Source organism: Sphingomonas parva (ex Maeng et al. 2020), assembly GCF_004564275.1.
Lineage (GTDB): Bacteria > Pseudomonadota > Alphaproteobacteria > Sphingomonadales > Sphingomonadaceae > Allosphingosinicella > Allosphingosinicella parva.
This window is the reverse complement of sequence record NZ_SPDV01000036.1, coordinates 1-41,013: the sequence shown is the minus strand read 5'-3', so window position 1 is coordinate 41,013 and position 41,013 is coordinate 1. Positions and strand designations below refer to the sequence as shown.

41 protein-coding genes and 1 pseudogene are annotated in these 41,013 nt (G+C 68.7%); 19 read left to right on the top strand and 23 right to left on the bottom strand.

The window, feature by feature from the left end:
• Both E2493_RS16550 and murI read right to left on the bottom strand, forming a co-directional pair.
• Nucleotides 1-266 (bottom strand): annotated as a pseudogene (locus E2493_RS16550) (5-aminolevulinate synthase); the annotation flags it as partial.
• A gap of 85 nt (nucleotides 267-351) precedes the next feature.
• Nucleotides 352-1,149: a glutamate racemase gene (gene murI, locus E2493_RS16545; RefSeq protein ID WP_135088965.1), complete on the bottom strand. Its 798-nt coding sequence runs from the start codon at nucleotides 1,147-1,149 to the stop codon at nucleotides 352-354.
• A 134-nt stretch (nucleotides 1,150-1,283) separates the two neighbouring features.
• On the opposite strand from murI, the gene plsY reads away from it, so the two are divergent.
• The 5 genes from plsY to E2493_RS16520 all read left to right on the top strand — a co-directional run bounded on the left by plsY (nucleotide 1,284) and on the right by E2493_RS16520 (nucleotide 6,647).
• Nucleotides 1,284-1,892 (top strand): glycerol-3-phosphate 1-O-acyltransferase PlsY, encoded by a 609-nt coding sequence (gene plsY, locus E2493_RS16540; protein WP_135088971.1) that lies wholly within the window; start codon nucleotides 1,284-1,286, stop codon nucleotides 1,890-1,892.
• The gene (gene dprA / locus E2493_RS16535) at nucleotides 1,885-2,982 is read left to right on the top strand and encodes a DNA-processing protein DprA (RefSeq protein ID WP_135088963.1); all 1,098 of its coding nucleotides are present in this window, start codon (nucleotides 1,885-1,887) and stop codon (nucleotides 2,980-2,982) included. Before plsY ends, dprA begins: the two co-directional genes overlap by 8 nt.
• A gap of 11 nt (nucleotides 2,983-2,993) precedes the next feature.
• Nucleotides 2,994-3,644 (top strand): glycerophosphoryl diester phosphodiesterase membrane domain-containing protein, encoded by a 651-nt coding sequence (locus tag E2493_RS16530; protein ID WP_135088958.1) that lies wholly within the window; start codon nucleotides 2,994-2,996, stop codon nucleotides 3,642-3,644.
• Between the two features lie 133 nt (nucleotides 3,645-3,777).
• Nucleotides 3,778-6,342, top strand: a complete 2,565-nt coding sequence (gene topA, locus E2493_RS16525; protein ID WP_135088956.1) for a type I DNA topoisomerase — start codon at nucleotides 3,778-3,780, stop codon at nucleotides 6,340-6,342.
• Nucleotides 6,342-6,647: a hypothetical protein gene (locus tag E2493_RS16520; RefSeq protein ID WP_135088954.1), complete on the top strand. Its 306-nt coding sequence runs from the start codon at nucleotides 6,342-6,344 to the stop codon at nucleotides 6,645-6,647. Before topA ends, E2493_RS16520 begins: the two co-directional genes overlap by 1 nt.
• A 3-nt stretch (nucleotides 6,648-6,650) precedes the next feature.
• On the opposite strand, the gene E2493_RS16515 is transcribed toward E2493_RS16520, so the two are convergent.
• From E2493_RS16515 to E2493_RS16490, 6 genes are all read right to left on the bottom strand, one after another.
• On the bottom strand, nucleotides 6,651-7,415 hold the full coding sequence (locus E2493_RS16515) for a HesA/MoeB/ThiF family protein (RefSeq protein ID WP_135088951.1): 765 nt from the start codon (nucleotides 7,413-7,415) through the stop codon (nucleotides 6,651-6,653).
• A complete protein-coding gene (gene dut / locus E2493_RS16510) occupies nucleotides 7,412-7,849 on the bottom strand; it encodes a dUTP diphosphatase (RefSeq protein WP_135088948.1) in 438 nt (145 codons plus the stop codon). The genes E2493_RS16515 and dut overlap by 4 nt, the downstream gene beginning before the upstream one ends.
• Nucleotides 7,850-7,924: 75 nt before the next feature.
• Nucleotides 7,925-9,118 carry a bifunctional phosphopantothenoylcysteine decarboxylase/phosphopantothenate--cysteine ligase CoaBC gene (gene coaBC, locus E2493_RS16505; protein ID WP_135088946.1) on the bottom strand — a complete coding sequence of 398 codons (1,194 nt, stop codon included), beginning with the start codon at nucleotides 9,116-9,118 and terminating at the stop codon, nucleotides 7,925-7,927.
• Nucleotides 9,119-9,123: 5 nt separating this feature from the next.
• A complete protein-coding gene (locus tag E2493_RS16500; protein WP_135088943.1) occupies nucleotides 9,124-9,996 on the bottom strand; it encodes a nucleotidyltransferase domain-containing protein in 873 nt (290 codons plus the stop codon).
• Nucleotides 9,993-11,528 (bottom strand): 2-polyprenylphenol 6-hydroxylase, encoded by a 1,536-nt coding sequence (gene ubiB, locus E2493_RS16495; RefSeq protein ID WP_135088940.1) that lies wholly within the window; start codon nucleotides 11,526-11,528, stop codon nucleotides 9,993-9,995. Before ubiB ends, E2493_RS16500 begins: the two co-directional genes overlap by 4 nt.
• A gap of 1 nt (nucleotide 11,529) precedes the next feature.
• Nucleotides 11,530-12,258: a class I SAM-dependent methyltransferase gene (locus tag E2493_RS16490; RefSeq protein WP_135088937.1), complete on the bottom strand. Its 729-nt coding sequence runs from the start codon at nucleotides 12,256-12,258 to the stop codon at nucleotides 11,530-11,532.
• A gap of 62 nt (nucleotides 12,259-12,320) precedes the next feature.
• On the opposite strand from E2493_RS16490, the gene mutM reads away from it, so the two are divergent.
• The 4 genes from mutM to E2493_RS16470 all read left to right on the top strand — a co-directional run bounded on the left by mutM (nucleotide 12,321) and on the right by E2493_RS16470 (nucleotide 15,770).
• Nucleotides 12,321-13,136 carry a bifunctional DNA-formamidopyrimidine glycosylase/DNA-(apurinic or apyrimidinic site) lyase gene (gene mutM / locus E2493_RS16485; RefSeq protein ID WP_135088932.1) on the top strand — a complete coding sequence of 272 codons (816 nt, stop codon included), beginning with the start codon at nucleotides 12,321-12,323 and terminating at the stop codon, nucleotides 13,134-13,136.
• Between the two features lie 107 nt (nucleotides 13,137-13,243).
• Nucleotides 13,244-13,507 carry a 30S ribosomal protein S20 gene (rpsT, locus tag E2493_RS16480; RefSeq protein WP_135088929.1) on the top strand — a complete coding sequence of 88 codons (264 nt, stop codon included), beginning with the start codon at nucleotides 13,244-13,246 and terminating at the stop codon, nucleotides 13,505-13,507.
• A gap of 389 nt (nucleotides 13,508-13,896) precedes the next feature.
• Nucleotides 13,897-15,303, top strand: coding sequence for a chromosomal replication initiator protein DnaA (gene dnaA / locus E2493_RS16475; protein ID WP_263854099.1), 1,407 nt, complete (start codon nucleotides 13,897-13,899; stop codon nucleotides 15,301-15,303).
• Nucleotides 15,304-15,323: 20 nt separating this feature from the next.
• Entirely contained in the window at nucleotides 15,324-15,770 is a 447-nt protein-coding gene (locus E2493_RS16470; protein ID WP_135088924.1) for a DMT family transporter, read from the top strand.
• A gap of 64 nt (nucleotides 15,771-15,834) precedes the next feature.
• Here the strand turns inward: E2493_RS16470 and E2493_RS16465 are convergent, their stop codons facing one another.
• From E2493_RS16465 to secB, 4 genes are all read right to left on the bottom strand, one after another.
• Nucleotides 15,835-16,518 (bottom strand): DUF4136 domain-containing protein, encoded by a 684-nt coding sequence (locus E2493_RS16465; RefSeq protein WP_135088921.1) that lies wholly within the window; start codon nucleotides 16,516-16,518, stop codon nucleotides 15,835-15,837.
• Between the two features lie 175 nt (nucleotides 16,519-16,693).
• Complete coding sequence (gene trpS / locus E2493_RS16460) at nucleotides 16,694-17,686, bottom strand: tryptophan--tRNA ligase (protein WP_135088918.1); 993 nt, start codon at nucleotides 17,684-17,686, stop codon at nucleotides 16,694-16,696.
• Nucleotides 17,687-17,702: 16 nt separating this feature from the next.
• The gene (gene murJ, locus E2493_RS16455; protein ID WP_135088915.1) at nucleotides 17,703-19,262 is read right to left on the bottom strand and encodes a murein biosynthesis integral membrane protein MurJ; all 1,560 of its coding nucleotides are present in this window, start codon (nucleotides 19,260-19,262) and stop codon (nucleotides 17,703-17,705) included.
• A gap of 22 nt (nucleotides 19,263-19,284) precedes the next feature.
• Nucleotides 19,285-19,806: a protein-export chaperone SecB gene (secB, locus tag E2493_RS16450; RefSeq protein WP_135088912.1), complete on the bottom strand. Its 522-nt coding sequence runs from the start codon at nucleotides 19,804-19,806 to the stop codon at nucleotides 19,285-19,287.
• A 168-nt stretch (nucleotides 19,807-19,974) separates the two neighbouring features.
• On the opposite strand from secB, the gene E2493_RS16445 reads away from it, so the two are divergent.
• From E2493_RS16445 to E2493_RS16430, 4 genes are all read left to right on the top strand, one after another.
• Nucleotides 19,975-20,631 carry a Tim44/TimA family putative adaptor protein gene (locus E2493_RS16445; RefSeq protein ID WP_135088910.1) on the top strand — a complete coding sequence of 219 codons (657 nt, stop codon included), beginning with the start codon at nucleotides 19,975-19,977 and terminating at the stop codon, nucleotides 20,629-20,631.
• A gap of 99 nt (nucleotides 20,632-20,730) precedes the next feature.
• Entirely contained in the window at nucleotides 20,731-21,930 is a 1,200-nt protein-coding gene (gene mltA / locus E2493_RS16440; protein WP_135088968.1) for a murein transglycosylase A, read from the top strand.
• Nucleotides 21,911-22,453, top strand: coding sequence for a Smr/MutS family protein (locus E2493_RS16435; protein WP_135088907.1), 543 nt, complete (start codon nucleotides 21,911-21,913; stop codon nucleotides 22,451-22,453). The genes mltA and E2493_RS16435 overlap by 20 nt, the downstream gene beginning before the upstream one ends.
• Nucleotides 22,454-22,579: 126 nt before the next feature.
• On the top strand, nucleotides 22,580-24,238 hold the full coding sequence (locus E2493_RS16430) for a putative bifunctional diguanylate cyclase/phosphodiesterase (protein ID WP_167737582.1): 1,659 nt from the start codon (nucleotides 22,580-22,582) through the stop codon (nucleotides 24,236-24,238).
• A gap of 10 nt (nucleotides 24,239-24,248) precedes the next feature.
• Here the strand turns inward: E2493_RS16430 and dapE are convergent, their stop codons facing one another.
• Complete coding sequence (gene dapE / locus E2493_RS16425) at nucleotides 24,249-25,379, bottom strand: succinyl-diaminopimelate desuccinylase (protein WP_135088902.1); 1,131 nt, start codon at nucleotides 25,377-25,379, stop codon at nucleotides 24,249-24,251.
• Between the two features lie 44 nt (nucleotides 25,380-25,423).
• Between dapE and E2493_RS16420 the strand changes: the two genes are divergently transcribed.
• On the top strand, nucleotides 25,424-25,873 hold the full coding sequence (locus E2493_RS16420) for a cupin domain-containing protein (RefSeq protein ID WP_135088899.1): 450 nt from the start codon (nucleotides 25,424-25,426) through the stop codon (nucleotides 25,871-25,873).
• Here E2493_RS16420 and E2493_RS16415 read toward each other — a convergent pair.
• From E2493_RS16415 to rpsF, 4 genes are all read right to left on the bottom strand, one after another.
• Nucleotides 25,867-26,538 (bottom strand): glutathione S-transferase family protein, encoded by a 672-nt coding sequence (locus E2493_RS16415; protein WP_135088896.1) that lies wholly within the window; start codon nucleotides 26,536-26,538, stop codon nucleotides 25,867-25,869. The genes E2493_RS16420 and E2493_RS16415 overlap by 7 nt on opposite strands.
• Nucleotides 26,539-26,666: 128 nt before the next feature.
• Nucleotides 26,667-27,278, bottom strand: a complete 612-nt coding sequence (gene rplI / locus E2493_RS16410) for a 50S ribosomal protein L9 (RefSeq protein WP_135088893.1) — start codon at nucleotides 27,276-27,278, stop codon at nucleotides 26,667-26,669.
• Nucleotides 27,279-27,290: 12 nt separating this feature from the next.
• Complete coding sequence (rpsR, locus tag E2493_RS16405) at nucleotides 27,291-27,515, bottom strand: 30S ribosomal protein S18 (RefSeq protein WP_135088890.1); 225 nt, start codon at nucleotides 27,513-27,515, stop codon at nucleotides 27,291-27,293.
• A 17-nt stretch (nucleotides 27,516-27,532) separates the two neighbouring features.
• Entirely contained in the window at nucleotides 27,533-27,961 is a 429-nt protein-coding gene (rpsF, locus tag E2493_RS16400) for a 30S ribosomal protein S6 (protein WP_135088887.1), read from the bottom strand.
• A 216-nt stretch (nucleotides 27,962-28,177) separates the two neighbouring features.
• On the opposite strand from rpsF, the gene fabD reads away from it, so the two are divergent.
• The 5 genes from fabD (at nucleotide 28,178) to mltG (ending at nucleotide 32,511) form a co-directional block, all read left to right on the top strand.
• Nucleotides 28,178-29,098, top strand: coding sequence for an ACP S-malonyltransferase (fabD, locus tag E2493_RS16395; protein ID WP_135088884.1), 921 nt, complete (start codon nucleotides 28,178-28,180; stop codon nucleotides 29,096-29,098).
• A gap of 2 nt (nucleotides 29,099-29,100) precedes the next feature.
• On the top strand, nucleotides 29,101-29,838 hold the full coding sequence (fabG, locus tag E2493_RS16390) for a 3-oxoacyl-[acyl-carrier-protein] reductase (RefSeq protein ID WP_135088881.1): 738 nt from the start codon (nucleotides 29,101-29,103) through the stop codon (nucleotides 29,836-29,838).
• Nucleotides 29,839-29,939: 101 nt separating this feature from the next.
• Nucleotides 29,940-30,176 (top strand): acyl carrier protein, encoded by a 237-nt coding sequence (locus tag E2493_RS16385; protein ID WP_135088878.1) that lies wholly within the window; start codon nucleotides 29,940-29,942, stop codon nucleotides 30,174-30,176.
• 102 nt (nucleotides 30,177-30,278) lie between these two features.
• Nucleotides 30,279-31,538 (top strand): beta-ketoacyl-ACP synthase II, encoded by a 1,260-nt coding sequence (fabF, locus tag E2493_RS16380; RefSeq protein WP_135088876.1) that lies wholly within the window; start codon nucleotides 30,279-30,281, stop codon nucleotides 31,536-31,538.
• A 7-nt stretch (nucleotides 31,539-31,545) separates the two neighbouring features.
• Complete coding sequence (gene mltG, locus E2493_RS16375) at nucleotides 31,546-32,511, top strand: endolytic transglycosylase MltG (protein WP_135088873.1); 966 nt, start codon at nucleotides 31,546-31,548, stop codon at nucleotides 32,509-32,511.
• A 37-nt stretch (nucleotides 32,512-32,548) separates the two neighbouring features.
• Here mltG and E2493_RS16370 read toward each other — a convergent pair whose 3' ends face one another.
• The 6 genes from E2493_RS16370 to E2493_RS16345 form a co-directional block, all read right to left on the bottom strand.
• On the bottom strand, nucleotides 32,549-33,481 hold the full coding sequence (locus E2493_RS16370) for a C40 family peptidase (protein WP_135088870.1): 933 nt from the start codon (nucleotides 33,479-33,481) through the stop codon (nucleotides 32,549-32,551).
• On the bottom strand, nucleotides 33,396-33,737 hold the full coding sequence (locus tag E2493_RS16365) for a MarR family transcriptional regulator (protein WP_135088867.1): 342 nt from the start codon (nucleotides 33,735-33,737) through the stop codon (nucleotides 33,396-33,398). The genes E2493_RS16370 and E2493_RS16365 overlap by 86 nt, the downstream gene beginning before the upstream one ends.
• Nucleotides 33,738-33,872: 135 nt before the next feature.
• Nucleotides 33,873-35,261, bottom strand: a complete 1,389-nt coding sequence (locus tag E2493_RS16360; RefSeq protein WP_135088864.1) for a leucyl aminopeptidase family protein — start codon at nucleotides 35,259-35,261, stop codon at nucleotides 33,873-33,875.
• A gap of 332 nt (nucleotides 35,262-35,593) precedes the next feature.
• Complete coding sequence (locus tag E2493_RS16355; protein WP_135088861.1) at nucleotides 35,594-36,994, bottom strand: NAD-dependent succinate-semialdehyde dehydrogenase; 1,401 nt, start codon at nucleotides 36,992-36,994, stop codon at nucleotides 35,594-35,596.
• A 32-nt stretch (nucleotides 36,995-37,026) separates the two neighbouring features.
• Nucleotides 37,027-38,358 carry a 30S ribosomal protein S12 methylthiotransferase RimO gene (rimO, locus tag E2493_RS16350; RefSeq protein WP_135088858.1) on the bottom strand — a complete coding sequence of 444 codons (1,332 nt, stop codon included), beginning with the start codon at nucleotides 38,356-38,358 and terminating at the stop codon, nucleotides 37,027-37,029.
• A gap of 121 nt (nucleotides 38,359-38,479) precedes the next feature.
• Nucleotides 38,480-40,873: an EAL domain-containing protein gene (locus E2493_RS16345; RefSeq protein ID WP_167737581.1), complete on the bottom strand. Its 2,394-nt coding sequence runs from the start codon at nucleotides 40,871-40,873 to the stop codon at nucleotides 38,480-38,482.
• Nucleotides 40,874-41,013: the final 140 nt, after the last annotated feature.

The following is a 41,013-nucleotide window of genomic DNA, read 5'->3' as shown; positions in this document are numbered from 1 at the left end:
TTGCCGCCGATGTTGCGGGTGCCGCCGGAGCCGGCGCCGACGTCGTGCAGCGCCTCCTCCATCGCCGCGATCACGGCCTCGTGCTGGCCCATCGCGAGATAATCGTTCGAGCACCAGACGGTGATCGGCTTCGGACCATTGTGCCCGGCAAAGCAGCGCGCGTTCGGGTAATTGCCCTTGTTGCGCAGAATGTCGATGAACACCCGGTAGCGACCCTCGGCGTGAAGCCGGTCGATCGCCTGCGCGAAAATCCGCTGATAATCCAAAAGTCCGCTCCCCGGGGCCTATGTGCCGCCCATAACGTTTTCGCCTGCAATTGGCTAGCCGAACTTGGCCCGCTCCGGCGCGGCGTCAGAGGGTTTCGACGCGCGTCAGCCCGAAGCGGGCGAGGCCCGTGCGATAGGGTTCGACATCGGTCGTGCGTCCCGTGAAAACGGCGCGGCCTTCGGGCGCGCTCTCCGGCCAGACGTGGTCGCGGGTCAGCCAGGCGGTCCGGCGGGCGATGCCTTCCTTGCCGTCGACGAAGCGCACCGGCTTCGAGGAGGCGCGCCCAAGCTCCTCCTCGACCAGCGGGAAATGGGTGCAGGCGAGGACGATGGTATCGATCCGGTCGCCGCCGGGGCGGGCGTAGAGTGCATCGAGGATCCGCGCGAAGGCCGCCCTGTCCGCCGGCGTCCCGCGCAGCTTCGCCTCGGCGAGGTCGACCAGCTCGGCCGATCCGTGGCGCACGACGGTGCAGTCGGAGGCGAACTGCGCGGCGAGGCGATCGACATAGGGCTGGCGCACGGTCGCTTCGGTGCCGAGCACGCCGATCGCTCGCGTTTGGGAGAGGGCGGCCGCGGGCTTGATCGCGGGGACCGTTCCGACGATCGGCAGGTCGAGCGCCGCCCGGACGCCGTCGAGCGCGATGGTCGAGGCGGTATTGCAGGCGATGACGATCAGCTCCGGATCGAACCGCTCGGCCAGCCGGCCGAGGAGCGCCGGAACCCGCGCCTCGATCTCCGCCGGCGATTTGGTGCCGTAGGGGTAGCCGGCGCTGTCGGCGACATAGACTATGGGCGCGGTGGGCAGCAACTCCCGGATCGGCGCGAGGACGGAAAGTCCGCCGATCCCGGAATCGAAGATCAGCAGCGGCTTGGCGGCATTCATGCCGCCCCCGCTACAATCGCCGCGCGCGGCTCCGCAAGCGCGGCGGCGACCGGCCGCGTAATATGTTGCGCCCCGATCGCCGCTTCCGCTAGAATTTCGCGACCGCGGGGAGTGATCCGGTGAGCTTCGATACCATGTCCGGGCCCTTGCTGGCTCTTCTGCTTGCCTATCTGCTCGGGTCGATCCCGTTCGGGGTGCTGCTGACGCGACTGACCGGCGCGGGCGACCTCCGCCGGATCGGCTCCGGCAACATCGGCGCGACCAACGTGCTGCGCACCGGCCGCAAGGGCCTCGCCGCCGCCACCCTGATCCTCGACATGCTGAAGGGCACGGCGGCGGTGATCCTGGCCGAACGGCTGGTGCCCGGCACGGCCCAGCTCGCCGCGGCCGGCGCGCTCGTCGGCCATCTCTATCCGGTCTGGCTGAAGTTCGCCGGCGGCAAGGGTGTCGCCACCCTGTTCGGCCTGATCCTGGCCTTCTCGATCCTCGGCGACCTGCACTGGGCCGCGCCCGCCGCTTATGCCGCTGCCTGGATCGGCCTGCTGCTGCTCACCCGTTACTCCAGCCTTGCCGGGATCTCGGCCGCCATGCTCTCGCCGCTCGTCGCAGCGATTCTCGGGCGCTTCGATCTGGCCCTGCTGTTCCTCGGGCTCGCGCTGCTGGTGCTTTGGAAGCACCGCGGCAATGTCGATCGCCTGATCGCCGGGACGGAGCCCCGGGTCGGCGCAAGGAGCAATGGCTGAAGCGCCGCCCCCCGAGGACCAGGTCGCCCGCCTGCGCCTCATCCGCTCCGAGAATATCGGCCCCGTCACCTACTTCCATCTTCTCGCCCGCTTCGGCTCCGCGACCGCGGCGATCGAGGCGATCCCCGATCTCGCCGCGCGGGGCGGCGGCAGGCCGCCAAGGCTGGCCAGCCGCGCGACGGCCGAGCGTGAGATCGAGGCAGTGGCGCGGCTCGGCGCGCGCCATCTGTTCGTGGGCCAGGGCGCCTATCCCTCGCCGCTCGCCGAAGTCGAGAGCGCGCCGCCGGTCCTGACCGTGCGCGGCCATGTCTCGCTGCTCGACCGGCAGCTCGTCGCCTTGGTCGGCGCGCGCAACGCCTCGGCCGCGGCGTGCCGCTTTGCCCGGATGCTCGCCTCAAACCTGGGACAGGAAGGAATTGTAGTGGTCTCCGGCCTGGCGCGCGGCATCGACACCGCCGCGCACGACGGCGCCCTCGAAACCGGCACGATCGCGGTCATCGCCGGCGGGATCGACGTCTTTTATCCGCCGGAGAACCAGGCGCGGCAGGAGGCGATCGCCGAGCGCGGCCTGCTGATCGCCGAGCAGCCGCCCGGCACCGAGCCGCGCGCCCGCCACTTCCCCTACCGCAACCGGATCATCGCCGGCCTTTCCCAGGGGACGGTCGTGGTGGAGGCGGCGCTGCGCTCCGGATCGCTGATCACGGCCCGCAACGCCGCCGATTTCGGCCGGGAGGTGATGGCCGTGCCAGGATCGCCGCTCGATCCACGCGCGCAAGGATGCAACCAGCTGATTCGTGACGGTGCCACGCTCGTCCAGAACGCGGAGGACGTGCTGGAGGCGATCAATCCGATGCAGATCCGGCCGCTGCGCCAAGGCGATTCCGGATTCTCCGCCGCGGCGCCGCCGGCCGATGCCGACGACGCGGCCCGGCGCGCGATCGCCAGCCTGCTCAACGGCACGCCGGTTCATGTCGACGAACTGCTCCGCCAGACCGGCCTGCCGCCGACCATCGTACAGACCGTCTTGCTCGAGCTCGAGCTTGCGGGCAGGCTCGAGCGGCACGCCGGGGGGCGGGTGAGCATCGATTGAGGGGGCAAACAGTGGAAAAGATCACGACGGGGCGCGTCCTGGCGCGGGCCTGGGAATTGGTGCGCTGGAACCCGGCGATGGCCTTGGCCGCCTTCGTACTGCTGACGGGCATCAGTGTCCTGCTCGACGAGGTCGCACAGAACGGCGGTCCGCGAATGACCATCGTCGACAGCATGGCGTCGTTGATCGGACAATATGCGGTGACCCGGCAGCTGATCGACGGTCGCTGGGAGCCCGGGAGCCGACCGAGCATCCTGCCCCTCATCGGCCTGCAGCTGCTTTCCACTCTCGCAATCGGACTGGGTCTCGTCCTGCTGCTCATTCCGGGCGCGATACTCATGGTGCGCTGGTTTCCGTCGGTCCCGGTCCTGATGGCGCGCAACGACGGGGTCATCGCCGCCCTGACCGAAAGCTGGGAGATGACGAGGGGAAGCGGCGTTGCCCTCTTCGGCACCATCTGCCTCATCTATGCGCCGATCGTCGCGTGCGGCTTCTGGCTCGCCTGGCTCGGCTTCTCCGGTGAGGCAGAGGGCGGGCTGGTCGAGAGCCTCGTTTCCAACCTTCTGATCACCGGAGGGGTGCTGTTCGGCTGGTACGCCGCGGTTGCCTTCTGCGAAGTGTCCGCGCCGCCGAGCGATGCATTGGAGGAAGTCTTCGCCTGAACGGCGCCGCTTCCGACAGGCTGGGAGCGTGGTGGAGACTGATCCGTTTTGCCTGCTCGCCCGGCGAGCCGCTTGACGGCGCCCGACCGGCCTCCCCACTCTCGCGCGTACGTGTGAAGGATAGAAGTCCCCAATGAAGCTTGTCGTCGTCGAGTCCCCGGCCAAGGCCAAGACCATCGAGAAATATCTGGGCAGCGGCTACCGCGTGCTCGCCTCCTACGGCCATGTCCGCGACCTCCCGCCCAAGGACGGTTCGGTCGATCCCGACGCGGGGTTCGCGATGGACTGGGAGACCTATGCTGACAAGGCGCGCCAGCTGAAGGCAATCACCGACGAGGCGAAGGGCGCCGACGCCCTGATCCTCGCGACCGACCCCGATCGCGAGGGCGAGGCGATCAGCTGGCATGTCCAGGAGGTGCTGAGGAAGCGCCGGGCCCTGCCCAAGGATGTCGAGCGGGTGACGTTCAACGCGATCACCAAATCGGCGGTGACCGAGGCGATGCAGCGCCCGCGTGCGCTCGACGAGGATCTGATCGACGCCTATCGCGCCCGCCGCGCGCTCGACTATCTGGTCGGCTTCACCCTCTCGCCGGTGCTGTGGCGCAAGCTCCCCGGGGCGAAGTCGGCGGGACGCGTCCAGTCGGTCGCGCTGCGACTGATCGTCGACCGCGAGCGCGAGATCGAGCTGTTCCGGCCGCAGGAATATTGGAGCGTGACCGCGCTGATGGAGGCGGACGGCCAGGAGTTCATGGCCCGGCTGGTGCGGTTCCAAGGCAACAAGCTCGACCGCCTCAGCATCGGCGATCGCGGCACGGCCGAGGCCGCCAAGGCAGCGGTCGAGGCGGGGCGGTTCAGCGTCGCCACGGTCGAGACCAAGCCGCTGACCCGGAACCCGCCGCCGCCCTTCACCACTTCCACCCTGCAGCAGGAAGCGGCGCGCAAGCTCGGCTTCTCGGCGAGCCACACGATGCGCGTGGCCCAAGGCCTCTACGAGGACGGGGCGATCACCTACATGCGGACCGACGGCGTGCAGATGGCGCCGGAGGCGATCTCCGCGGCGCGCAAGGCGGTCGCGAACCGCTTCGACAGCGGCTACGTCCCCGACAAGCCGCGCCATTACGAGACCAAGGCGAAGAACGCCCAGGAAGCGCACGAGGCGATCCGCCCGACCGACTTCTCCCGCGACCGCGCCGGATCGGGCGATCACGCCCGGCTCTACGATCTGATCTGGAAACGCGCGCTCGCCAGCCAGATGGCCTCGGCACGCCTCGAACGGACCACGGCCGAGCTGGTTGACGGCAGCGGCCAGACGGCGCTGCGCGCCACCGGCCAGGTCGTGCTCTTCCCCGGCTTCCTCGCCCTTTACGAGGAGGGCCGGGACGACGAGCAGGACGAGGAATCGCGCCGCCTGCCGCGGCTTCGCCAGGGCGACAGCCCGGCGAAGAAGAAGGTTCTCTCCGAGCAGCATTTCACCCAGCCTCCGCCCCGCTATTCGGAAGCGAGCCTGGTCAAGAAGATGGAGGAGCTCGGCATCGGCCGGCCGTCCACCTATGCGGCGATCCTGCAGACCCTGAAGGACCGCGGCTATGTGCTGCTCGAGAAGAATCGCTTCATACCCGAGGAGAGCGGCCGGCTGCTGACCGCTTTTCTCGAGCGCTTCTTCGAGCGCTACGTCTCCTATGATTTCACCGCCCACCTGGAAGACGAGCTCGACGACGTCTCGGGCGGCCGGGCGCAGTGGCAGTCCGTTCTCGAGGCCTTCTGGCGCGACTTCAAGCCGAAGACGGCCGAAATCATGGAGCAGAAGCCGTCGGACATCACGGCGGCGCTCGACGAGTTCCTCGCGCCCTGGCTGTTCCCCGACAAGGAGGACGGCACCGACCCGCGCATCTGCCCGGCCTGCGGCGACGGCCGACTGGCGCTGCGCGGCGGCCGTTTCGGCGCGTTCGTCGCCTGCTCCAATTATCCCGAGTGCAAGTTCACCCGCCGCTTCGGCCAGGGCGGAGACGAAGCGGGGGCCGATACCGGGCCGACCGTGCTCGGCAGCGATCCGGAGAGCGGCGAGGAGGTGAGCCTGCGCACCGGCCGGTTCGGGGCCTATGTCCAGCTCGGCGACGGCAAGGAGGCCAAGCGCAGCTCGATCCCGCGCGACATTCCGCAGGCCGACGTCGATCTCGCCCAGGCGCTGCGGCTGCTCTCGCTGCCGCGGACCATCGGCATGCATCCGGAGAGCGGCAAGCCGATCACCGCCTCGATCGGCCGCTACGGCCCCTATCTCGCCCATGACGGCAAGTATGCGAAGCTCGGCTCGACCGCCGACGTGTTCGAGACCGGCATGAATGCGGCCGTGGTCAAGCTCGCCGAAGCGGCTGCCGGCGGCGGACGGGCGAGGTCCGGCTCCCGGGAGCCGTTGAAGGTGCTCGGCGCCCACCCCCGCACCGAAGCCGAGATCAAGCTGATGGAAGGTCGCTTCGGCCCCTATGTCACCGACGGAACGACCAATGCGACCCTGCCCAAGTCGATCCAGCCCGATGCGCTGACGCTCGAGGAAGCCGCCCAGCTGATCGACGATCGCGCCGCCAAGGGGCCGCCGGCCAAGAAGGGCCGCAAGGCGCCAGCCAAAAAGGCGGCGCCCAAGGCCGAGAAGAAGGCTCCGGCGAAGAAGGCTCCGGCCAAGAAGGCGCCGAAGAAGGGCTGATGGCGCGATCGGGCCTGCTGACCCGGGTGAGCGGGCTCGGCGGCAGCGCCGCGCTCGCCGCCCTGCTGCTCTGGCCGTTCCTCAGGCGCTATGGGGAGGCCCTGTTGTGGCCGTTCGGGCTCGTCGCCGCGCTCGCCGGGCTGTGCGGCGTGATCATCCTGATCGCCACCGCAGCGGACATGGCCCGGCGGCGCCGCGGGGCCGCCATCCGCCCGGTGCGCGGCTTCGACATCGTCTTCGGGGCCGGGCTGGTGCTGCTCAGCCTGCTGCAGCTCAGCGACGTGCGCGGCCAGCTGCCGTTCTGAAGCTCAGCCGGGAAGCGCGCCGCAGCCGGAGCAGGCCGGATCCTTGACGATCCGGATCGTTCGCATCTCCGGCTTCAGCCCGTCGAAAATGTGGAGCTTGCCCGCGGCGTCCTGCCCGAAGCCGGCGATCTGGCGGACCGCCTCCAGCGCGGCGAAGCTGCCGGCGAGGCCGGCCATCGCTCCGAGCACGCCGAGCTCGGAGCAGGTGTCGCAATCCTCGGCGTCGAAGGCGTCGCCGACGAAGCAGCGATAGCAGGGACGAGCCTGCTCCCAGCCGCGGAAGGTGCCGATCTGCGCCTGGAATTGGCCGATCGCCGCCGAGACCAGGGGTATGCGCGCCCGGGTGCAGTGATCGGAGACGGCGAGCCGAGTGGCGAAATTGTCGCTGCCGTCGAGCACCAGGTCGGTCTCGCCGATCAGCGCGCCGGCGTTCCCGGCGTCGAGCCGCGCCGTCACGGCCTCGAAGCGCACGTCGGGGTTGAGCCTGCTCACCGCCTCGCCCGCCACCTCGGCCTTGCCGCGGCCGACGTCGCCTGTACCGAACAGGATCTGCCGCTGGAGATTGTCGAGCGACACGCGGTCGTCGTCGATCACCCGCAGGCGGCCGATTCCGGCGGCGGCGAGATATTGCAGCGCCGGCGAGCCGATCCCTCCGGCCCCGATCAACGTCACGGTCGCGGCGAGCAGGCGCTTCTGCCCTTCGCCGCCGATTTCCTTGAGGACGATGTGGCGGGCGTAGCGATCGAGCTGGGCGTCGGTGAGGGTCACCGCCCCGTCGAGCCGAAGCCGCCGGCGCCGCGGGCGGTCGCGTCGAGATCGTCGACCTCGCGGAAGGCGGCGCGCAGCACGGGGGCGGGGACGAGCTGGGCGATGCGCTCGCCGCGGACCACCTCGAACGGCTCGTTGCCGAGGTTGGCGAGGATCACCTTCACTTCGCCGCGATAGTCGCTGTCGATCGTGCCGGGCGTGTTGAGGCAGGTGATGCCGTGCTTGATCGCAAGCCCGGACCGCGGCCGCACCTGGATCTCATAGCCTTCCGGGATGGCCACCGCAAAGCCGGTGGCGACGGCATGGCGTGCGCCGGGCGCGAGGGTCAGCGTCTCGGCGGCGACCACGTCGAGCCCGGCGGCGCCGGCGCTCGCATAGGCCGGAACGGGAAGTCCCTCGCCGTGCTCAAGCCGCTTCAGTCCGATCTCGATCATGCCCGCTCCGTCGCTTCAGAATTGCGTCGACCGAGTAGCGCCCGGCCCCGGCGGTTGCAAACAGGATGCCGGCCGTCAGCCGCGGCCGGCGAAGTGGTCGGCGATCCGCCGCGCGAGCCGCCGCGCCACCTCGGCCTTGGGCGCCGGGTCCCACGATTCGAGGCCATCCGGGGTGATCAGGTGAACCGCGTTGCGATCGCCGCCCATCACGTCGCCCGAGACGTCGTTGGCGACGATCCAGTCGCAGCCCTTGCGCGCCCGCTTGGCCGTCGCTGCGGCGACGACGTCGCTGGTCTCCGCCGCGAAGCCGACGAGCAGGGCAGGACGCCGCGGATCGCGCGCCAGCCCGGCGAGGATGTCCGGGTTCTCGGACCAGGTGAGGGCAGGGGGACCGTCCGCCTTCTTGAGCTTGCCGGCCGCCGCGGCGACTCTCCAGTCCGCCACCGCGGCGACGAGGACGGCGGCATCGGCGGGGAGGGCCGCGGCGACCGCCGCCTGCATCTGCTCGGCGGTCTCGACATCGATGCGGTCGACTCCGTCCGGGGTGTCCAGCGCGACGGGGCCGGCAACCAGGGTGACGCGGGCGCCGAGATCGGCGAGCTGCCCGGCGATGGCGAAGCCCTGCTTGCCCGACGAGCGGTTGGCAATCACGCGCACCGGATCGATCGGCTCCTGGGTTGGCCCTGCGGTGACGATCACGTGCCGGCCGGCGAGCGGCCCGGGCTCGCGGGTCCGGAAGTGCCGGCGGATCGCCGCGAGGATCCGCGCCGGCTCGGGCAGGCGGCCCGGACCATATTCGCCGCACGCCATCTCGCCCTCGTCCGGCTCGATCACGCTGACGCCGTCGGCGCGCAATCGGGCGACGTTGCGCATCGTCGCGGCATGCTGCCACATCCGCACGTTCATCGCCGGCGCCGCGAGCACCGGCTTGTCGGTGGCGAGGAGGAGGGTGGTGGCGAGATCGTCGGCGATGCCCGCCGCCATCCGCGCGATCAGATCCGCCGTCGCCGGGCAGATCACGACGAGGTCCGCCTCGCGGCTGAGCTGGATGTGCCCCATCTCGACCTCGTCCTTGAGATCCCAGAGGCTGGTGTGGACCGGGTTCTCGGACAGGGCCGCGAGCGTCATCGGAGTCACGAACTGGGCGCCGCCCTCGGTCAGCACGCAGCGGACGCTGCCGCCGGCCTTGCGGATCAGCCGGATCAGCTCGCAGGCCTTGTAGGCCGCGATGCCGCCGCCGACGATGAGGAGGATGCGCTTGCCGTTCACGAAGCCTATCTGGCGTCGGACCTCTGGAAAGTCGAGGCAGCGGCGCCAAATCGTTCCACTGCCGATCTGAACAGCCGGTCCGCCTCTCCCTTCGCCTCGGGAGTCAGATGGCGGGGATACGACGGAAAGGCCTGGCGCGCCAAAGCGAACTCCTGATCGACGAAGGCCTCGATGGGCTTCGGGAGCGCCGCCGCCCCGAGCTCGCGCGTCCGGGCCTTGCGGTGGATGAGCGCCTCGGTGAGCGACCGGACATCGTCGGGCGCATCACACTCGCGCATCAGGGTCGGGAAGTGCATCGGCGGCACCGTCCGCTCGGGATGGGCGCGCAGCCAGCGTAGCGCGGCCGCCGGGCGGAGCGCGTAGAAAAGCTTCTTGAGCTGCACGTCCTTGCCGTCGGCGAAATAGGCCCTTCGCTGCTTCTCCCCGAGATGCAGATAATGGTTCGCCAGGCCGTCGCGGTGCGCAAAACCGTCGGCGAAGCGGCGGAGATCGTCGACCAGATCGCGGTCCCCCTGGTAGACGATCGGCGACATCAGCCATTCGACGATCACGGCATTGCCCTTGAGAAGGAGCTTCAGCGCCTTGCCGAGATCCCAGCCGTTGACGTCGAGCAGCCCTTCGAGCGGCGTCTCGATCACGTCGCGCAGCTGCCACGGCGAGAGATAATCGTCGGCGGCGCGCACGAAGACGAAGCGGCAGTCATAGTCGCTGTCCGGGGAGGGAAAGCCCCAGGCCCGGCTGCCGCTCTCGATCGCGAACCCAATGGAGACGTTGTGCTCCCGCCGAATCGCGGCCAGCCGATCGTCGACGGCGCGCACCGCTTCGGGGGCAAGATCGTCCGGGATCGACCGGAGCCGCGCCCCGAGCGGAGCGGTCACGTCAGCAGCAGGGTGCCGGCGACCGCCAGCGCGGCCGAGAGCAGGGCGGTCAGCACATAGCCGCCATAGCGCCGGGGCTTCACCACCAAGGCGACATCGGCGAGCGGCGGATCGGGCGGGGCGGCGCCAGGCGCGGGATAATAATAGTCGATGCGCCGGATCAGATCGGGGATCATCGCGATGGTGCGCGCGTCGCGCACCAGCCGATCGGCGAGCTGCGCCTCCGGGCCGAGCTCGCCGCGGACCCATTCGCGCAGGAACGGCTCGGCCGTCTCCCACATGTTGATGTCCGGATCGAGCGCGTGCGCGACGCCTTCCTCCATCACCATCGTCTTCTGGAGCAGCAACAGATGGGGCTGCGTCTTCATGTCGAAGTCGCGGGTGATGGTGAACAGAGAGTCGAGCATCTGCCCGATCGAGATGTCCTTTACCGGCAGGCCGCGGATCGGCTCGCCGGCGGCGCGGAGCGCGGTCGCGAACTCGTCGACGCTGTGATAGTTCGGGACGTATTGCGCCTCGAAATGGATCTCGGCGACGCGGCGGTAATTGCCGGTGAGCAGGCCGTAGAGGATCTCGGCGAGCCACACCCGGGCCTGGTGATCGATCCGGCCCATGATCCCGAAGTCGATCGCGGCGATGCGGCCGTCAGGAAGGGCGAAGAGGTTGCCCTGGTGGAGATCGGCATGGAAGAAGCCGTCGACCACCGCCTGACGCAGGAAGGCCCGGACGAGCGTCGAGGCCATCGCCTTCAGATCGTGGCCGGCCTCGACGAGCGCCTCCCGATCGGTGAGCTTGATGCCGTCGATCCATTCCAGCGTCATCACACGCCGGGCGGTGCGGCTCCAATCGATTTCCGGCACGTAGAAGCCGGTCTCGGCGATCAGATTCTGGCGCAGCTCCGATGCGGACGCGGCTTCGCGGCGCAGGTCGAGCTCGCGCGCGGTCCATTGCCGGAAGTGGGCGATGACGGCGCGCGGCCGCAGACGCGCGGCCTCGCTGCCCATGCCTTCGACCTGCGCCGCCGCCCATTCGTAGGTGTCGATGGCGCGGGCGAAATCCTCCTCGATGTTCGGCCGCAGCACCTTCACCGCCACCTGGCGGCCCTCGGTGGTGATCGCGCGGTGCACCTGGGCGATCGAGGCGGCGCCGACCGGCTCCTCGTCGATATGGGCGAAGATCTGGTCGAGCGGCTTCTCGAGACCCTGCTCGATCGCCGCCCTGACCTCGCTGAACGGGGCGGCCGGCAGATTGTCCTGCAGCAGCTGGAGATCGTTGGCCGCCTTGACCCCGACGAGGTCGGGGCGGGTGGCGAGCGCCTGGCCGAACTTGATCGCGGCCGGGCCGAGCTCCTGGAAGGCCTCGCCATAGGTCGGCACCGCCGGAATCCGCGCGCCGAAGCGCGCCAGGCGGGCGAGCCGGCGCACCGGCGGCGGCGTATTCGCATCGCGCTCGATGCCGCGCAGCGCGCCGTGGCGAGCGAGCACGCGGCCCCATTTGAGGAGACGCCAGACGTGGACGACGGGGTGGGTCAAGTCAGACCTTCCAGCCGCTGTGGATGGCGACCAAGCCGCCGAGGATCGGCTCGACCTTCGTCTGCACGAAGCCGGCCTTCTCGATCATCGCCTTGAACGCGTTCATCGGCGGGAAGCGGCGGATCGACTCGACGAGGTAGCGATAGCTGTCCTCGTCCTGGGCGACGATCCTGCCGATCTTCGGCACGATCCGCAGCGAATAGGCGTCGTAGATCTTGTCGAAGCCCGGCCAGGTCGTGGTCGAGAACTCGAGGCAGTAGAAACGTCCGCCCACCTTGAGCACACGGTGCGCCTCGTCGAGCGCGCTCTGGATCCGGGTGACGTTCCGGATGCCGAAGGCGATCGTGTACGCGTCAAAATGGGCATCGCCGAAGCTCAGCTCCTCGGCGTTCTGACGAAGCCAGCTCAGACCCTGAAGGCCGCGCTTGGCAGCACGCTCCTTGCCGACCGCGAGCATGTCCTCATTGATGTCCGCAACCGTCACGCGGGCGCCGCGCTCGGCCATGCGGAAGGCGATGTCGCCGGTGCCGCCGGCCATGTCGAGGATCGAATCGCCGGCGCGCGGGCGCACCCGGCGGACGAACATGTCCTTCCAGTGCCGGTGGAGCCCGCCCGACATGAAGTCGTTCATCACATCGTAGCGCGAGGCGACGCGCGAGAAGACCGAGCCGACCCGCCGGGTCTTTTCCTCGGGAGCGACGTCTTCGAAGCCGAAAGAAACCTTGTCCATCGCGGCCGCCTCTAGCAGGGCTTTGCGCCGATGTGCACTTGCCATCTTCGAAAGGAGCGCCCTTGCCCGAATTGCCCGAGGTCGAAACCACGGTTCGCGGACTTGTTCCCGTGCTCGAAGGGCACCGGCTCGTCCAGGTCGAGGCGCGCCGCGCCGACCTGCGGCGCGCCTTTCCGCCCGACCTCAGACAGCGTCTCACCGGCGCCCGCGTGACCAGCCTTGGCCGGCGCGCGAAATACGGCCTGATCGCAACCGATCGCGGCGACACGTTGATCTTCCATCTCGGCATGTCGGGCAAATGGCGGATCGATCCGGACGCGCTCGGCGCGCACGACCATTTCCTGCTCGAGACCGACGAGGGGCGGCGGCTCGCCCTCAACGACGCCCGCCGCTTCGGCTCGCTCGATCTGGTCCGCAGCGACGAGGTCCCCGCGTACGAGCCGTTCGTGAAGATGGGACCCGAGCCGCTGAGCGACGCCTTCTCCGCGCCGTACCTGCTCGGCGCGCTCGACGGGCGCTCGGCGCCGATCAAGGCGATGCTGCTCGACCAGAGGATCGTCGCGGGACTCGGCAACATCTACGTCTGCGAGGCGCTGCACATGGCGGGCATCGCGCCGACGCGGGCGGCCGGGCGGATCTCGCTGATGCGGCTGGAGCGGCTGGTGGAGGCGGTGAAGATCGTCCTGGCCGCGGCGATCGAGGCGGGCGGATCGACCCTGCGCGACTATGCCCGGCCCGACGGCGAGCTCGGCTATTTCTCCAAGCAATGGCGGGTTTACGGGCGGGAAGGGGAGGCGTGCGCGTGCGGCACCGCGATTCGCCGCCGGGTCGATTCGGGCCGCTCCACCTTTTTCTGTCCGCGCTGCCAGCGCTCCTGAGTTGACCTTTGATACGGTTGCGCGTAGAGGGCGTCACCGAGCGGGTGCGGTTCGATTCCGCGCCCTTTTCATTTAGAGACAAACACCTTTAGCGAGGCCCTTGGAAGATGGCGAACACGCCGCAAGCAAAGAAACGCATCCGTCGCAACGCCCGCCGCACGGTCATCAACCGTACGCGCGTCAGCCGTATCCGGACCTTCGTGAAGCAGGTCGAGGCGGCGATCGAGGCCGGCGACAAGGCGACCGCGCTTGCGACCATCAGCAAGGTGCAGCCGGAGCTCGCCCGCGGCGTGGCCAAGGGTGTCCTGCACAAGAATACGGCGGCGCGGAAATTCTCCCGCCTGACGAAGCGTATCGCGGCCCTCGCCTAAGCCGCTCGAAACGCTTAAGATCGAACCCGCCGGCGGCCTCGCCGGCGGGTTTTTTCGTATCGGTAGCGTTACCAAAAAAATCCAGCAATCTCCGCGATTCGCGATGTTTTGCGGTGCAAAATCCGCAGATTTCCGCCATTCCCGCGCAAATCCGCAGGAATCCTAGGTCAAGCCTGTTTATTTGCCCCGGGTGCGATTTTCGGCCCTTGATCCCCCGTCCATCCACTACCTAAAACGGTGGCTCCGGCGGGGCGAATCTCCTTCCGGACGCACACAGCAGGATCACTTCTCGAATCGGCGCTGCCGGGGGGCATTCCGTGACGGGAGAGTCTTGCGCAAATTTTCGGCCCTGTTTTCGGCCAGTTGAAAGAGGGGGTGCTTTGGTGTCCATCACGCCGATCAAGGGAGACGCGGAAGCGGCTCCGGGTCCGGCCACGGCCGATCCGCTCCAGGCGGCCTGGGAAGCGATTCGCGCCGGCCTGCGCCGCGACTGCGGAGCGCGGACGTTCGACGGCTGGCTGCGCCCCATTGCGCTCGGCGCGTTCGATTCGGAGCATGGCACGCTTCGCCTCGAGCTGCCGTCCCAGTTCATGGCCGATTGGGTCCAGACCCATTTCGCCGAGCGTCTGGCGCTCGCCTGGCGTTCCGCGATTCCCGCCGTCCGCCACATCGTCGTCGGTGTCGGCGCCGCCGCGCCGAAGACCGCCGCAGTGGTCGAGATTCCGGCCCCGCCGACGGCCGAGGAGCCGGCGGTCGAGAAGGACGGGCTCTACGCCGTGGCCCTCGAGCCGCGCTATCGCTTCGAGAGCTTCGTTGTCGGCAAGGCCAACGAGGTCGCGTTCAACGCTGCGCGCACGCTCGCCACGGCCGAGAACGTCGCCTTCAACCCGCTCTTCCTCCATGGCGGCACCGGCCGCGGCAAGACCCACCTGCTGCACGCGATCGGCCACGAGTTCCACCGCCAGCGGCCGCGGGCGAAGATCATCTACATGTCGGCCGAGAAGTTCATGGTCGAGTTCGTCGCCGCGCTGCGCGCCAACGAGACGATCCAGTTCAAGCAGCAGCTGCGTTCCGCGGACCTGCTGATGATCGACGACGTCCAATTCATCGCCGGCAAGGAATCGACCCAGGAAGAGTTCTTCCACACGATGAACGAGATCATTTCGGCCGGGCGCCGGCTGGTGATCTCCTCCGACCGGGCGCCGCAGGACCTGGACGGCATCGAGCCGCGCATCCTCTCGCGCCTGTCCTGGGGCCTCGTCGCCGACATCAACCAGGCGGATCTCGAGCTCCGGCTCAACATCATCCACAAGAAGCTCGAGGCGCTGCCCGACGTACAGGTGCCCGAGGACGTGGTGATGTTCCTCGCGAAGAGGATCAACTCCAACGTCCGCGAGCTCGAGGGCGCGCTCAACCGCATCGCGGCCTATGCGGCGATGACCAACCGGGCGATCGACATCGACTTCGTCGGCGAGGTGCTCGCCTCGACCCTGCGCGCCAACCAGCGCCGGATCTCGATCGACGAGATCCAGACCAAGGTCTCCGAGCATTTCCGCATCCGCAAGGCGGAGATGACCTCGGCGCGGCGCGCCCGCGAGGTCGCCCGTCCGCGCCAGGTAGCCATGTATCTGTCCAAGCAGCTGACCCCGCGCTCGCTGCCCGAGATCGGCCGGCGCTTCGGCGGCCGCGACCACACCACGGTGATCCACGCCGTGCGGCAGATCGAGAAGCTGCGGGCCCAGGATCCTGAGCTCGATTCGGACATCCGCCTGCTCACTCGGCAGCTCGAGGGCTGAAGCGCGCGAGGGGCATTTTCGTGAATCCCCTCGTCCTGCTCTCGATCCTCGCCGCGCTGATCAGCGGCATGTGCGTAGCGCTCCAGGCGCCGACCAACGCGACGCTGGCCCGTGCCGCGGGCTCGCCGATCAACGCGGCGCTGATCAGCTTCGCGGTGGGAACCCTGGCGCTGCTCGCCGCGGCGCTCGTCCTCGGCGTCCGGCCGAACGGGGCAGGGCTGCGCGGCCTTCCATTCTATGCCTGGACCGGCGGCCTCTACGGCGCCTTCTTCGTCGCTGCGGCGGTGTTCGCGGCGCCGCGGATCGGCCTGGCCTTCTACATCGCGCTGCTGATCGGCGGGCAGCTCGCCACCGCGCTGCTGCTCGACCATTTCGGCGCCCTCGGGCTCGAGCGCCAGCCGGTGAGCCTGACCCGCGTGCTTGGCGTCTTCGTCATCCTCGGCGGCGTGCTGCTGATCCGCCGCTGATCCGCACGCGCAAAAAGAAGGGCCGGTTTTCCGGCCCTTCTCCTTGCTTCGAAATGGTCTCGGCTCAGCGCTGGCGCGCGGGCGGCGGAACCGTGATCTTCACCTGCTCGCCGTTGTTGCCGGGGAAGCCGGTGAACATCGCCTCGACGAGGTTCGGAACCAGCGTCCTCAGATCGTCGGTGCGCGAGCGGGCCTTGGCCGTCCCCTCGAACACCTTCTGGCCATCGCCGGCGCGGCGGATGTCGAGATCGAGGAAGCTGTTGTAGACGGTGTAGACGTCGATATCGTCATAGCCGATGCCCCAGAACGGATCGTCCCAGCCAAAATAGAAGGGGCTGCGCCGGCCGTAATAGCCGAAGCGCGAGTAATAGGGACGATAGCCGAAGCGGCCGTAGCCGAGGCCATAACCATAGCCGAACGGACGACCGAAGCCCGGCCGCTCGATGATCTGCTGGCGGCCCTCGTCGACGCCGTAATCGAGCGACACGACCAGAGTGGCGGCATCGCGCGACGACGCCTCGCTATAGCCCTGGGCGATCAGGTGCTGGCGCACGAGGGCGGCATATTGCGAGAACTCAAGGCCGCCGCGTTCCGCCGGATCGGCGGATTCGATGACGAACGACTGGCCCTGCGGCGCCGGCATCTGCTGGAAGCGGGAGACCTGCGCCGGAAAGCCGGTCGCGCAGCCGCCGAGCGCCAGCAAGGCGACCGGTGCGGCGAGGCTCAGAAGTTTCTTCGGGAGAGACATGGAGACGCGACCTTTCGGAAGGAGCCGGAACGGCACCATATAGAACTGGTCGACGATATAGAACGGTCTGGCTGAACGGACGCTGAAGGATCGTTCGACGGTTCTGGCTTTATCGCGTAATCACAGGCACTTGCGCGCCGCGCTTGATGGCTGGGCAGTTGCCCCAGCCGGTGCTTCAGCGCTGCAGGCCGAGCGCTTCATAGGCGTTGAGAAGAGTCGGCCGGCCGAGCTCGGCGGCGCGGGCGGACCCGCGCTCGAGGATCGCGTCGAGCTCGCCCGGATTCGCGTTCAATTCGTCCAGCCGCTGCTTGATCGGCCGCATCGTCTCGACGAGCAGCTCCGCCAGCGCCGGCTTGAACGCGCCGAAGCCCTGGCCGCCGTGCTGATCGAGCACGCCCTGCGCTTCCTGGCCGGTGAGCGCCGCGTAGATGGCGACGAGGTTGCGCGCCTCGGGCCGTCCCTCGAGACCGTCGACTCCGTCCGGGAGCGGGTCGGCATCGGTTTTCGCCTTGCGGATCTTCTGCGCGATCAGGTCGCTGTCGTCAGTGAGGTTGACCCGGCTCATGTCCGACGGATCGGACTTGGACATCTTGGCGGTGCCGTCGCGGAGCGACATCACCCGGGCCCCGGCCTTGCCGATCAGCGGCTCGGGGAGGGTGAAGAGATCGACCGCGAAATCGGTGTTGAACTTCGTGGCGATGTCGCGGGCGAGCTCGAGATGCTGCTTCTGGTCCTCGCCCACCGGCACGTGAGTCGCCTGGTAGAGCAGCACGTCAGCCGCCATCAGCACCGGATAGGCGAAGAGGCCGACGCTCACCGCCTCGCGGTTCTTGCCCGATTTTTCCTTGAACTGGGTCATCCGGTTCAGCCAGCCCATCCGCGCGGTGCCGTTGAGCAGCCAGGCGAGCTCGGCATGGGCGGGAACGCGCGCCTGGTTGAACAGGATCGAGCGCTGCGGATCGATGCCGCAGGCGATCAGCGCCGCGGCCATGGCGCGGACGTTGGCGCGCAGCTCCGCCGGATCATTGTACACGGTGATCGCGTGGAGATCGGCGAGGAAGAACAGGCATTCGCCTTCGTCCTGCATCGCCACCCAGCGCTTGATCGCGCCGAGATAGTTGCCGAGGTGGAGGTTGCCGGTCGGCTGGATGCCCGAGACGATGCGCATCGGGCGAGAGGAAGGATCAGCCGGCATCTTCAACGGGCCTCTTGCGGCGAAGGAGGGCCTTGAAGGCGTCCTTGTCGAGCCCTCCAATCACCCAGACCAGGGGGAAATAGACGGCCATGCCGGCGCCGACGATGGCGATCACGCCGATCATGCGCTTGGCGACGCCGCCGGTGAACCAATCGCCCAGCACCATCCGGACGGCAATCAGCGCGCCGACCATGGCCGCCGCCGCGACGAGCTGCCGCGCGACGCGACCGGCAAGCCAGCCCTGGATGCGGAAGTGGCCGCGGCGATGAAGGATGACGTAGAGGATGACGCAGTTCAGCCAGCTGGCGATGGCGATGGCCGCGGCGAGGCCGGCGATGCCGAACGGCGGGATCAGGACGAAGTTCAGCACCACGTTGGCGAGCAGCACGAAGGCGGCGGTCTTGACCGGGGTGGCGGTGTCCTGACGCGAGTAGAAGCCCGGCGTCAGCACCTTGACCAGGACGTAGGCGGGGAGGCCAAGGACGATGATGCTGAGCACCAGCGCGGTGATCCGCACGTCGTCCGGCCTGAACTCGCCACCCTGGAACAGCGCGCCGATCAGCGGCTCCGCCGCGACGCACAGCGCCAGCGCGGCGGGCAGGCAGAGCAGCATGGCGAGTTCGGTCGCCTCGCCCTGGACCCGCGCCGCCTTGTCATTGTCGCCGGCCCCGACGTGACGGCTGACCTGCGGCAGGATGGCGGTGCCGAGCGCGGCGCCGATGACGCCGAGCGGAAGCTGGTTTAGACGATCGGCGTAGTTGAACCAGCTCATCGCACCGGTGCCGATCCGCGCCAGGAAGAAGGTGTCGATGAAGGCGCTGATCTGATAGACGCCGGCGCCGAGCGTCGCCGGTATGACGACGCGGACGAATTGGCGAACGCCGGGAGTCATCTGCGGCCTGCGCAGACGCAGCGAGATGCCGGCGCGCCGCGCCGCGGCGATCAGCAGGGCCAACTGGATGACGCCGCCGACGGTGACGCCGATCGCCAGCGCCGTCGCCGTGACCGCGCCGCCGTCGGGCACCAGCAGCATCGCGCCCAGCATCGCGAGATTCAGCAGAGCGGGCGCGAACGCCGCCGCAGTGAAGCGGGTCAGGCTGTTGAGGATGCCGGAGAAAAGCGAAACCAGGCTGATCAGCAGCAAATAGGGGAAGGTGACCCGGGTGAGAAAGGTCGCCAGCGCCAGCTTTTCCCCGCCGTAGCCGGAGATCGCGGCGACGACTGGGCCCATGATCACTTCGAAGACGAGGGTGAAGAGGACGAGGGTGGGCAGGAACACCGCCAGCACCTCTTCCGAGAACTTCTTGGCTTCCTCAGCGCCGCCCTCGCCATGGTAGCGCTGGCTGAACAGCGGCACGAAGCCGGCCGAGAAGGCGCCTTCGCCGAACAGCCGCCGGAAGGTATTGGGCAGCCGGAAGGCGACCAGGAAGGCGTCGGCCGCCGCGCTCGCGCCCATGATGCGCGACATCAGCATCTCGCGCCCGAAACCGGCGACGCGGCTCACCATGGTGAGCCCGCCGATCGTGCCGACAGCCTTCCAGATATTCACGGTGCGTGCTTCCTAAAGGGGATCAGGCTTCGCCGCCGATCTCGCCGGCCGTGCCGCCGCCTTGCTCGGCGAGGTGCTGGGCCATGCGCTGCATGAACAGCGCGCCGAAGTCGATCGGCTCGAGCAGGAGCGGCGGGAAGCCGCCGTCCTGGACCGTGTGGTTCACGATCTGGCGCGCGAAGGGGAAGAGAATCCGCGGCGCTTCGGCGAGCAGGAACGGCTGAACCTGCTCGGCGGGAACGTTGCGCATGCCGACCAGGCCGGCATAGAGCAGGTCGACGACGAAGGCGGTCTGACCGTCGAGGGTCGAGCGCACCTCGATCTTCAGCGCGACCTCGTGGATCTCGTCGTTGAGCTGGGTCGCCCCGATGTTGAAATCGACCTCGATCTGAGGCTGGCCCTGCCATTGGTAGACGGCCGGCGCGTTCGGGTTCTCGAACGAGAGATCCTTCACATATTGCGAGATGATCCCGGCCTGGGGCGCGGTGTCGGCGCCGTTCGGTTCCTGCTCAAACGCGCCTTCCGCGCCCTGCTCTTCGGCCATGTCTTGGTGCTTTCGATTGCGATTGGATGACGGCCGCTCGGCCGTGCCCGGCGCGGGTAGCAGGAGCGCCGGGGCGGTGCAACAGCGGGCGGGCTCCGGACGAGGGACCCGCAGCGCATTTGAAACCTTGATGTTCAGCGCCTATGTAGGAGGCTGTCCTTCTCGGAGATGACGGTGACGATCGAGATTGTGCTTCTGGCAATGGTGGCCCTGTTCGTTGGCCTGCGCCTCTATTCGGTGCTCGGCCGGCGCACCGGCCATGAGCAGCAGCCGATCCTTCGTCCCGCCGAGACCGCCCCTTCGTCCGAAAGCACCGCGCCGGTGGCGGACGTCGCCGCCGATCGCACCGAGGCGACGGGCCTGGTCTACGAGGAAGGGGCCGCGAGCGGCGTGCGCGCGATCGTTTCCGCGGATCCCGCGTTCGACGTCGGCCGCTTCGTCGAGGGCGCCCAGGGCGCCTATCGCATGATCCTCGAGGCGTTCTGGCGCGGCGATCGCGACGAGCTTCGCTATCTCGCCGCCGCCGACGTCTATGCGGCCTTCGAGAGCGCGATCGCGGAGCGCGAGGCTGCCGGCGAGCGGCTCGACAACCGCCTGGTCGCGATCGAGCGCGCGGTGATCCAGGATGCCCGTCTGAACGGCCGCGTCGCGGAGATCGACGTGCGCTTCGATGCCGACATCGCCGCCGTGACGCGCGACCGCGACGGCAACGTCATCGCCGGGACGCTGACCGATGCGATCCCGACGCACGACGTCTGGACCTTCCGCCGCACGCTCGGCAGCGCCGATCCGAACTGGATGCTGGTCGAGACCGACGAGGCCTGAGCGCGCTTCCCTAAAGGCCGCCGCCGCGGCTATGCCTCGGCTGTGAGACGCACCGAATCGACCGAGCAACAAGGGGATCGGCGCCGTCGGCGCAGCCGGATCCGCTTCCGTCACCTGCCGCTGTTCGCGGGCATCGTGTTCGCGCTCGCGGGCTGCGCGCAGAAGACCGTGCCGCCTGCGGGCACCACGCCGCCGCCGAAGGAGGCTCCCCCCCAGCCGGCGGAGCCGCCCAAGCCGCAGACCGCGACCGAAGCGGGCGTGACGGCGGGGCCGAGCCTCGCCGCGCTGCTGCCCGCCGAGGCCGAGGCGGCCTATCGCGCCTTCCGGATCAGCTGCCCCGCCGTCACCAAGCGCACGGACGCGAGCGGCCTCACCCGGCCCGAGGACTGGCGGGCGGCCTGCGAGCCGCTCCCCCCGGAGGCGAGCAGCGGCGAAGCCTTCGCCGCCTGGTTCCGCGACCGTTTCGAGCTCGTCCAGGTCGGCGACGGGGCCGCCTTCGTCACCGGCTATTTCGAGCCGGAAATCGCCGGTTCGCGGGTACGCCAGCCGGGCTATGAGGTTCCGGTCTATCGCAAGCCCGAGGACCTCGTCGAGGTCGATGCGGCGACGGCGGCGGCCGCGGGCACGCCCCGCCGAGGACGCCTCGAGAACGGCGTCATAGTGCCTTATTTCGAGCGCAGCGAGATCGAGGACGGGATCCTCGCCGGGCGCGGGCTCGAGATCGGCTGGGCGGCCGATCCGATCGACTTCTTCTTCCTCCAGATCCAGGGTTCGGGGCGGCTGCGCCTGCCCGACGGCGGCGTGATGCGGATCGGCTATGCCGGGCAGAACGGCCGGGAATATGTCGGCATCGGCAAGCTGATGAAGGATCGCGGCCTGCTCGGCCCCGGCCAGACCAGCATGCAGGGGATCGTCGCGTGGCTGCGCGAGCATCCCGAGGAAGGCCGCGCGATCATGCGCGAGAACAAGAGCTACATCTTCTTCCAGGAGCTCACGGGGCCGGGACCGCTCGGCGCTTTGGGCCTGCCGGTGACGGCGCGGCGCACCGTCGCCGCCGATCCGAAGTTCGTGCCGCTCGGTGCGCCGGTCTTCCTCGACCTCGATCGGCGGGAGGCGAGCGGCGTCTGGGTCGCGCAGGATACGGGCGGGGCGATCAAGGGCGCGAACCGCTTCGATACCTTCTGGGGCGCGGGCGAGGATGCGGCGCGCACCGCGGGCGGAATGCAGGGACGGGGGCGTGCCTATATCCTGGTTCCCAAGGGAACCCTCGCGCGCCTCCATGCGACGCCTCAGCCCTGACGAGCGGCAGCTCTGGGAGAAGGTCGTCCAGAGCGTCCGGCCGATACGACCGCGACCAGCGCCTGCCGCCGCGGCGCCCGCGCCGCCGCCGGTCCCGCCGCCGCCTGCATCCCCCGGGCGCGTCGCAACCCCGGCGCCCCGCAGCGCGCCCGTGCAGGCGCCTCCTCCGGCTCCGGGCACGACGCTCGACGGCAGCTGGGACCGCCGCCTCTCGCGCGGCGTCGTCGCGCCGGACTTCGTGCTCGACCTTCACGGCCACAATCTCGCCACCGCCTATGATCTGCTCGACCGGCGGCTCGAGATGGCGATCGGTGCCGGCGCCCGCCTGCTGCTGCTGATCACCGGCAAGCCGCCGCAGGGAGACCGATCGGAGCGGCCGGTGAAGCGGGGCGCGATCCGCGCCGCGGTGGGCGACTGGCTCGCGGCCTCCCGGCACGCCAGGGACATAGCGGCGGTGCGCAACGCCCATCCGCGGCACGGGGGCGCCGGCGCGCTGTACATCGTGCTGCGCCGCCGCCGCTAGCATCTGGCTTGGCCGAATACCAATTGGTAACGGGCATCGCGTAATTTCCCGCGCAAAGCGCCCCAAGGGGAAGGAGGCGCAGGGCAAGCGGGGCGTGCCGACGCGATGAGTGCAAGCTGGACCAGGTTGGCCAACGGGCTCCTCAGCGTGTTCGCCGGAGTCTCGGCCTTCATCCTCACCCTGCTCGGCTTCCTGCTGCTCGGCCGGCTCGACCAGCAGATCGTCGCCTCGCTGTTCATCGGCCTGTTCGCCTTGCTGCTCGTCCGCGTGGCGACCGAGCGGCCGAATTCCAGCCACGCCCGCGCCGTCGCGGCGCTGATCGATCGCCTGCTTGCTGTCGCGCGCGGCGATCTGAGCTCGCCCGCACCGCCGCTGGTCCGCAAGGAGCTTCCGGCACTGGCATCGGCGGTCGACGGCCTGTTCGATCAGGTGCGCACCAGCCTCGACAATTTCCACGCCCTGGCGATGTACGATCCGGTCACGACGCTGCCGAACCGGCTCCACTTCCGCAAGGAGGCGGAACGGATCCTCGCCGGCCGTGCGCTCGATCAGCAGCCGGCGCTGCTGTTCATCGATCTGGACGGCTTCAAGGAGGTCAACGACCGCCTCGGCCACGCCCAGGGCGACCAGGTGCTGATCATGGTCGCCAACCGGCTGCGCGAGGTGGTGCGGGCGGAGAGCCAGGCGGGGAGCCTCAACCAGCCTCTGCTCGCCCGTCTGGCCGGGGACGAGTTCACGCTGCTGCTTCCCGATTCCGGGCGTGAAGAGGCGGAGCGGATTGCGTCGCAGGTGCTGGAAGCCCTTACCGAGCCTTTTCGATCGCCCTGCCAGACCAGCCACATGGGCGCCTCGATCGGTGTCGCCCTGTGCCCGGCGCACGGCGACGATCTCACCAGCCTGATGAAGGCGGCCGACATCGCCATGTACCACGCCAAGGAGAGCGGCCGCGCCCGCGCCTGCCTGTACGATCCCGAGCTTGCCCGCGTGTCGATGGAGCGCGCCGCCCTGCAGGGCGAACTCGGCGAGGCGATCGCCGCCGGAGCCCTGGAGCTGGTCTACCGCCCGCAGCTCTGCCTGCGGAGCGGAGCGATCCTCGCCGGCGAAGCCCTGGTCCAGTGGAACCGCCCAGGCGGTCCGCTGCTGCTCGACCGGCTGCCGGCGATGGTCCAGGACGCGGCGCTGGCGCAGGCGCTCGGCGAATGGACGCTCGACGCCGCGGTCAAGGCGTGCGCCAGGTGGCGGGCGGCGGGCCTCGACCAGCCGCTGAGCGTCCGCCTTCCCGATTGCGACATCGGCCGTTTCGATCTCGCCGCGCGGCTCACCTCGGCGTTCGACGGCTGGGGAGGGGATCCCTGGCCCCTCGAGCTCGAGCTCGTCCAGGGGCAGATTGCCGCCTTGTCGGTCGGCGCCCATCTCCAGCTCGCCATGCTGCGCGAAAGCGGCGTCGGCATCGCGATCGGCGGCTTCGGCGGCGGGAAGGCGAACCTCCCGGCGCTGGTCGGCTTCGCCGCCGACAAGGTGAAGCTCGATCCGGCGCTGCTGATCGACATCGACACGTCCGATCGCGCCCGGATCGTCGCCGCCAGCCTGGTCCAGATGGTGCGAGCGCTAGGAAGTACGACGGTGGCCGGGCCCGTCGAGCGCCAGGAGCAACTGGAGGTGCTGCGCGCGATCGGCTGCGACGCAGTGCAGGGCTTCCTGCGCGTCGAGCCGCTCGACGAGGCGACGTTCATCGCCTGGGTCGCCGGCCAGGATTGCGCCGGCAGCCTCGCCCGGGTCTCCTGAGGAGATCGGATCAGGCGAGGGCGTTGCGCAGGATGCGGGCGTAAATCCTGGCGAGACCGGCGATGTCCTCGACCGCCGCCGCCTCGTCCAGCTTGTGCATGGTCGCGTTGGGCAGGCCGAAATCCACGACCGGACAAAGAGCGATCAGGAACCGGCCGTCCGACGTGCCGCCGCTGGTCGAGAGCGTCGGCTCGACCCCGGTCTCCTCGCGGATCGCCTCGGTCACCAGCTCGTACAGCCGCCCCGGCGGGGTGAGGAACGCCTCACCCGAGATCTTCGCCTCTACGGTCGCGCCCGGCGCATGTTCGGCGGCGATCCGGCGGACGAGGGCGACCAGCTCCTCCCCGCGATGGAGATTGTTGAAGCGGATGTTGAGCTGGGCCGTGGCGCTGCCGGGGATGATGTTGGTGGCGCGGCTGCTCGTCTCGAGGGCCGTGATCTCCAGGTTCGAGGCCTGGAAGGCCTCGGTGCCGTCGTCGAGGTGAACTGCCTCGAGCGCCGTGATCAGCCGTGCGAGCTTCGGCACCGGGTTCTCCGCCCGGTGCGGATAGGCGACGTGGCCCTGAACACCGGGAACGGTGACCCACATGTTGACGGTGCCGCGGCGGCCGATCTTCACCACGTCGCCGAGCCGCGCCTCGGAGGTCGGTTCGCCGATCAGGATCATGTCGGGCTGGATATTGCGCTCGGCCATCCAGGCCATGATCGCGCGGGTGCCGTGAACTGCCGGTCCCTCCTCGTCGCCGGTGATCAGCAGGCTGACCGTGCCCGGATGGTCCGTGACGGCGGCGCAGGCGGCGACGAAGGCCGCGACTCCGCCCTTCATGTCGACGGCGCCGCGGCCGTAGAGGAGATTGCCGCGGATCTCCGGGTGAAACGGATCGCCGCTCCAGCCTTCCCCCGGCGGCACGACGTCGAGATGCCCGGCAAAGGCGAAATGCGGGCCGCCGCTGCCGCGGGTCGCGACCATGTTCTCGACCGGGCCGTCAGGCGCCTCGCCGGCGAAGAAGCGATGCACCTCGAAACCGAGCGGCTTCAGGGCGGCCTCCAGCACGTCAAACACGCCGGCGGAGCGCGGGGTGATGCTCGGGCAGGCGATCAGTCTTGCGGTGAGGTCCACCGGGTCGATAGCGTCGGTCATGGCCGCCGGCCTAGAGCCTGACCTTAAACGGGGAAAGACCCGCCATGCCGAAACTCGATCTCGACGCCATCCCGCCGATCAACCGCACCTCCTATCCGGCGCCGTTCGCCGAGCCGATGGCGAAGCGCGCGTTCCGACGCCTCGCGCCGGCGGCGGGCATCGAGGATTTCGGCGCGAGCCACGTCACGCTGCAGCCGGGCGGGATCTCAAGCCAGCGGCACTGGCACGAAGGCGAGGACGAGCTGGTGGTGATGCTGACGGGCGAGGCGGTGCTGGTCGAGGACGGGACGGAGACCGTGCTTCGCGCCGGCGACGTCGCCGCCTTCCCGAAGGGCGTCCCGAACGGCCACCACCTCGTCAACCGCAGCGGCGCCGATTGCGTCTTCCTCGCCGTCGGACGCCCTCCGACCAGCGACTGCCATTATTCGGACATCGACCTGCGCTTCGAGGGCGCCACCGGCCGCTACACCCGGCGGGACGGCACGCCTTATTGAGCCTGCTCCGGCTCCTCGTATTTTTCGATGACCCAGGGCTCCTCCTGCGCCGCCTCATACCATTGCTGCATCCAGGGGTGGGCGAGGATCGTCTCGACATAGGCCGCGGCGAAGCGGGGCAGGGGAACGGAATAGGTGACGAAACGGGTCACCACCGGCGCGAACATGATGTCGACCGCGCCGAACGTGCCGAACAGATAGGGGCCCCCTGCGCCGTGGCGGGCGCGGGCCTGCGCCCACAGCTCGAAGATCCGGACCAGCTCGGCCCGGACGTTTTCGGAAAGCTCGCGGGGCGGATGGCGCTTGCGCAGGTTCATGCCGCATTCGGTGCGCAGATTCTCGTAGCTCGAATGCATCTCGGCCGCCATCGAGCGCGCCATGCCGCGGGCGACCTCGTCCCTGGGCCAGTAGCGGTAGCGATCGGTCTTGTCGGCGAGCCATTCGACGATCGCCAGGCTGTCCCAGATCACCGCCTTGTCGTCCCACAGGATCGGGACCTTGCCGCCCGAAGGCGCGAATTCCTGCCCCTCGCGGCGACGATCCCATTCCTCGTCGAACATCGGAACGGTGATCTCCTCGAACGGCAGGCCCGATTGCTTGACCGCCAGCCAGCCGCGCAGAGACCAGGAGGAATAAGCCTTGTTGCCGATGATGAGCTTGAGCATCGTCTCTCCCGCCTGACCTGACGCCTGTCGAGTTCCCGAGGCGCGCTAGAGTTCCACCGCGAGGCGCAAAAGAAAAGGCCGCCAGCCCTTGCGGACGGCGGCCTCTCCTTTGGATCCGATCGCGAAGATCAGGCTTCGCTCGAAGCCTCGCCTTCGCCGCCGGTGTTCTCGGCGGTGTCGGTCGGGATCTCGCCCGGCTCGGCGTTCGGATCGCGATCCTCGGTGAAGCCGGCGGTGCCACGGTCGAACATCGCTGCCATCACGTCGACGCCCTGCGCCTGCAGCTCGGCCTCTTCGGGCGAGCGGGCGACGTTGACGTGGATGGTCACCGAAACCTCCGGGTGGAGGGCGATCCGGACGTCCTGCATGCCGATCGCCTTGATCGGACGGTCGAGGACGATCTGGTTCTTCGCCACCTTGTGGCCGTCGGCTTCCAGCGCTTCCGCGAGGTCGCGGGCCGAGACCGAGCCGTAAAGCTGGCCGGTGTTCGACGCCTGACGGATCAGCTGGATGGTGACGCCGTCGATGCCCTTCGATTCCTTTTCCGCGGCCGAGCGACGCTCGGCGTTCTGCGCTTCGATGCGCTCACGGTTGGATTCGAAGACCTTGCGGTTGGCGTCGTTGGCGCGCAGCGCCTTGCCGTTGGGCAGCAGGAAGTTGCGGGCGAACCCGTTCTTCACCTTGACGACGTCGCCGATGGCGCCGAGCTTCTCGATCCTCTCGAGCAGAATGACTTCCATTGCTCGCGCTCCTTATTTCACGACGTAGGGGAGGAGGCCGAGATGGCGGGCGCGCTTGATCGCCTGGGCGAGCTCGCGCTGCTTCTTGGCCGAAACCGCGGTGATGCGGCTGGGAACGATCTTACCGCGCTCAGAGACGAAGCCCTGGAGCAGGCGAACGTCCTTGTAGTCGATCCGGGGAGCTTCCTTGCCCGAGAAAGGGCAGCTCTTGCGGCGGCGGAAAAATGGGCGTGCCATGTTGCTGTCCTTCTCTCTTACGCGTCGGCTTCTTCGCGGCGCGGAGCACGGTCGCCCCGGTCGTCGCGGTCGCGGCCACGGCCGCCGCGGTCACCACGATCGCCGCGGTCGCGCTCGCTGCGCTCGTTGCGGCGCATCATCGCCGAGGGGCCCTGCTCATGCTCGTCGACTCGGACGGTCATGTAGCGGATGATGTCCTCGTTGATCTGCGTCTGGCGCTCGAGCTCGGCGACGACGTTGGAGGGGGCGGTGAAATCGAGGGCGACGTAATGCGCCTTGCGATTCTTGGCGATGCGGTAGGCGAGGCCGCGCAGGCCCCACGTCTCGGTCTTCACGACCTGGCCGCCATTGCTCTCGATGATGTTGGTGGCGGTTTCCGCCAGCGCGTCGACCTGGCTCTGGGCCAGATCCTGACGCGCGAGAAAGACATGCTCGTAAAGCGGCATGTATCTGCGTCCTTGTGTTGGCCGATCGCTGACGCCGCCCTATGCGGACGCCCCTCCGGCTGTCGTCTTCGATTCATTCGCAAAAATGAAGCGGGGCGGGAGAGCTCGAGCCCTCCGCCCCGTGGCGGCCCCATGGCCGATGCAGCGCGAAAAAGCAAGCCCGGCTTGCGCTGCGGGGTGCTGCTGGCCTAGCAGCCGCGCCAACAGGAGGAACGCATGCGTGCATTCATTTTCCCGGGCCAGGGCAGCCAGGCGGTCGGGATGGGCAAGGCGCTGGCCGAGGCGAGCAACGTCGCCCGCGAGCTGTTCGAGGAAGTGGACGAGGCGCTCGGCCAGAATCTCGCACGGCTGATGGCCGAGGGCCCGATCGAGGATCTCACCCTGACCGAGAATGCGCAGCCGGCGATCATGGCCAATGCCGTCGCCACCCTGCGCGTCTCTGGAATTCCGATCTCGAAGGCCGATTTCGTCGCCGGCCACAGCCTCGGCGAATATTCGGCTTTGTGCGCAGCCGGATCGTTCGACGTCGCCACGACCGCGCGGCTGCTCAAGCTGCGCGGCCGGGCGATGCAGGCGGCGGTTCCGGTCGGGGAGGGGGCGATGGCCGCCTTGCTCGGCGCGACCCTGGACGTCGCGCAGGCGGTCGCCGCGGCAGCGGCGGAGGGCGAAATCTGCACCGTTGCCAACGACAACGACCCGAGCCAGGTCGTGATCTCGGGCCACCGCGGCGCGGTCGAGCGGGCGCTCGGCATCGCCAAGGAAATGGGCGCCAAGCGGGCCGTGCTTCTGCCGGTCTCGGCGCCGTTCCACTCGCCGCTGATGGAGCCGGCGGCGCGGGCGATGGAGCAGGCGCTCGGCGAGACCGCGATCGCCGATCCGGCGGTGGCGCTCTACGCCAACGTCACCGCTGCGCCGGTACGCGAGGGCGACGAGATTCGCAGGCTGCTGGTCGAGCAGGTCACCGGCATGGTGCGCTGGCGCGAGAGCGTGGCGGCGATGGCCGAAGCCGGCGTCGACCATTTCGTCGAGTTCGGCGGCAAGGTGCTGGGGCCGATGGTGAAGCGCATCGCGCCCGACGCACGGGTGACGAGCGTCGTCTCGATGGACGACGTGGACGCGCTGGTGAAGGAGATTTGAGAATGTTCGACTTGAGTGGAATGACCGCGCTGGTGACCGGCGCCTCGGGCGGCATCGGCTCGGCGATCGCTCGTGGGCTGGCGGAGCGCGGCGCCCGCGTCGCGCTCTCCGGAACCCGCGAGGCGGCGCTGCAGGCGGTGGCGGGCGAGATCGGCGGCGATCCGGTGATCCTTCCGGCCAATCTCTCCGACAGCGCGGCGGTCGACGGCCTGGTGCCGCAGGCGGTCGAGGCGCTCGGCAAGCTCGACATATTGATCAACAATGCCGGCGTTACCCGCGACAATCTGGCGATGCGGATGAAGGACGAGGAATGGGCGGACGTGATCCGCATCAACCTCGAGGCGGGCTTCCGTCTTTCGCGCGCCGCGCTGAAGCCGATGATGCGCGCCAAGTTCGGCCGGATCATCTCGATCACCTCGGTGGTCGGCGCCACCGGCAATCCGGGCCAGGCGAATTACGCCGCCTCCAAGGCCGGTCTGGTGGGCATGTCCAAGGCGCTCGCCCAGGAGGTCGCCAGCCGCAACATCACCGTCAACTGCATCGCGCCCGGCTTCATCCGCTCGGCGATGACCGACGCCTTGCCGGACAGCCAGAAGGAAGCCCTGATGGGGCGCATCCCGGCGGGCCGGCTCGGCGAAGGCGACGACATCGCCGCGGCCGCCGTCTACCTCGCCAGCCGCGAGGCCGGCTATGTCACGGGGCAGACGCTGCACGTGAACGGCGGCATGGCGATGCTCTGAGCAGGCCGGTGCCTGTTCCGCAATCAAACGTTACGCCCCTTGCCAGCCCCCTCGGGGAGCGGCTAGGGCAGTCGCAAACAAAGCCTAGGGAAGGGTAGAATATGAGCGAGACCGCCGACCGCGTGAAGAAGATCGTCGTCGAGCACCTCGGCGTCGAAGCCGACAAGGTGACCGAGGACGCCAGCTTCATCGACGATCTGGGCGCCGACAGCCTCGACATCGTCGAGCTGGTGATGGCTTTCGAGGAAGAGTTCGGGGTCGAGATCCCGGACGATGCGGCCGAGAAGATCACCACCGTCCGCGACGCCATCGAATATATCGACAACAACAAGGCCTGAGCTTTCCGGCTCTCCAGGCCGGCGGTGCTCGAGCCGCTTTGACGAACGGCTCCCCGTCATCGCCGGGGGGCCGTTTTGACTTTTGATCCCGGGAGTTTCCTGATGCGCCGCGTAGTCGTCACTGGTCTTGGCATGGTGTCCCCGCTCGGGGCCGACATCGAGACGAGCTGGAAGAACATCCTCGCCTCGAAGAGCGGGGCCGCGCGAATCACGCATTTCGATCCGAGCGAATACGCCTGCCAGATCGCCTGCGAGGTGAAATCGGCGGACCATGAATATGGCTTCGATCCGAACAAGCGCGTCGACCACAAGGTCCAGCGCCAGGTCGATCCGTTCATCGTCTACGGCATCGACGCCGCCGGCCAGGCGCTCGAGGATGCCGGCCTGACCGACATGAGCGAGGAAGAGCGTTATCGCGCCGGCGTCTCGATCGGCTCAGGCATCGGCGGCCTGCCCGGCATCGAGAAGGAATCCCTGGTCCTGCATGAGAAGGGGCCGCGCCGCGTCAGCCCGCACTTCGTGCATGGGCGCCTGATCAACCTGATCTCCGGCCAGGTTTCGATCAAATACGGGCTGATGGGGCCGAATCATGCGGTCGTCACCGCCTGCTCGACCGGCGCTCATTCGATCGGCGACGCAGCGCGCATGATCATGCTCGACGACGCGGACGTGATGGTCGCCGGCGGCGCCGAGGCCGCGATCTGCCCGATCGGCATCGCCGGCTTCGCCCAGGCGCGGGCGCTTTCCACCCAGTTCAACGACCAGCCGGAGCGTGCCTCGCGTCCCTACGACAAGGACCGCGACGGCTTCGTGATGGGCGAGGGCGCCGGCGTGGTGGTGCTCGAGGAATATGAGCACGCCAAGAAGCGCGGCGCCAAGATCTATGCAGAGGTGGTCGGCTACGGCATGTCCGGCGACGCCTATCACGTCACCGCGCCGCACCCGGAAGGCGCCGGCGGCTTCCGGGCCATGCAGGTCGCGATGAAGCGCTCGGGGCTCGATCTCGGCGACATCGACTATATCAACGCCCACGGCACCTCGACGCCGCTCGGCGACGAGCTGGAGCTCGGCGCGGTGCGCCGGCTGTTCGGCAACAACATCGCCAACCTGTCGATGAGCTCGACCAAGTCGGCGATCGGCCACCTGCTCGGCGGCGCGGGCGCCGTCGAGGCGATCTTCTGCATCCTCGCGCTGCGCGACCAGATCGTCCCGCCGACGCTCAACCTCGAGAATCCGAGCGAGGGCACGACCGGCGTCGACCTGGTGCCGCTGGTCGCCAAGGAGCGCAAGGTGAAGGCCGTGCTCAACAACAGCTTCGGCTTCGGCGGCACCAACGCCAGCCTGGTCATGAAGGCGGTCTGATCCCTTCATGAAGAAGCTCCTCGTCCTCGGCCTGCTGGTCGGGGCGGCGATCGTCGCCGGCCTCTACTTCATCCAGGGATGGAGCGCGTCGGGGCCGGCGAGAGCGCCGGTGAGCGTCGTCATCGCGCCGGGCTCGAGCCTCGCCTCCGCGGCGGAGCAGCTCGAGGACGCGGGCGTGATCGGCTCGTCGCAGCGTTTCCTGCTCCAGGCGAAACTGTTCGGCGGGGGCGCGCCGATCCAGGCCGGCGAATTCGAATTTCCCGCCCGGGCGAGCCATTCGCAAGTCCTGGCCATGCTGCAGACCGGCAAGACGCTGCAGCGCATGGTGACGGTGCCCGAAGGCCTGCCCTCCGTGCTGGTGCACGAGCGGCTGATGAACGCTCCGGCGCTGACCGGCGACGCGCCGGTGCCGGAGGAGGGCTCGGTGCTGCCCGACAGCTACAGCTACCAGCGGGACGAGCCGCGGGCGGCGGTGCTGGAGCGGATGCAAAAGGCGATGCGCGACACTCTGGCCGAGCTGTGGCCGAAGCGCAGCCCCAACAGCGTCGTGAAATCGCCTGAAGAGGCGGTGATCCTCGCCTCGATCGTCGAGAAGGAGACCGGCAAGGCCTCCGAGCGGCCGATGATCGCCGGAGTCTATTCGAACCGGGTCCGGATCGGGATGAAGCTCGATGCCGATCCCACCGTCATCTACCCGATCACCAAGGGACGGCCGCTCGGAAGGCGCATCCTGCGCTCCGAGCTCCAGGCGCAGAACGGCTACAACACCTATGCGATGGCCGGGCTGCCGGTCGGCCCCATCGCCAATCCGGGACGCGAGTCGATTCGCGCGGTCCTCAACCCGGCGGAAACCGACGCGCTCTATTTCGTCGCGGACGGGACGGGCGGGCACATCTTCGCGAGCACGCTCGCCGAGCACAATGCCAATGTGCAGAAATGGTATGCCCTGCGCCGCGCCCGCGGCGAAATGTGAGGCGGCGGAAGCGCCGCTCGCCCGTCAGCGAGCAGGTCTAGAGGGTAAGTCGCCGGCGCTCGATCCTGGCCTCGCTGCCTTCCGGCCGGGCGCAGCGGAACGGCTCGACCGACACTCTCCGGCTCTCCAGGCTGACCTGGATGGCCATCATGTCGTCGACCATCATGCCGACATGGTCCTCGCAGAAGAGAAGGTCGCCGCGGTGGAGCGGCGCATCGTCGGGGAGCGGCTCGCCCAGCCGGCGCTGATGATCGACGTCGCGCGGGCAATCGATCCCGCAGAGCTGCAGCGACAGCTGGACCAGGCCGGCGCAATCGATGCCATGGATCGTGCGGCCGCCGGGACGATAGGGCGCGCCGAGCAGGCGCTGGGCGACGATCACCGGATCATCCTCGTGCCGGTCGACGCGCTGGAGATAGGCGAGGGGGACGCAGCCCGCCTCGATGTGCAGCATCGCGCCGTGCGGCTCGCCGTGCAGCCGGCTGCCCATCGGCAGGGTCGCGAGCGGCGGCGAGAGGGGATCGCCGCACGTCTGGATCGGTGCGCCGGCCTCGACGACCACGTGGGTTGGCTCAAGCGGATCGGCGAGCTCGATCGCCTCGATATAGCCCACGCGGTGATCGAGCAGGCTGTATCCCCAGGCCCAGCCGGAGGTGATGTCGAGCACCGCGAACTTCTCGCCCGGAAGGAGCTCAGAGACCGCGGCGGCGTCGTCCTGCGGCTCGGCCCTGAGCGGGGTCGGCAGCAGGCCGCAGTCGCGGATCAGCGGGCGCGCGTAATGCGGCGCGAACAGCCGGCCGGCGAGCCCGACGTCGGCGATGTCCTTGCGCCAGGCGTGAATTCGCGGGTCGAGGACGATCGAGGGACCGTCGAGCGAGAAGCGCTCAGTGCTGGAGGAGGATACCCCGTTCCTTGGCGGTTCGGCGGCCGGCGCCGTCCTGCTGCTCGATATTGCGTTCGAAGCGCTCAAGGAACTCCTGCCCTATGCTGGTCTTTGCGACGAATACGTTGCGGCGATCTGCCTCGTCGCGGACCCGGCGCAGATAGCCGAGCGTGCCCAGGGTATTCAAGGCGCGTGTGATGACGGGCTTCGATACGCCCAGGGTGTGGGCAAGGCCCCGCACCGTATGGGGGCCGGGCGTCAGATAGACGATCATCAGCAGCGCCATCTGGCGATTGGTGAGATCCGGTTGCCCCGAGCGGACGTATCCGATGAGGGTCTGCATCCAGCTCCTGAGGCCGCGCTCTGACACTGGTTCTTCTCCGATTTCGGACGGCGTCTGTTTCGGGCGTACAACCAGTCAGATCGTTTTTCGTTTCGTACCCTATTGAGAATTCGGCGCAAAAACGGCTGCAAATCGTCAGGCGCCGAAACGGGCGGAAAGAACGGCCCAGGCGGCCCTCAGTCCAAGCGCCTCGCCGCCCTTCGGACGACCCGGTTTCGCCGAGGAGCGCCAGGCGAAAGTGTCGAAATGCGCCCAGGGCGTGCCGGCGGGGACGAAGCGCCGCAGGAAGAGGGCCGCGGTGACGGCGCCGGCCATCGGCGCCTCGGAGACATTGCCGAGATCGGCGATGTCGGAGGAGAGCATCTCGTCATAGCCGTCCCACAGCGGCATCCGCCAGAGAGGGTCGGAGACTTCGGACCCTGCGGTGAGCAGCGACTCGGCCAAGGCATCATCATTGGCGAACATCGCCGGAAGGTCCGGACCGAGCGCGACACGGGCGGCGCCGGTCAGCGTCGCGAAATCGAGGATCAGCGCGGGGTCGCCCTCGCCGGCGCGGGTCAACGCGTCGCCGAGGATGAGCCGGCCTTCCGCATCGGTGTTGCCGATCTCCACGGTCAGGCCCTTGCGGCTCCTCAGCACGTCGCCCGGCCGGAAGGCTGCGCCGGACACGGCATTTTCCACCGCGGGGACGAGGACATGGAGGCGGACCGGCAGCCGGGACTTCATTACCAGCCTGGCGAGCGCGAGGACGTGGGCCGCGCCGCCCATGTCTTTCTTCATCAGCCGCATGCCCGATGCCGGCTTGATGTCGAGGCCGCCGCTGTCGAAGCAGACGCCCTTGCCGACCAACGCGATCCGCGGATGGGCGGGGTTGCCCCATTCGATCTCGATCAGGCGAGGGGCCCGGTCGGCGCTCGCCGCGCGGCCCACGGCGGCGATCATCGGGAAGCCTTCGTCGAGCGCCCGGCCGGCGGTGACGACGACCTCGGCGCCGCATTCCGCCGCGACGGCGCGAGCGGCCTGCTCGAGCTCCGCGGGTCCGAGATCGCCGGCGGGGGTGTTGACCAGATCGCGCACGAGCGCGGTCGCTTCGGCGAGCAGAATTGCCTCGTCGGTGCGCGCCGGTTCGGCGGTGAGCAGGATGCGCGGTCCCTTTGGCGCCTTCGGCGCCTTGTACCTATCGAAGCTGTACTGGGCGAGCAGCCATCCCAGCGCGGCGGATCCCGGAGCGATACCGTCGAGCCGGTAGCGACCTTCGGGGAGCGTCTCGGCGGCCCTGGCGAGCGACCAGGGCCCGAGCGCCGCCGCGTCCTTGACGCCGGCCGCGGCAGACCATTCCGCGCCGTCGCCGGGCAGGATCGCGATCTGGTTTTCCTCGCCGCGGAACGCCTGCGCCTGGACGGCCTGCCGGACGCGATCGGGCTGCGAGGTCAGCCACGCGTCGTAGCCGTTTCGATCGACGAGGACGATGGAGGTGGCAGGCTCGCCCTTGTCGGCGAGGAGGAGCGGCTGGAAGTCGGTCATGACCCAGCCTTAGGGACAGGCGCGGACCAGAAAAAGGGTGCTTGTCGCCGCAGCATGGCGACTCATCGCCGAAGGCGCTTGGCCCCCATCGCCGGGCCGGCGGCGGCAGGCGGTCGCTTCTCCTGCACAACAGCAGACGAGGAACGACCTGGACCAGGAAGAGGATCGGCCAGTCAGCGACCCCGGGCACGCGGGTTCCGGCCGGGGCGGCTTCCGAAGCGCGCTTCGCCAGCGAAGCGAGCATCCAAAGCGCCAAGCCGGGTCTCACCTATGGGAATGACCTGGACCAGTGTTTTCGCTCCGCCGCCTTGGACAGAAAGGCAAGCACGGCCTCAGTCCAGGGCGTTCGTTCGCGCGCCCAGCGGTGCGTCGGCGGCGTACATCACCGTCTTCAGGTTCATGAATTCGTGCATGCCGTAGGGGCCGAGCTCGCGCCCGTGACCGGAGCGCTTGATACCGCCGAACGGCGCCTCGGGAGAGGAGGCGAGCATCTGGTTGATCGCCGTCATGCCGGCCTCGATGTCGCGGACGAAGCGTCGCTGCTCGCCTTCGTCGCGGGTCCAAACCGAGGAGCCGAGGCCAAACGGTATGTCGTTGGCGATGCGGATCGCCTCGTCGATGTCGGCAGCGCGGAACACCATGGCGATCGGACCGAAGATCTCCTCGTGCATCAGCGGGCTGTCGAGCGGCACGTCGGTGAGGATGCCGGCGCTGAGATAGGCGCCGTCGGCGGTCGGCTCACCGCCGAACAGCAAGGTCGCGCCCAGCGACTTCGCTTCCTCGAGCTGCTCGAGGACGGTGTCGCGCTGCTCGAAGCTGGAGAGGGGCCCCATGTCGATCGCGGGATCGAACGGATCGCCTGCCTTCACCGCACGCATCCCGTCCGAGAAACGCGCCATGAAGGCGTCGTAGACGTCGGCATGGACGATCATCCGCTTGGCGCAGATGCAGGACTGGCCGCTGTTCTGGATCCGCGCCTTCACCGCCTGCGCCACGGCTGCATCGAGATCGGCCGACGGCATGACGATGAACGGATCGGAGCCGCCAAGCTCGAGCACCACCTTCTTCAGCGCCCGGCCGGCCGCTTCGGCGACCGAGGCGCCGGCGGCTTCGCTGCCGGTCAGAGTCACCGCCGCGATCCGATCGTCGGCGATGACCCCGGCGACGGCGGAGGATTTGATCGCGAGATTCTGGAACAGGCCGTCGGGCGCGCCGGCCGCGGTGACCATCTCCTCGAGCAGCCCGGCGACGCCCTGCACGATGCTGGCATGCTTCAGCAGGCCGACATTGCCGGCCATGATCGCCGGAGCGAGGAAGCGGACCGCCTGCCAATAAGGGAAGTTCCACGGCATGATCGCGAGCACCGGGCCGATCGGCAGCCAGTGGAGCTCGGCCGTGCCGCCGCCAGTCAGGCTCTGGCGCTTCGGCGCGAGCATGGCGGGTCCGTGCTCGGCATAGACCCGGAAGCCGGCGGCGCATTTGTCGACCTCGGCCAAAGCGGTGGCGAGAGTCTTGCCCATCTCGAGCGAGGCCATGCGGGCGAGCCGCTCGCGCTCGACCTCGAAGCGGTCGGCGATGCGGGCGAGGAGGGCGGTGCGTTCCTCGAGCGGCGTGGTGCGCCAGTGGCGGAAGGCCGCAGCCGCCCTGGCGAGCTTCGCGTCGAGCTCGGCTGGCGTCAGCTCGGGATAGGTGGCGATCTCTGCTCCGGTGGCTGGGTTGACGCTTCTGAACATCGTTCCTCCAGTTCGCGCAGCCCGGGCGCGGATCAGCTGACCGGGACTCCGAAGAGATCGTGCTCGTCCGCGTCCTCGATCAGGACGCGCAGGATGTCGCCCGGGCTCGCCTCGGCTGCGTCGCGCAGGTGGACCTCGCCGTCAATCTCCGGCGCGTCCGCCTGGGAGCGTCCGGACGCGCCGCCCTCGCCGTCGGCCACGTCGATGATGACGTCGATCTCGCGACCGACCTTGGCCTGGAGCTTCGCGGCGGAGATGCGCGCGGTGGTCTCCATCAGGCGCGCGTAGCGCTCTTCCTTGACCTCTTCGGGCACCACGCCGGGAAGGGCGTTGGCGGCTGCGCCGGTCACCGGCTCGAAGCGGAAGCCGCCGACCCGGTCGAGCTGCGCTTCCTCGAGCCATTGCAGGAGATATTCGAAATCGGCGTCCGTCTCGCCGGGGAAGCCGACGACGAAGGAGGAGCGGATGGCGATGTCCGGGCAGATCTCGCGCCAGGCGCGGATCCGCTCGAGCACCTTGGCCTCGTTCGCAGGCCGCTTCATCGCCTTCAGCACCGAGGGCGCGGCGTGCTGAAAGGGAATGTCGAGATAGGGAGTGACGAGTCCCTCGGCCATCAGCGGGATGACCTGATCGACGTGCGGATAGGGATAGACGTAGTGGAGGCGCACCCAGGCGCCGAGCTTGCCGAGCTCGCGCGCCAGATCGGTCATGTGCGCGCGGACCTCGCCACCCTTCCAGGGCCAGGCCGCGTGGCGCAGGTCGACGCCATAGGCCGAGGTGTCCTGGCTGATGACCAGCAGCTCCTTCGTGCCGGCGGCGACCAGCTTCTCCGCCTCGCGCAGGATGGCGTCCGGACGGCGGCTGACCAGATCCCCGCGGATCGACGGGATGATGCAGAAGCTGCAGCGGTGATTGCAGCCCTCTGAGATCTTCAGATAGGAATAATGGCGCGGGGTGAGCTTGAGCCCGCTCTCCGGCACCAGGTTCAGATAGGCCGACGGCGGCATCGGGGCGGCGACGTGCACCGCGCCCACGACGCTTTCATATTGATGCGGCCCGGTGATCGCGAGGACCTCCGGAAACTTCTGCCGGATGACCTCGGCCTCGTTGCCCATGCAGCCGGTGACGATGACGCGGCCGTTCTCGGCGATCGCCTCGCCGATCGCCGCCAGGCTCTCCTCCTTCGCGGAGTCGAGGAAGCCGCAGGTGTTGACGAGCACGACGTCGGCCTCCTCATATTCCGAGGAGAGCTGATATCCGTCGGAGCGCAGCTTGGTGAGGATGCGCTCGGAATCGACCAGCGCCTTGGGGCAGCCGAGCGAAACCATGCCGACTTTCGGCGGAGTGGGAAGCGTGAGAGTCATGGATGGCGCGCAGATAGGAGCGAAAAGGGGCTTTTTCTAGGCTACGCAGCCAATTGGAGCATCGGGCTTCGAGACCGGCGCTCGGACATGGGCAGGTTCGAAGCGGCCAGGGTGTTTCGCGTCAGGCGGCGGCCCGGGCTCCGGTCCCGAGGAAGTCGGCCAGCTCGGGCGCCGAGAGGGGCTTGCTGATGAAGAAGCCCTGGGCGGTGTCGCAGCCCATCTCCCGGAGGCGATCGAGGCATTCCTGATCCTCAATGCCCTCGGCGACCACCTTGAGGCCCAGCTCGTGCGCCATCGCGATCGTCGAGCGGACCATGATCGCGTTGCGAGTGTCGCTCGCAATGGTCTGGACGAAGCTCTTGTCGATCTTGAGCTCGGTCGCGGGAAGGGTCTGCAGATAGCCGAGCGACGACTGGCCGGTGCCGTAGTCGTCGATCGAGATTCGAACGCCGAGGGCGCGCCAGCTCTCCAGCGCAGCGATGGCCCGGGCCGGGTCGTTCATCGCGGCGCTTTCCGTCACCTCGATCGTGATCCGCTCCGGCGGGACGGGGCTGGTACGCAATGCTTCGCGGACCGACTCGATGAAGCCATGGTCGGCCAGCACGCTCGCCGAGACGTTGACGGCGACATTGATCGGGTGGCCGCGCTCCTGCCAGCTCCAGGCGTCCTCGAGCGCCTGTTGGAGCACGTGACGGGTCAGGTCCGCCGCCCGGCCATGCTCCTCGACCAGGGGGATGAACTTGTCGGGGCCAATCGGGCCACGCTGCGCATGGTTCCACCGCACCAGCGCTTCGACGCTGAGCACCTTGCCCGAGTGCAGATCGAGCTTGGGCTGATAGGCGTTCCACAGCTCTCCGCTGGCCATTGCGGCGTCGAGCTCGCCGAGCAGCGAAAGCTGCAGCGTCGCCTCTTCGCTATCGGCCTCGGTGAACTTCTGCCAGCGATTGCCCCGCTGCGCGGCATGGACGGCGGCGAGCGCCGCGTCGGCGACCAGCTGCTTCACACTGCTGCCGGCGAGATTCTCGCTCCCCGAGAGGCCGAAGGTGAGCGAGACGTCCACCAGACGCCCGCACTCGACAGGCGCGCGCATCAGCGCGGCGGCGGCCTCCAGCCGGCCGTCGAGACTGCTTTCGTCGTCGGGCGTCTCGATCCACGCCAGCGCTGCCGTATCCACCCGGTAGATGTGCATGTCGCCGCAGGCGAGCCTCAGGCGATCCGCGACCCGCAGGATCAGCTTCGCGGTGGCTTCATCGCCGAGGCCGGAGGCGATCATCGCGAAATGTTCGATGTGCGCCACGACGATATTGGCCTGGGCGCGTCCGGCGAGCGCGCCTTCGAGGGCGGCGAGGTTGGGGAGGCCGGTGGCCGCGTCCGTCGTCTCCTTGCGGCGGGCACGCTGGGCAAGGAGCGCCGCGCCGTTCAGGCCGATCACGGTGGCGGCGCTGCCGAGTGCGGGCGCAAGCGCCATCGACACGGCGAAAAAATGTTCGCTGGCCAGCGGGATGAGCGGCAGTACCGCGGTCGCGGCACCGAAGCCTGCCAGCCGGCGCGGGCTCGCCGCCTTGCGGAGAATACCGGCCGCAGCGGCAAGGGCGAGCAGCAGCATGCCGCCGCCGCTCCACGACTGCGGGATCGGCCCCTGCATGAGGGTTTCCGCGGCCAGCGCCTGGATCACGACGCCGGGGATGACCCCGTGCCGCGGGGTTGCATAATAATCGCGGATTTCGATCGCGGTGGCACCGATTATCACTCGCTTGCCGGCCAATGCGGCGGCCGGGACGCGGCCGGTTACCAGATCGATCAGGCTGTGGCGCGGGATCGTCTCCGGCCTGATCGAATAATCGATGTCGAACGCCTCGCCCGTATCGGCGGGCACCTCGGCCGTCAGGTTGGCAAGGGAAGGGCGGGGGGTCCCGCCCGTCACCGTCCCCAGGGGCATCTGACGGACGTAGCCGCTGGCATCCGGACGGACGTTCACGCCGGCGAGGAAAGCGTTTTCTTCTAGTATTTTGATCGGGATGTTTTCGACGGATTCTTCGCTGGTGCTATCGGCAGCCTGACGGAAGGTGGCAAGATAGACGCTCCCTCCCGCCCGCTTCAGCGCGGCGGCGAAGGCCGCGTCCTCGCGCGGATCTGACGCGGCCGAGAAATCGACGTCGAAGCCGATCGTCCGGGCCCCGGCGGCGCGCAGCTGGTCGACCGCTCGCCCGTGCACGCTGCGCGGCAGCGGCCACTTCGTGAGCGCGGCCAGGCTCTTGGCATCGATCTCGACGACGTGGATCTCGCCCGTGGCGTCATGGGCACGCACGGCGTAGCGAACGTCCTGGAGGATGCGGTCCACTCCGGCCCCCGCGCCGGTGAGCAGGATGGTAGCGCCGACCAGCGCCGCGGCGGCGAGCACCGCGATCTGTGGAAGTGCGAAGGGCAGGCGGCCCGAGCGCTCGTCCAGATCGGCCTGCAGCATCATCGGATCGCCAGCCCGACGCCGGGGAAGGCGCAGCATTGCGAATGCCATAGGAGCCGCCTCGATCAGCGATCGAGCTTGCGGGACGATTTGTCTTCGTGCTTCTCGAACCGGTCGCCAGCGTCCCTGCCGGACCATTCGGCCGCACGGCTTCCCGAGCGCTCATGGTCCTTGCCGGACTTGTCGCTGTC

Coding starts and splice junctions, on each gene's coding strand:
- trpS (WP_135088918.1), bottom strand. CDS start 17,686: ATGCGCATCGTCTCGGGCATCCAGCCGACCGGCAACCTCCACCTCGGC.
- E2493_RS16345 (WP_167737581.1), bottom strand. CDS start 40,873: ATGGCATTCGCAATGCTGCGCCTTCCCCGGCGTCGGGCTGGCGATCCG.
- rimO (WP_135088858.1), bottom strand. CDS start 38,358: ATGACTCTCACGCTTCCCACTCCGCCGAAAGTCGGCATGGTTTCGCTC.
- dapE (WP_135088902.1), bottom strand. CDS start 25,379: ATGACCGACGCTATCGACCCGGTGGACCTCACCGCAAGACTGATCGCC.
- E2493_RS16415 (WP_135088896.1), bottom strand. CDS start 26,538: ATGCTCAAGCTCATCATCGGCAACAAGGCTTATTCCTCCTGGTCTCTG.
- murI (WP_135088965.1), bottom strand. CDS start 1,149: ATGAATGCCGCCAAGCCGCTGCTGATCTTCGATTCCGGGATCGGCGGA.
- mltG (WP_135088873.1), top strand. CDS start 31,546: ATGAAGAAGCTCCTCGTCCTCGGCCTGCTGGTCGGGGCGGCGATCGTC.
- secB (WP_135088912.1), bottom strand. CDS start 19,806: ATGGCCGAAGAGCAGGGCGCGGAAGGCGCGTTTGAGCAGGAACCGAAC.
- rplI (WP_135088893.1), bottom strand. CDS start 27,278: ATGGAAGTCATTCTGCTCGAGAGGATCGAGAAGCTCGGCGCCATCGGC.
- topA (WP_135088956.1), top strand. CDS start 3,778: ATGAAGCTTGTCGTCGTCGAGTCCCCGGCCAAGGCCAAGACCATCGAG.
- fabF (WP_135088876.1), top strand. CDS start 30,279: ATGCGCCGCGTAGTCGTCACTGGTCTTGGCATGGTGTCCCCGCTCGGG.
- E2493_RS16445 (WP_135088910.1), top strand. CDS start 19,975: ATGACGGTGACGATCGAGATTGTGCTTCTGGCAATGGTGGCCCTGTTC.
- E2493_RS16520 (WP_135088954.1), top strand. CDS start 6,342: ATGGCGCGATCGGGCCTGCTGACCCGGGTGAGCGGGCTCGGCGGCAGC.
- E2493_RS16355 (WP_135088861.1), bottom strand. CDS start 36,994: ATGTTCAGAAGCGTCAACCCAGCCACCGGAGCAGAGATCGCCACCTAT.
- fabD (WP_135088884.1), top strand. CDS start 28,178: ATGCGTGCATTCATTTTCCCGGGCCAGGGCAGCCAGGCGGTCGGGATG.
- plsY (WP_135088971.1), top strand. CDS start 1,284: ATGTCCGGGCCCTTGCTGGCTCTTCTGCTTGCCTATCTGCTCGGGTCG.
- rpsR (WP_135088890.1), bottom strand. CDS start 27,515: ATGGCACGCCCATTTTTCCGCCGCCGCAAGAGCTGCCCTTTCTCGGGC.
- rpsT (WP_135088929.1), top strand. CDS start 13,244: ATGGCGAACACGCCGCAAGCAAAGAAACGCATCCGTCGCAACGCCCGC.
- E2493_RS16465 (WP_135088921.1), bottom strand. CDS start 16,518: ATGTCTCTCCCGAAGAAACTTCTGAGCCTCGCCGCACCGGTCGCCTTG.
- E2493_RS16435 (WP_135088907.1), top strand. CDS start 21,911: ATGCGACGCCTCAGCCCTGACGAGCGGCAGCTCTGGGAGAAGGTCGTC.
- fabG (WP_135088881.1), top strand. CDS start 29,101: ATGTTCGACTTGAGTGGAATGACCGCGCTGGTGACCGGCGCCTCGGGC.
- E2493_RS16360 (WP_135088864.1), bottom strand. CDS start 35,261: ATGACCGACTTCCAGCCGCTCCTCCTCGCCGACAAGGGCGAGCCTGCC.
- E2493_RS16365 (WP_135088867.1), bottom strand. CDS start 33,737: ATGCAGACCCTCATCGGATACGTCCGCTCGGGGCAACCGGATCTCACC.
- dprA (WP_135088963.1), top strand. CDS start 1,885: ATGGCTGAAGCGCCGCCCCCCGAGGACCAGGTCGCCCGCCTGCGCCTC.
- dut (WP_135088948.1), bottom strand. CDS start 7,849: ATGATCGAGATCGGACTGAAGCGGCTTGAGCACGGCGAGGGACTTCCC.
- E2493_RS16490 (WP_135088937.1), bottom strand. CDS start 12,258: ATGGACAAGGTTTCTTTCGGCTTCGAAGACGTCGCTCCCGAGGAAAAG.
- rpsF (WP_135088887.1), bottom strand. CDS start 27,961: ATGCCGCTTTACGAGCATGTCTTTCTCGCGCGTCAGGATCTGGCCCAG.
- E2493_RS16385 (WP_135088878.1), top strand. CDS start 29,940: ATGAGCGAGACCGCCGACCGCGTGAAGAAGATCGTCGTCGAGCACCTC.
- E2493_RS16420 (WP_135088899.1), top strand. CDS start 25,424: ATGCCGAAACTCGATCTCGACGCCATCCCGCCGATCAACCGCACCTCC.